Source organism: Bradyrhizobium sp. 164, from assembly GCF_023073715.1.
Classification (GTDB): Bacteria; Pseudomonadota; Alphaproteobacteria; order Rhizobiales; family Xanthobacteraceae; genus Bradyrhizobium.
In genome coordinates, this window is record NZ_JADPKA010000004.1 from 1 (window position 1) to 56244 (window position 56244).

Here is a 56244-nt window from a genome sequence, read left to right on the forward strand (position 1 = left end):
CACCATCCTGAAAGTTGCAACCGAGATCGTGCGCCAGCAGGACGGCTTCTTCACCCATGGCGTGGCGCATTTGCGGCCGCTCAATCTGAAGGCTGTCGCAGACGCCATCCAGATGCATGAATCCACGGTGTCGCGCGTTACCGCCAACAAATACATGGCGACCAATCGCGGCACGTTCGAGCTGAAATATTTCTTTACGGCCTCAATCGCCTCGGCTGACGGCGGCGAGGCGCATTCCGCCGAAGCGGTACGTCACCACATCAAGCAGCTGATCGATTCGGAAGCGCCCACGGCAATCCTGTCGGATGACACCATCGTGGAACGCTTGCGCGCTTCGGGCATTGATATTGCCCGCCGCACGGTCGCGAAGTACCGCGAAGCCATGCGCATTCCCTCTTCGGTGCAACGCCGCCGCGACAAGCAGAGCGCTCTTGGTAACGTCCTCGCCACCGCAATGTCCGATCGCCCCCGCAACACCGAGCCGGCCTGATTGCGCTGGCGCGAAATCGCGCTACTCTCGATGTCCCATCGAGACCGATCCAAGCTAGGCACTTGAACCAAGCGAGGCATCACATGACTCTTCGAATTTCGGGAAAGAGCATCAGCGTCGGCGAGGCCCTGCGCGGCCGCGTTGCCGACCGCACGGATGAGGTGCTGCGCAAATATTTCGACGGCAATTATTCCGGTCACATCACGCTGAGCAAGGACGGCTTCGGCTTCCGCACCGATTGCGCGCTGCATCTCGATTCGGGAATCACGCTGGAGGCCGATTCGAACGCGCCGGACGCCTATGCCAGCGCCGACCAGGCGCTGGTGATGATCGAGAAGCGGCTGCGCCGCTACAAGAATCGCCTCAAGGACCGTTCCGCCCGCAAGGCCCATGTCGCCTCCGAGGCGATGGCTGCGCTCGATGCCACGAGCTATGTGCTCGAGGCGCCCGAAGGCGAGGACGAGGTCGCCGGCTACAGCCCCGTCATCATCGCCGAGCAAACCACCTCGCTGAAGCGCCTCTCGGTCAGCGAGGCCGTCATGGAACTCGACCTCAGCGGGGCGCCCTGCCTGGTCTTCCAGCACGGCTCCTCGGGCCGGGTGAACATCATTTACCGCCGGGCGGATGGCAATGTCGGCTGGATCGACCCTCCGGGGGCCAAGGTGGACGGTAAGTCCGATGGTTAGGTCCGAGACCCGGGCTCCGTACCATCCCGGGCCTTTAACAATGTCCGTGGCAAAGCCGCACGCGGGAGTTGGCACCGGGATTGCGTTGGAGTAGAAGCGCCCCACATCAGGACCGGGGCTAAGTCCGCCTCCTGCTTCATGTTATTGACGTCGGCGCAGCTTGGTCTATCAAGCTGGCCAAATCGGAACCTGACGGCTTAATTCACCTCGGAAAGCTTCCATGCCGATTACCGATCTGGTCGCACCCGAGGCGATTCTCCCGGCATTGAAAGTCAACAGCAAGAAGCAGGCGTTGCAGGAACTCGCGGCCAAGGCCGCCGAGCTGACCGGGCAGAACGAACGCTCCGTGTTCGAGGTCCTGCTTCAGCGCGAAAAGCTCGGCACCACCGCAGTCGGTTACGGCGTCGCCATTCCCCACGGCAAGCTGCCCAAGCTGGAAAAGATCTTTGGCCTGTTCGCGCGCCTCGATCGCCCGATCGATTTCGAATCGATGGACGGCCAGCCGGTCGATCTCGTCTTCCTGCTGCTCGCCCCCGAAGGCGCCGGCGCCGACCATCTCAAGGCACTCGCCCGCATCGCTCGCCTCTTGCGCGACCAGGACATCGCCAAGAAACTCCGCGCCTCGCGCGACGCCCAGGCGATCTATTCGGTGCTGGCCCTGCCGCCGGCGACGGCGGCTTGAGCGTCATTGCCGACTCTAAGGGCGCGTGCCCCGGACGCAGCGCAGCGCTGGGCGTTGCAGCTTGTCCGGGACACGAGAGTTAAGCCGCACTCCGCCGCGTTCGCAGTGACGACGCGCGAGACTGCATCTCCCGAAATGAAAACGGGCACGCCTTCTCATGAAGGCATGCCCGTTTGAAACCCTGTTCGCGCGACGCGCGTGCTCAGTGCACGCTCACCGCTTGCAGCTCGTTGCTCCAGGCATTGGCGATCGCGGCTTCGCGGCTGTCGGTCAGCATGATCGGCGTGCCGTCGGCGGCGTGGAGCGCGAAGAGTTTTAAGCCCGGCGCGATTTTCGGTGCTTCGGGAAACAGGCCCGGCACGTCCTCCGAGCGGATCTGCTTCACATAGGCGATATGGCCTTCGCCGAGGGTTGCCAGCGTCTCGGGCGAGACATTCTTGGCTTCGTATTCGAACGCAACGTGACCTTCACTCATGGTCTCGACTCCTCTGGAACACTAAGCGGTCGAGTCCGCTACTCGTTCCATTATTCGTGTTCATTGATAGCGATTGTCTTAACGATCCTCTCCGGTTCAGGCCGGGCCAGATCGACCGACAACAGCCCGTTCTTCAGATCCGCACCCAGCACCAGCATCCCCTCCGCCAGCACGAAGGTGCGCTGGAAGTGGCGGGCGGCGATCCCGCGATGGATGTATTGCCGGGTCTTGTCGTCCTGCTGCCGCCCGCGGATCACGAGCTGGTTTTCCTCAATAGTTACATCGAGTTGGTCGCGGGTGAAGCCGGCGACCGCCAGCGTGATGCGCAAACGCTCGGGCTGGCCGTCCGACCGGTCGCACCTCTCGATATTGTAGGGAGGATAACCGTCGGCACCTTTGACGACCCGATCGAGCACGCGCTCGATCTCGTCGAAGCCCAGCAGGAAGGGACTGGAGAGCGTTGGAACACGAGACATAGTTTACAAAGTCCTCGCAGAAGCGACTTTGGTGTGTCGGAGCCCGCAAGCGGCACCCCTTGGTCAGCAATATGGGCATATCCCCGTGTGGGTTCAAGCAGGTAGCAGGAGCCCTGCACAGGTGGCATTCCCGCATGTGATGCGCTTTGCTTCGCGCCGGGCGTTTCCACATCGTCATGGCCGGGGCATGGCCGTCCGTAGGACGGCGTCGCTACCGCTCGCCGATATCCCCCACGACCTTTCTCTCGACAGCCAGAGCAACGCCCGGGACAAGTTCGGGGACGGCAAATTGCAGGCCGATTTATGTCAATGAAAACAAGGCCCCGCTACTGTGCATGGGGTTGTTTTCGCACTTTTTGTTAGCTGTCCCTTCGGAACCCGGTCAGGCTTCCAACCGCTTCCGCCCATCGCCGCTGAACAAATGCAGCTTTTGGCGAACCGCTGCGACGCGGATCTGCTGGCCGATGGCTGGCGCCTCGGTTCCGGGAAGGCGGACGATGACCTCGCCGGGCGGCAGCTCGCCGGGCGTGGCGGCGACGCGCTGGTCTTCCTGAGCCCGCGAGCCGTAGACGAAGGTTTCGGCGCCGACGCGTTCGATCGCTTCAACGGTAAGTGGCAGCGCGACGCCGCCGGCGGGCGTCTGGTCGGTGATGACGAAGTCTTCGGGACGGATGCCGAGGATGCCGGCTTCGCCCGCGCTGCCGCCGAGCTGCGACTTGATCTCGTCGGGACGGGTGGACATCAGGTTCATCGGCGGCGCGCCGATGAAAGAGGCGACGAAGGTCGTGGCCGGCTTTTGGTAGATCGCGAGGGGATTGCCGACCTGCTCGACCTGGCCGCCATTCATCACCACCAGAATATCGGCGAGCGTCATCGCCTCGAGCTGGTCATGGGTGACGTAGATCGACGTCGTGTTGAGCCGGCGCTGCAATCTGCGGATCTCGACGCGCATCGCGATGCGCAGCTTGGCATCGAGATTGGAGAGCGGTTCGTCGAACAGAAACACCTTCGGCTGGCGCACGATGGCGCGGCCCATGGCGACGCGCTGGCGCTGGCCGCCGGAAAGCTGGCGCGGCTTGCGCTCCAGCATGGCGGAGAGCTCGAGCACGCGCGCCGCTTCCCCGACGCGGGTCTTGATCTCGGCTTCCGCCATTCCGCGGTTGCGCAGGCCATAGGCCATGTTGTTGTAGACGCTCATATGCGGATAGAGCGCGTAGTTCTGAAACACCATCGCGATGTCGCGATCGGCGGGCTCGATCTGGTTGACGACGCGGCCGCCGATGTCGATCTCGCCGCCGGTGACAGTCTCCAGCCCCGCGACCATGCGCAGCAAGGTCGACTTGCCGCAGCCGGACGGGCCGACCAGCACGCAGAACTGGCCGTCGCCGACATCGACGTCGATGCCCTTGATGGCTTCGAAGCCGCCGGGATAGGTCTTGCGAACGTTGCGCAGGGTGACGTTAGCCATGAAAACTCACTTGCAAGAACCTACTTCTCCGTCTCGACCAGGCCGCGCACGAACAGCTTCTGCATGGCGACGACGACGAACACCGGCGGCAGCATGGCCAGCACGGCAGTTGCCATCACGATCGGCCATTCGGTCAGCGCGTCGGTGGTGGTGATCATCTTGCGGATGCCGATCTGGATCGTCTGCATGTCGTCGCGGGTGGTGATCAGCAGCGGCCAGAGATATTGATTCCAGCCGAGGATGAACAGGATGACGAACAGCGCCGCCATGTTGGTGCGCGACAGCGGCAACAGCGTATCCCAGAAGAAGCGCAAGGGACCGGCGCCGTCGATCCGCGAGGCTTCCAAAAGCTCGTCCGGCACGGTCATGAAGAACTGGCGGAACAGCAGCGTTGCGGTGGCCGACGCGATCAGCGGCAGCGACAGGCCGGCATAGCTGTCGAGCATGTGCAGATCGGCGACGATCTTGTAGGTGGGATAGATGCGCACCTCGACCGGCAGCATCAGGGTGATGAAGATCAGCCAGAAGATCGGCATCCGGAACGGAAAGCGGAAATACACGATCGCATAGGCCGAGATGATCGAGATCGCGATCTTGCCGACCGCGATCAAGAGCGCCATCACCAGCGAGTTCAGCATCATGTTGCCGACCGGCTCCCGGGTCGAGCCGCTCGTGCCGATGAAGATCGTCTGGTAGTAAGTCTTGAAGAAATGACCGCCTGGCAGCAGCGACATCTGTCCGTTCGCGATCAGCGCGTTGTCCTGGGTCGAGGCGACGATCGCGATGTAGACGGGGAAGGCGACGATCGCGATCCCGATCCAGAGGATGATATGAGCGACGTAGCGCCGAAAGCCTTCTTCCTCGACCATCAGTAGGTCACCTTGCGTTCGACGAAGCGGAACTGGATTCCCGTCAGCACGATCACCATGATCATCAGGATCACCGATTGCGCCGCGGAGCTGCCGAGATTGCCGCCGAGCAGGCCGTCGGAATAGACCTTGTAGACCAGCGTCTCCGTCGACTTGCCGGGACCGCCGCGGGTCATGGTGTCGATGATGCCGAACGTGTCGAAGAAGGCGTAGACGATGTTGACGACCAAAAGGAAGAAGATGGTCGGCGACAGCAGCGGGAAGGTCACGGTCCAGAACCTGCGCATCGGGCGCGCGCCGTCGATCGCGGCGGCCTCCAGCACGCTTCGCGGGATGCTCTGCAGGCCCGCGAGGAAGAACAGGAAATTATAGGAGATCTGCTTCCAGGCGGCGGCGAGGATGATCAGCGTTGCGGCCTGGTCGCCGTCGAGCAGCGGATTCCAGTCGATGCCCAGGACGCGCAAATAACGCGAGAGCACGCCCAGCGAGGGATGCAGCATGAAAATCCAGAGCACGCCGACGACCGGCGGCGCCACCGCATAGGGCCAGATCAGCAGCGTGCGGTAGAGCATCGAGCCGCGCAGCGGCTTGTCCGCCATCACGGCGAGGAGCAGCGCAAAGGATAGCGATGAGACCGCGATGGCGAACGAGAAGAAGAAGGTCCGCACGATCGCTTCGAAATAGGCGCGGTCCTGCAGAAGCTCGAGATAGTTGTCGAACCAGACGAAGCTCGTCGAAAGACCGAAGGCGTCCTGGAGCAGGAAGGACTGGATCACTGCCTGCAACGCCGGCCAGTAGAAGAAAATCAGGACGATCGCGAGCTGCGGCGCAACCAGCGCGTAGGGCAATAGCTTCGATTGGAAAATGGCTTGCTTTTGCATGATGCGCGCAGGAGCGGCAGGCCGGGTTACCGGCCTGCCGCCGATCGCCTCACTTCACGGCGGTCTTTTCGAACTGCCGCAGCATCGTGTTGCCGCGTTCGACCGCGGCATCGAGCGCCTGCTTGGCGGTCTTCTTGCCGGCGAGCGCCTGCTCGATCTCTTCCGACCAGACGTCACGGAGCTGCACCATGTTGCCAAGGCGCAGGCCGCGGGAATTCTCGGTCGGCTCCTTATTGGTCAGCTCGAGCAGCGGGGTCTCGAGATAGGGCTGGTCCTTGTAGAAGCCTTCCGCCTTGGCCTTCTCATAGGCCGCCTTGGTGATCGGCAGATAGCCGGAGGCCTTGTGGATGTAGACTTGGCGGTCGGTGTCGGACAGGAAGCCCAGGAATTTCGCGACGCCCTTGTACTCGTCGGCCGACTTGCCGCCCATCACCCAGAGCGAGGCGCCGCCGATGATCGAGTTCTGCGGTGCGCCCTTGACGTCGGGATAATAGGGCATCGGCACGGCGGTGAAGGCGAACTTGGCTTGCGCCTTGACGTTGCCGAAGAACGCCGAGGAGGTCAGATAGAGCGGGCATTCACCTGACGTGAAGCGGCCTTCGCCGGTGTTGGTGCGGCCGGCATAATCGTAGGTCTTGTCCTTCTGGAGCTCGACCAGCTTCTCGAGGTGCTTGACCTGAAGCGGGCCGTTGAATTCGAGCACGGTGTCGAAGCCGTCGAGGCCGTTGGCCTTGGTCGACAGCGGCACGTTGTGCCAGGCGGAGAGCTGTTCGAGATTGACCCAGGTGACCCAGGAATTGGAGAAGCCGCAGGTGGGGTGGCCGTTGTCGTGCAGCTTCTTGGCGACATCGAACACTTCAGGCCAGGTCTTCGGGATTGCGACGTTCGCCTTCTTCAGCTCGTCGAGGTTGACCCACATCACCGTCGACGACGAGTTGAACGGGAAGGACAGCATCTCGCCCTTCGAGGTCGAGTAATAGCCGGTGATCGCGGGCAGGTAGGCCTTCGGATCGAACTTCTCGCCGGTCTCGGCCATCAGCTTGTAGACCGGCTTCACCGCGCCGGTCGCCGCCATCATGGTGGCGGTGCCGACCTCGAACACCTGCATGATGTGCGGCGCATTGCCGGCGCGGAAGGCCGCGATGCCGGCGTTCATCGTGTCGGGGTAGTTGCCCTTGTAGGTCGGGATTACCTTGTAGTCGCTCTGCGACGCGTTGAAGTCGGTGGCGAGCTTGACGATGACGTCGTTGTTGGCGCCGGTCATCGCGTGCCACCACTGGATGTCGGTCACGGCCAGGGCCGGCGAGGCCATCATGCCGACCGTGACTGCGACAGCCGCAGCCGCACCAAAATGTCGAAGAGCCATCAAGAAAACCTCCCTTGCCCGTCAATAAAGAAGCGCTTGCGCTAGCAGTGCCACATGACGTTCACATGACTGTGTAAGCGGCCGAAACGAAAGCGGCAAGCGCTGGAAAAGGGAAGCCGGAAAATAGGCGAAGGCGTGCGGGAGACCGCGCCGTGCGTTCGCGCTGCACACGCGTGCTCGCGCCGCAGTGCGGCATTGGATGACGTGAGTTGTCCATCAGGCGGCGATCTCGAACACCTCTCCCGCTTGCGGGAGAGGTCGCGCCGAAGGCGCGGGTGACTGCTCTCTCCGCTTGGGGATTGTCCCGTTCTGGAGACGCCCTCTCCCCAACCCTCCCCCGCAAGCGGGGAGGGAGCGCACCGCCGTTGCGGCAACGCTGAAGTCTATTTCACGAGGCCTCAGCGCTTACGCTCGGGGCCGCAGACCACGCCCTTTTCGACCATCGCGTCGATGTCCGCCCGGGAGTAGCCGAACTCGCCCAGCACCTCAGCCGCGTGCTGGCTGAATTTCGGCGGCAGGCGGCGCAGGCTCGGCTTGCTGCGGTCGAGCCGGATCGGCGAGGCGACGCCCTTGTACCAATCCTTCTCGATGATATCGCCGCGCGCGATCGTGTGCGGATTCGTGAGTGCCTGGTCGATCTTCTGCACCGGGCCAGCGGGCAGGCCCGCCGCGAGCAGGCGGTTGCAGAGCGGCTCGGCCTCGTGCTGGCTGAACACCGCGGCGAGTTCGGCGCGCAGCGCCTCGCGATTGGCGATGCGGTCCTTGTTGCGGGCAAAGCGCGGATCGGTGCCGAGCTCGGGCTTGCCGATCTCCTTGGCGAGCTTGCGGAACGTGCCGTCGTTGCCGACGCCGATGAAGATGTTGTCGGTTTTCGTCGGGAAGATCGCGTAAGGCACGAGGTTGGGATGCTCGTTGCCAGTGAGCGCGGGTGGCTTGCCATGCATGAAATAATTGGCGGTGTGCGGATGCATGATGGCAAGGCCGGTCTCGTACAGCGTCGTCTCCAGGAACTGGCCCCTGCCGGAGCGCTGGCGCTCCGACAGCGCCATCAGGATGCCGATCGCCGCGTACAGGCCAGTGGTGATGTCGACCAGCGGCACGCCGATCCGCATCGGGCCGCTCTCCGGCGAGCCGGTCGCCGCGATCATGCCGGTCATGGCCTGGATGATGGCGTCATAGCCGGGATTGCCGCCGCGCGGGCCGTCGGCGCCGAAGCCGCAGATCCGACAGTGCACGAGGCGCGGGAATTTTGCGCGCAGCACCTCGTTGCCGATGCCCCATTTCTCCAGCGTGCCTGGCTTGAAGTTCTCGATCAGGACGTCGGCCGTCTCCAGCATCTTCAGCAGCACGGCGCGGCCGCCTTCGGAGGCGAGGTCGAGGCCGATCGAGCGCTTGTTGCGGTTGATGCCGACGAAATAGGCCGCATCCTCCTCATGGAAGGGAGGGCCCCATTCGCGCACCTCGTCGCCCGCGGGCGGCTCGACCTTGATCACGTCGGCGCCGTGGTCGGCGAGGATCTGGGTGCAGTAGGGACCGCCGAGCACGCGCGTGAGATCGATGACGCGCAATCCGCTCATGGCACCTGTGGCGGCTTCAGAACTCATGCCTTCGCTTCCCCTGTGTCGATGCTTGATCACAGGCCTAGCGAGGTTCGTGCATCCCAGCAATGGCTTCGCGCGTAGGGCCGCATGCGCCGCCGCGGCGCAATCCCAGAATGGCAAACCAATGGGAAGCGGCCAGCCCGAGGGGGATCTCGGGCCAGCCAATCCGCAATTGCGGTCAGACGACCGTCAGACGAACGTCGACATTGCCGCGCGTGGCGTTGGAGTACGGGCACACCTGGTGCGCCTTCTCGACCAACGCCTCAGCCTCGGCGCGAGCCAGGCCCGGCAGCGAGACGGCGAGATCGATCTCGAGACCGAAACCGCCCTCGGAGCGCGGGCCGATGCCGACGGTCGAAGTGACGGACGCGTCATTGGGAACCTTGGGGCCGCCCTGCGACGCCACGAACTTCATCGCGCCGATGAAGCAGGCCGCATAGCCCGCCGCAAACAGCTGCTCGGGATTGTTGCCGGCGCCGCCTCCGCCGCCGAGCTCCTTCGGCGTGGTCAGCTTGACGTCTAGGGCGCCGTCGAGCGTTGCAGCATGGCCGTCGCGGCCGCCGGTCGCCTTGGCACTGGTCTTGTAGAGGACGTTCACGGACATTTTCATCTCCCTGGGGGTTCGGGTGGACGCGATCTGTATCGCTTCAATTAGATCGCGCACAACTGAAATTACAGTGCCTCACATTTAATTGTTTGCAATTGAATTTACGGCCGCCCGACCCCACAATACGGGCAAATCCCGTGAGAGTCCCCATGGCCCGGAAACCATCGGCAGCGGACGCGCCGCTGCGGCTCGACAATCAGATCTGCTTTGCGGTCTATTCGGCCGCGCATGCTTTCAATCGTGTCTACAAGCCGCTGCTCGGTCGGCTCGGCCTGACCTATCCGCAATATCTGGTGATGCTGGTGCTATGGGAGCGCGACGACGTACCGGTGAGGGACATCGGCGAGAAGCTGTTCCTGGATTCGGGCACGCTGACGCCGCTGCTCAAGCGGCTCGAGGCCGCCCATCTCGTGAGGCGCACCCGCTCGAGCGAGGACGAGCGTCAGGTGCTGATCGCCCTGACGCCGCAGGGCCAGGCGCTGAAGGACAAGGCACGCAGCGTGCCGCAATCCATTCTGGCGGCCTCGGATTGCTCGGTGCCGGAACTGGTCGCAATGAAGGACGAGATCGTCGCATTGCGCGACCGGCTCAATGCGGTGATCGGGGAGTAGGGGAGTTCGTCAGAGCCTAGGAAAGCCGCTTCTTCGTGAAGGCGCGGCCGGAATGAGACTTCAGGTACTTTTCAAACGCCAGAGCTTTGTACTTGTCGGGGAAGGCGCAGTACCAGATCAGTTTCCAAGGCTTATATTTAGCGGTGTGGCTAGATTTGCCGGCATTGTGTTCCGGAATTCGCCGCTTCAAATCTTCCGTGGCGCCGATGTATTCCTGATCAGGAAAGTCAACGCTTTGGAGAATGTAGACGTACCACATTGACGCCTATCGCCTGGGTAGTCGTTAGGTGGGCGTCGCACCAGTCCGTCTTCGCCCTTCGGGCTACGCCGGACACCACGCTTTACCCTTCGGGCTCTGCGTGGCTGCGCCACGCGAAGCCCGAAGGGCGAAGCGTGGTGGAGCCAGGCGGGATCGAACCGCCGACCTCTTGCATGCCATGCAAGCGCTCTCCCAGCTGAGCTATGGCCCCTTAACTTAGACCGGATGAACCTGGTGGATCACCCCAACCGGCGAGCCCTGGTGACTCGCGCGGTGCACCCTTTTTCACAGATCAGGGCTGATCTCAAGTCTCTTCATCACCTCCGACATCACCAATGATGTCGGTTACGTCCTCATCGCCTTCTTCGTCGTCGGCAATGAAGGTCGAATCGTCGTCATCGTCATCCTCGATGGTCTCGTCGACCTCGATGTCGTCCTCGGACTCCGGAACGACGGCCTTGACCTTGCCGGTGTTCTCCTCGGCGTCGGCCTCCTCGAGCGAGACCAACTCCTCGGCCTCTGCCGGCTCCGGCGTCGTGTCCGGGGCCACGTTGCGGGCTTCGGCGCCGCGGGACGCACGTGCGGGCGCGACCGGGGCGATCGGCACCACTTCGCCGGTATAGGGCGAGATCACCGGATTCTTGTTGAGGTCATAGAACTTCTTGCCCGTGGTCGGGCAAATACGTTTAGTTCCGAGTTCGGACTTGGCCACGGCAGGAATCCTGGGAATGTCTGAAAAGCGGTGCTTCACTTGGCTAGTTGGCGGCCCGCTGTCAATAGCGCATTACAGGAGAACGACATGCCCGTGACGGGGCGCGGACCATGTGGTACCTGCGCCCCAGCCCCTTAGGGCGCATCCAAGGACACAATCTTGACCCATTCCGACCAACCGAGGCCGCTGCAGTCTCGCGCCAGCGGCCCCCTGACCGGGAAAGTACGGGTACCCGGTGACAAGTCGATCTCCCACCGCGCCCTGATCCTGGGGGCGCTCGCGGTCGGCGAGACCCGGGTTTCGGGACTGCTCGAGGGCGAAGACGTTCTCAACACCGCCAAATCCATGCAGGCGCTGGGCGCCAGGGTCGAGCGCACCGGTGATTTCGCCTGGACGGTGAACGGTGTCGGCGTCGGTGGCTTCGCCCAGCCCAAGGCGGCGCTGGATTTCGGCAATTCCGGCACCGGCTGCCGCCTGGTCATGGGCGCCGTCGCGGGTTGCCCGATCTCGGCGGTGTTCGACGGGGACGCCTCGCTGCGCAGCCGCCCGATGCGCCGGATCCTCGATCCACTCGAACAGATGGGCGCCAGGGCCTTGTCGGGCAGCGAGGGCGGCCGTCTGCCGCTGACCCTGCAGGGCGCGCGCGATCCGCTGCCGATCACCTACATGACCCCGGTCGCCTCGGCCCAGATCAAATCGGCCGTGCTGCTCGCGGGCCTGGCTGCGCCGGGCACAACCACGGTGATCGAGACCGAGGCGAGCCGCGACCATACCGAGCTGATGCTGCAGCATTTTGGTGCCGCCATCACCTCCACGAAGGAAGGCCAGCACGGCCGCCGCATCACGCTTCAAGGCCAGCCAGAGCTGCACGGTGCCAACGTCATCGTGCCGGCCGACCCGTCCTCGGCGGCCTTCCCCGTCGTTGCCGCGCTGATCGCCGATGGCTCCGACGTCGTCCTGTCCGACGTAATGACCAATCCGCTGCGCACCGGCCTGTTCACCACGCTGCGCGAAATGGGCGCCTCGATCGAGGAGAGCGACGTACGACGCGACGCCGGCGAGCCGATGGCCCAGCTGCGCGTGCGCGCGTCGAAGCTGCGCGGCGTCGAGGTGCCGCCGGAGCGCGCGCCCTCGATGATCGACGAATACCTCGTATTGGCCGTCGCGGCCGCTTTCGCCGAGGGCACGACCATCATGCGCGGCCTGCAAGAGCTGCGCGTCAAGGAATCCGACCGGCTCGAGGCCACGGCCGACATGCTTCGCGTCAACGGCGTCAAGGTCGAGGTCTCCGGTGACGATCTGATCGTCGAAGGCCGCGGTCACGTGCCCGGCGGGGGCGTTGTTGCCACCCACATGGACCATCGCATCGCGATGTCCGCGCTGGTGATGGGTTGCGCGTCCGACCAGCCGGTCGGCGTCGACGACACCGCCTTCATCGCCACCAGCTTTCCGGATTTCATTCCGATGATGCGTTCGCTAGGGGCCGAGTTTTCATGATCATCGCCATCGACGGGCCCGCAGCCTCGGGCAAGGGGACGCTCGGCAAGCGCCTCGCCCACCATTACGGTTATCGCCATCTCGATACCGGCGTCATCTATCGCGCAGTGGCTTACGAGCTGATGCAGTCCGGTCATGATCTCCGCGACGAGGCAGCCGCGGTCGCGGCGGCGCTGGAACTCGACCCCGAAAAGTTCGGCAATCCCGTCCTCAAGACCCAGACGGTCGGCGAGGGGGCCTCCATCGTCTCGGCCATTCCGAGAGTCCGCGAAGTCCTGGTCAATTTCCAGCGGCAATTCGCCGCCGATCCGCCCGGCGCCGTGCTCGATGGCCGGGACATTGGAACCGTGATCTGCCCCCATGCCGACGTGAAGATTTTCGTGGTCGCCGACCCCAGGGTCCGCGCTCACCGCCGGACCATGGAGGCGCGGGCGCGGGGCGAGGAGGCGGACGAGGCGGCCGTGCTTGCCGACATCATGCAGCGCGACGAGCGCGACAAGAACCGGCCGATTGCGCCTTTAAAGCCGGCGCCGGATGCTTACTTGCTTGATAACTCCCAACTGGATATAGAAGGCGGCGTCCGGGCTGCCATCGACATTATCGAGGCCGTCCGAGCGGGCCGGTCGCGGGGTTAAGCCGCAGCCGTCATTGGAGGAAGCGCCCGCTCCCGCTCTTTGAGGTCGATAACCTTCGGTCCCTATTTGGGGCCGACGCGATCCAGGCTCCGGACAAGAATTTCCACGTATCGAACGCGCGGGCCTCAGCCGGCCCGCTTCCGCTGCTCCAGCACCGAGCCGGAGCCGCGAGCGGTCGCTCGAAGGTCTTGCGGACCTTCCGACACTGCGTGTGCGATGCGCCCATGAACCCAACGGCCGGCAAGACTTCCGCAACTGGAGAACAAATGGCTTCGACTTCTGCTGATACCTATAGCCCCTCGCGCGACGATTTCGCCGCGATGCTCGACGAATCCTTCGCAGGCGGCAACCTGCAGGAAAGCTCCGTCGTCAAGGGCAAGGTGGTTGCAATTGAAAAGGACATGGCCGTCATCGACGTCGGCCTGAAGACCGAGGGCCGCGTTGCCCTGCGCGAATTTTCCGGCCCCGGCCGTGACAGCGAGATCAAGGTCGGCGACGAGGTGGAAGTGTTCCTCGATCGCATCGAGAACGCCCTCGGCGAAGCCGTGCTGTCGCGCGACAAGGCGCGCCGCGAAGAGAGCTGGGGCAAGCTCGAGAAGGCGTTCCAGAACAACGAGAAGGTCAACGGCGTCATCTTCAACCAGGTCAAGGGCGGCTTCACCGTCGACCTCGACGGTGCCGTGGCCTTCCTGCCGCGCTCGCAGGTCGACATCCGTCCGATCCGCGACGTCGCGCCGCTGATGAACAATTCGCAGCCGTTCCAGATCCTCAAAATGGATCGCCGTCGCGGCAACATCGTCGTGTCCCGCCGCACCGTGCTGGAAGAGACCCGCGCCGAGCAGCGTCAGGAGCTGGTGCAGAATCTCGAAGAGGGTCAGGTCATCGACGGCGTGGTCAAGAACATCACCGACTACGGTGCGTTCGTTGATCTCGGCGGCATCGACGGCCTCCTGCACGTCACCGACATCGCCTGGCGCCGCGTCAACCATCCGACCGAGGTGCTCTCGATCGGCCAGACCGTGAAGGTCAAGATCATCAAGATCAACCACGAGACGCACCGCATCTCGCTGGGCATGAAACAGCTCTTGGATGATCCGTGGCAGGGCATCGAAGCCAAGTACCCGCTGGGTGCCCGCTTCACCGGCCGCGTCACCAACATCACCGACTACGGCGCGTTCGTCGAGCTCGAGCCGGGCATCGAAGGCCTGATCCACGTCTCCGAGATGTCGTGGACCAAGAAGAACATGCACCCCGGCAAGATCGTTTCGACCTCGCAGGAAGTCGACGTGCAGGTGCTGGAAGTCGATTCCGTCAAGCGCCGCATCTCGCTCGGCCTCAAGCAGACCATGCGCAACCCCTGGGAGGTCTTCGTCGAAGCTCACCCGACCGGTTCGGTGGTCGAAGGCGAGGTCAAGAACAAGACCGAGTTCGGTCTGTTCCTGGGTCTCGAAGGCGACGTCGACGGCATGGTCCACCTCTCCGACCTCGACTGGAAGCTTCCGGGCGAGCAGGTGATCGACAACTACAAGAAGGGCGACATGGTCAAGGCCGTGGTGCTCGACGTGGACGTCGAGAAGGAGCGCATCTCGCTCGGCATCAAGCAGCTCGAAGGCGACCCCTTCGCCGAGCCGGGCGATGTCAAGAAGGGCGCGGTCGTGACCTGCGAAGTGCTCGAAGTGAAGGAGAGCGGCATCGAGGTGAAGATCGCCGGTACCGACTTCTCGACCTTCATCAAGCGCTCGGAGCTCGCCCGTGACCGCAACGACCAGCGCGCTGAACGCTTTGCCGTCGGCGAGAAGGTCGATGCCCGCGTGATCCAGTTCGACAAGAAGGCCCGCAAGGTCCAGGTGTCGATCAAGGCGCTCGAAGTCGCCGAAGAAAAGGAAGCCATCGCGCAGTACGGCTCCTCCGATTCGGGTGCAACGCTCGGCGACATCTTGGGCACCGCGCTCAAGAACCGCGACAACAAGTAAGCGAAACGCACGTTTCGCTGCATCGAAGCCCCGGCGCGAGCCGGGGCTTTTTGTTGCGTGCTCGCGGCCCGGATGGAGCGCAGCGTCATCCGGGAAAGTCCTTGCGCCGCCAATCCCGGATTGCGCTTCGCTCCATCCGGGCTAGGACGGGCCTTGTTTTCTTCAAATTGCGCCGCAATTGATGTATCGAGAATAAGCCGACGGTCACGCTGTGACGGCACAACGCGCTCCGTCTTTCATTTTGGAGATATTCCGATGTCGCTGGATTCGGACATCATCGTCGATCGCCGCAGGATCCGCCGCAAGCTGACGTTTTGGCGCGTGATGGCCGCGCTGATCGCGATCGCGGCGATCGCGAGCTTTGCGCTGATCGCGACACCAGGTGCGCGCGGCACGTTCGCGTCTGCTGGTTCGATCGCGCGCGTCCACATCGAGGGCCTGATCCGCAGCGATTCCGATCGCACCCAGGCGCTGGAGCGGCTGGAGAATTCGCAGGCCGCTGCCGTCATCGTTCACGTCAACTCGCCGGGCGGCACCACCGCCGGCTCCGAGCAGCTCTACGATTCGCTCACCCGACTGAAGGCGAAGAAGCCGCTCGTCGTCGTGGTCGAGGGCCTTGCCGCCTCCGGCGGCTACATCACCGCGATCGCCAGCGACCACATCATCGCCCAGCAGAGCTCGCTGGTCGGCTCGATCGGCGTGTTGTTTCAATACCCCAATGTCTCCGAGTTGCTGAAGACCATCGGCGTCAAGGTCGAGGAGGTGAAGTCGTCGCCGCTGAAGGCCGCGCCCAATGGTTTCGAGCCCACCAGCCCCGAGGCGCGGGCCGCGCTCGATGCGCTGGTGAAGGATTCCTACGCCTGGTTCAGGGGCCTGGTGAAGGAACGGCGTGGCATGGATGACACGCTGCTCGAGAAAGTGGCCGATGGCCGCGTCTTCACCGGCCGCCAGGCGATCGATCTCAAGCTGATCGACCAGATCGGCGACGAGAAGACGGCGGTGACCTGGCTGGTCGAGCAGAAGGGCGTCAAGAAGGGGCTCAGCGTGCGCGATTACAAGCTCGAGCCGCGCTTCGGCGATCTGCCCTTCCTCAAGACGGCCGCCGCCGTGACGCTGGAAGCGCTGGGTTTGAGCTCGATTGCGCATCAAATCGGGCAAACCGGCGTCGCACAGGCGGTCGATCGGTTCGGAATGGATGGAATGCTGGCCCTGTGGCAGCCGGCCGCGTCAAACTGACCGGAACCGAGGCGAGCGTGCGGGGGTTTTCCCGCGTGACGGGTGCCGGCACAGCCTGCTTTTTCGGCATTTGTCACGTATTTTCACGACGCTCAATCTTGATTTAGCGTCTTGACAGATCAAGGTATTTTCACGGAAATGGTCATCCGCACGCTCCCGGGTCCTATCTCTCGATGATCAAATCCGAACTTGTTCAGCGTATCGCCGAGCACAACCCGCATCTGTACCAGCGGGATGTCGAGAACATTGTGAATGCGATTCTCGAAGAGATCGTAGCGGCCCTCGCACGCGGTGATCGCGTCGAGCTGCGCGGCTTCGGTGCCTTCTCGGTCAAGCATCGCCCTGCACGCGCCGGACGTAATCCGCGCACCGGCGCTCATGTGCCTGTCGACCAGAAGAGCGTCCCGTTCTTCAAGACCGGCAAGGAAATGCGCGAGCGGCTGAACCGCGACCATCCGGATCCCGGCGCGGCAGATTGAGCCGGGCATCAGGATTTTCTGCGGTCGCGCATGATGCGGCCGCAAGCTTGATTCAAGGCGAGCGAAGCGAGATGCGAAAGTTCCTGACCGCGCTGATCGTGATTCCGCTGGGCCTGCTCCTGCTGGTTTTCGCCGTCGCCAACCGGCATTTCGTCACCGTCTCCTTCGATCCCTTCATGTCGGCCGACCCCTCGCTGTCGGTCACCTTGCCGCTGTTCCTGCTTTTGATCCTGGTCGCTGCCCTTGGCGTGCTGACGGGTGGATGCGCAGTCTGGCTCGGCCAGTGGCACTGGCGGCGCGCGGCGCGCCGCAATGAGGCGGATGCACGCGCTGCCAGGGGCGAACTGGCCGATCTGCGGGCCCAAATGGCGGCGGCAAGGCCCGAGTCCCAGCGCCTCCCAGTCCCTTCGGGGGTCGGCCTTTATGGGCCCATCGGGCGAGACAAGCAGCGCGCGACGTTGTAGAAGCGGCCGCAATCGAAAGCCCTGTTTTCCGGCCGCGGGCCCGCGGCCTCCATCCGCTTTGAGACCATGTCCCTGCTCGTCAAAATCTGCGGTCTGTCCACGCCCGAGACGCTCGAGGTGGCGCTCGAGGCGGGTGCCGACATGGTGGGTTTCGTGTTCTTTCGGCCGTCGCCGCGGCACCTGTCGCTGGAAGCGGGACGCGATCTCGGGCGCCAGGTGAAGCGCCGTGCGCTCAAGGTCGCGCTGATCGTCGATGCCGACGATGCCATGCTCGACAACATCATGGACGCGCTGGCGCCGGACATTCTTCAGCTCCATGGCAAGGAGAGCGTGGCGCGGCTGCGCGACATCAAGCAGCGGTTCGGCCGTCCGGTGATGAAGGCGGTGCCGGTCGCCACATCTGCCGATCTCGCGGTGCTGCCCGGCTACGCCGCAGTCGCCGACCGCATCCTGTTCGATGCGCGCGCACCGAAAGATGCAACCCGCCCCGGTGGTCTCGGCGCCCCCTTCGACTGGCACCTGCTCCAAAATCTCGATGTGAGCCTGCCCTATATGGTCTCGGGCGGGCTTCACGCCGACAACGTTGCGGAAGCCCTCCGCGTCACCGGAGCCGGCGGCGTCGACGTCTCCTCCGGTGTCGAGAGCGCTCCGGGCGTGAAAGATCCGGAGATGATCAAGGCCTTCATCCGCGCCGCGCGCGCCAGCCAAGATACGAGCCAAGAGTTGAGTGTCCGATGAACGTCGCCAAACCCAATTCCTACCGTAGTGGCCCCGACGAGCGCGGCCATTTCGGTATTTTCGGCGGCCGCTTCGTCGCCGAAACCTTGATGCCGCTGATCCTCGATCTGGAGAAGGCCTATACCGAAGCCAAGGCCGATCCGGCGTTCCAGGCCGAGATGAACGGCTACCTCAAGACCTATGTCGGCCGGCCCTCGCCACTCTATCTCGCTGAGCGCCTGACCGAGCATCTCGGCGGCGCCAGGATTTATCTCAAGCGCGAGGAGCTCAACCACACCGGCTCACACAAGGTGAACAATGTGCTCGGCCAAATCATGCTGGCGCGGCGCATGGGCAAGAAGCGCATCATCGCCGAGACCGGCGCCGGCCAGCACGGTGTCGCCACCGCGACGCTGTGCGCGCGCTTCGGCCTCGAATGCGTGGTCTATATGGGCGCCGTTGACGTCGAGCGGCAGCAGCCCAACGTCATCCGCATGGAGATGCTGGGCGCCAAGGTGATGCCGGTGCAGTCAGGCACGCGCACGCTGAAGGACGCCATGAACGAAGCGCTGCGCGACTGGGTCACCAACGTGCACAACACGTTCTATTGCATCGGCACGGTGGCGGGCCCGCATCCCTATCCGACGCTGGTGCGCGACTTCCAGTCGATCATCGGCAACGAGACCAAGACGCAGATGCAGGAGATCGAGGGCCGCTTGCCGGACTCGCTGGTGGCCTGCATCGGTGGCGGCTCGAACGCGATGGGCCTGTTCCATCCGTTCCTCGATGATCCCTCCGTCGAGATCTTCGGCGTCGAAGCCGCCGGCCACGGACTCACGCAGCTGCACGCCGCCTCGATCGCGGGCGGCCGTCCCGGCGTGCTGCACGGCAACCGCACCTATCTTCTCATGGATGCGGACGGTCAGATCCAGGACGCGCATTCGATCTCGGCCGGTCTCGACTATCCCGGCATCGGCCCCGAACATTCCTGGCTGCACGAGGTCGGGCGCGTCAAATATCTCTCCGCGACGGACGACGAAGCACTCGCTGCGTTCCAATTGCTGTCGCGGCTGGAAGGCATCATTCCGGCGCTCGAGCCGGCGCACGCCATCGCCAAGGTGATGGAGCTCGCGCCGAAGCGGCCTCGGGATCACCTGATGGTCGTCAATCTGTCCGGCCGGGGCGACAAGGACGTCCCGCAAGTCGGCGACATCCTGAGGGGCAAGAAGTGAGCACGCGTATCGACACCCGTTTTGCCGAGCTTGCGAAGCAGGGCCGCCCGGCCTTCGTGACCTTCCTGATGGCCGGCGACCCTGATGCGGCGACGTCGCTCGAGATCATCAAGGCGCTGCCGCGGTCGGGTGCCGACGTGATCGAGATCGGCATGCCCTTCACCGATCCGATGGCCGATGGTCCGTCGATCCAGGCCGCGGGTCTCCGCGCGCTCAAGGCCGGCATGACGCTGAAGAAGACGCTAGAGCTCGTGCGCGGCTTCCGCAAGGACGATAACGCGACGCCGATCGTGCTGATGGGCTATTACAATCCGATCTACATCTACGGCGTCGACAAGTTCCTGGCTGACGCGAAGAGCGCAGGTGTCGATGGCCTCATCATCGTCGATCTGCCGCCGGAGGAAGACGACGAGCTGTGCCTGCCGGCGATGAAGGCCGGCCTCAACTTCATCCGCCTGGCGACGCCGACCACCGACGACAAGCGCCTGCCGGCCGTGCTCGCCAACACATCGGGCTTCGTCTACTACGTCTCGATCACCGGTATCACCGGAGCGGCGGCTGCGGACTCCTCGGCGGTGAGCGAAGCCGTTGCGCGCATCAAGCGACATACCAAGCTGCCGGTCTGCGTCGGCTTCGGCATCCGCACGCCGGAGACAGCCAAGGCGATCGCCTCGCACGCCAATGGTGCGGTGGTTGGCACAGCACTGGTGGATGCGCTCAAGAACAGCCTCGATGCCGAGGGGCGAGCGACCGATAAAACCGTTGACGCCGTCGCCGAGCTGACGGCGGCCCTGGCCCAGGGCGTCAAGGGGGCGCAGCAAGCGGCGGAATAGGCCATAGTTCCGCTTTCCGGGCAGGCGACACGGCAGCTTGCCGGGCAGCGGCCCGGCCGCCATATATTCTACAGGCGACCCGCGAGGCGGGTTCGCGCATCGGAGCAAAGCATGAACTGGCTTACCAATGTGGTCCGGCCGAAGATCCGCAACATGCTGCGGCGGGAGACGCCGGAGAATCTGTGGATCAAGTGTCCGGATTCCGGACAGCTCGTGTTCTACAAGGACGTCGAGGCCAACCAGTTCGTCATCCCCGGCTCGAACTACCACATGCGCATGGGCGCGGTGGCGCGGTTGAAGTCGATCTTCGACAACGAGACCTGGTTCGACGTCGCGCTGCCCGAGGTCACGCCCGACCCGCTCAAGTTTCGCGACGAGAAAAAATACGTCGACCGCATCAAGGATGCGCGCGCGCGCACCAACCTCAACGACGCGATCAAGGTCGGCTACGGCAAGCTTGAAGGCTCCGCCGTCGTCGTCGCCGTGCAGGACTTCGATTTCATGGGCGGCTCGCTCGGCATGGCCGCGGGCGAAGCCATCGTGCGTGGAATGGAGCTCGCGGTCGAGAAGAAGTCGCCATTCATCGTGTTTGCCGCATCGGGCGGCGCGCGCATGCAGGAAGGCATTTTGTCGTTGATGCAGATGCCGCGCACCACGGTGGCGGTGCAGATGCTGCGTGAGGCAAAACTGCCCTATATCGTCGTGCTGACCAATCCGACCACCGGCGGTGTCACCGCGTCCTACGCCATGCTGGGCGACGTGCACATTGCCGAGCCCGGCGCGTTGATCGGTTTCGCCGGCGCGCGCGTGATCGAGCAGACCATCCGCGAAAAGCTCCCCGAGGGGTTCCAGCGCGCCGAGTATCTGAAGGAGCACGGCATGGTCGACATGGTCGTACATCGCCACGAATTGCGTCCGACCCTGGCGCGGCTCTGCCGCTTGCTGACCAAGGCGCCGCCGCAGGAAGGCGCATCGAGATCGGTGCAGCCGGTCGCGAGCCCCGCGCAGATCGTATCGGCCGCCGAGACGGCGCCGGCTGCGCCCCACGCGTGAACGCCTCCTCTGACAGCACAAAGCCGCCGCTCGGCGAACTGATCGGGCGGCTGTCGGCCCTGCATCAGAAACGCATCGATCTCGGGCTCGAGCGGATGCATCGTCTGCTCGCGCGGCTCGGCCATCCCGAACGCAAGCTGCCGCCGGTGATCCACATCGCCGGGACCAACGGCAAGGGCTCCACGCTCGCCTATCTGCGCGCGACGCTGGAGGCCGCAGGCTTGCGCGTCCACGCCTATACCTCACCCTATCTCGTCCGCATCAACGAATGCTTCCGGCTCGGTCGCGTCGGCGGCGGCGTGCTCGTCAGCGATGATGAACTGCGCACCGCTCTGGAAGAGATCGAGCGCGCCAATGCCGGCGAGGCTGCGACATTGTTCGAGCTGAAGACCGCCGCGGCCTTTCATCTGTTCGCGCAAAATGCGGCCGACGTGGTGCTGCTCGAGGTTGGTCTCGGCGGCCGGCTCGATTCGACCAATGTGGTCGATGCGCCGGCGGCCTGCGTGATCACGCCTGTCAGCATGGACCACATGGACTTCCTCGGCGACACCCTGGCATCCATCGCCGGCGAGAAGGCCGCGATCATCAAGCGTGGCGCGCCCGTGATTTGTGCCGAGCAGGCTGCCGAGGCGATGACCGTGATCGAAGCACAGGCCAGGCGCATGCGTGCGCCGCTGTTTGCGGCGAACGAAAGTTGGCACGTCAATGTCGAGCGCGGACGTCTGGTCTATTCTGACGATCGCGGCCTGATGGATCTTGCGGCGCCGCGCCTGTTCGGCCGCCACCAGTTCGACAATGCCGGCCTTGCAATCGCGACGCTGCGCGCCGTCCCGGCGTTCAAGGTCAGCCAGACGGCGTTCGAGGCCGGTATCGTCGGGGCGGAATGGCCGGCACGAATGCAGCGCATCACCTCGGGGGAGCTGCTCTCTTGGGGACCGCAGGGCTCGGACATCTGGCTCGATGGTGGGCACAATGCTGAAGGCGGCCGCGTGGCCGCCGCCGCGCTCGGTGATCTCGAAGAGCGGGTGTCGCGGCCGCTGGTCGTCATCGCCGGCATGATGGCCAACAAGGATGCGCAGGGTTTTCTTGCCAATTTCGCCGGGCTTACCCGTCACATCATCGCGGTGCCGATCCCTGATACCGAGAACGCGATGCCGGTCGACCGCCTAGCGGACGCCGCGCGCAGCCTCGGCATGCGTGTGGAGCCCGCGCCCGGCATCGAAGCTGCGCTGCGCGCATTGGCGAAGCTCGCCTACGAGGTGCCGCCGCGCATCCTGATCACCGGCTCGCTGTATCTGGCCGGCCACGTGCTCGCAATCAACGGCACGCCTCCTGCATAGCGACTACGGTGACCACGATGCGTTTTGCTGCGATTGCCGACGTCCACGGAAACTACCTCGCGCTCGAAGCGGTGCTCGCCGACATCCGCACACTCGGCATTGCCGACATCGTCAATCTCGGCGACATGCTGAGCGGGCCACTCGATGCTCGCAGGACGATCGAGATCCTGATGAGGATCGACGCCGTGCACGTGCTTGGCAATCACGATCGCTATCTGCTCGACCGCGCTCCGGAAAAGATGGGCTCGTGGGATCGCCCCGCCCATGCGCAGATCGACGCCGCGCAGCTCGACTGGCTGCGCGCGCAGCCGATGACACGGGTCTTCCGAGAACAGGTGTTCCTTTGCCATGCGACGCCCGGCAGCGACGAGGTGTACTGGCTCGATACCGTGCGTCCCGACGGCACGGTCGCGCTATCGCCGCTCGATCGCATCGAACCATTCGCGCAAGGCATCACGCAATCCTTGATCCTCTGCGCCCACACCCACCTTGCGCGGGCCGTGCGCCTGCCCGACGGGCGGCTGATCGTCAATCCCGGCAGCGTCGGCAGTCCCGGCTTTCGGGACAAGCATCCATTCCCGCATGCCGTCGAAGCCGGCACGCCGCACGCGCGTTATGCCGTTCTCGAACTCGCTGACGGCGCTTGGCAGGTGACGTTCCGCCACGTCGCTTATGATCACGAGGCCATGGCCGCGCTGGCGCGACGCAACAATCAGCCCGAACTGGCGAATGCGCTGGCGACGGGGTGGATCAAGTAGCTGCGGCTACGTTCACTTCAATAATTTCATCGGATCGGCCACTTTCTGCATCAACTGCTCGAATGTGCATTGCCGTGGTGCCTTGTCGGGACGCCAGCGCAGGATCGAGGTGCCGTGGCGAAAGCGTTCTCCGCTGAAATGGTCGTAGCAGACCTCGATCACCAGCTTCGGCTTGAGCGGACACCATTTGGCCGAGCGCTCGGTGGACCAGCGGCTCGGTCCGCCCGGGGCGTTGCCGGTGAAACCGGGCTCGCCAATCAATGCCTCCAGGCGATCGGTCAGCGCCGGCTTCTCCTGCGCCTTGATGGCCGAGGTGAAGCCGACATGGTGCAGCAAGCCATTGTCGTCATAGAGCCCGAGCAGCAGCGAGCCGACCACGTTGCGTCCGCCGATCTTATTGCTGGCATAGCGGAAGCCGCCGACCACGCAATCGGCGCTGCGAAACTTCTTGATCTTCTGCATGCCCTCGCGCGTTCCCGCCTGGTAGGGCAGGTCGATGCGCTTGGCGATGACGCCGTCCGAGCCGCCGCCCGACTGCGCCAGCCATTTTTGGGCGGTGGCGTAGCTCGTCGTCGCCGGCGAGAGATGGAAAAGGCTGTTCTTCAAATGGTCTTTCGCAAATGCTTCCAGGAGCGGGCGCCGCTCGCTCAGCGATTTTCCGGCAAGCTGCTTCTCCTTGGCCGTTTCGAGCAGGTCGAAGACGAGGTAGAGCGCCGGCGTATCCTGCGAGAGTTTCTTCACGCGGCTTGCGGCAGGATGGATTCGTTGCAGCAATGCGTCGAAGGAAAAGCCTTTACCGTGCGGCACGACGATCTCGCCGTCGAGCGTGAAACGATCCGCTTTCAGGCTCAGCGCGGCGGCGACGATCTCAGGAAAATAGCGCGCGAGATCCTCGCCGGACTTCGAGCGAAGATCGACGTTGCTGCCACTGCGCGCCAGCAAGCAGCGGAAGCCATCCCATTTCGGCTCGTACTGCCATTCCTTGCCGCGCGGGATCGCCTCGACCGACCTCGCCTCCATTGCTACGAGAGAGGCCGATTTTCGGGCGCGTTTTGCGGGAGGGGCTGGCAAGGGCTGGGACTCGTCCTACGCTGAACATGTCCCGTCAACGCAAAGCGGCCGGCTTTCGCCGGCCGCTTTCGAAAATAATCCTGCGCGAGGCGGATCAGACCGCGGAGGTGATCCACTGCTGAAGCTTCGCCTTCGGCGCCGCGCCCACTTGGCGGGAAGCCATCTCACCGCCCTTGAAGATCATCAGGGTCGGGATCGACATGACGCCGTACTTGGACGCGGTCTTCGGACTCTCGTCGACGTTGAGCTTCACGATCTTGACCTTGTCGCCCATCGCGCCGGCGATCTCGTCGAGCGCGGGCGCGATCATGCGGCAGGGGCCGCACCATTCGGCCCAGAAATCGACGACCACGGGGCCGTTCGCCTTGAGCACTTCGGTTTCGAAATCGGCGTCGGAAACCTTGCTAACGGCCATTGGAGTACCTCACTCGGTTGAAAGAATCGGCGCGACCCGGAATCGCGCTTGGGATCATGAGGTCAACCTATGAACGGCCCCTTGCCGGGTCAAGGACGCTCACACCGAGATGAAGGGATGCCAGCGCCGCGTCCAGCGCGGGGGCCGAAATCTCCATATATTCAAGGGCCTCGGTCCAGAGCAGGACGGCGCGGACCAGCTTTTGGGGATAAAGCCGCGATAGCACCGCCCGGTACAGCGCGAGCTGCCGGACATAGGCGGCGGGTGCCTCGGCCGCGCTTCCGGGCGCCGCCCGGTTGGTCTTGAAGTCGACGATCAGGACCTCCTCGGGGCGAACGACCAGCCGGTCGATCTGCCCCGACACCAGCGCCGGGGCGCGGCCCGGCCGCTCCAATTTGCCGGCGATGGCAACCTCGGCCCTGCTGCCGGCGGCAAATACCGGGGCGAAGCGCGGCTCAGTGATCAAGGCGAGCACCTTGTCGGCCAGCGCGGCGCGGTCGGCCTCCGGCCAGTCCGAGGCGTTGCGGGCCATGAAGTCGCGTGCGGCCTCGCGCCGGCGCTCGGCGGCAATGTCGGGCAGCGATTGCAGCAGGCGGTGCACCAGCGTGCCGCGCTGCAGCGCCAGCGCGCGCGACTGCACCGATTCGCCTGATCGTACGCTGCGGCCCTCTTCGGCCGACTGGCCCGAGGGGCGCAGGGCATCATCGTCGACGATCTCGCGCGGAGCCGGCGCCCGCAGCCAGCCCGGCAGCGTGATCGTCTGGCGGACCGATGCCGCCGGTGCGCCCAGTGCCACGATATCCTCCGGCCGCGAGAACCGCGTCACCTTGCCGAGCGGCGTCTCGATGACCTGCTTGTCCAGGCCCGAGCCGGCGAGACCGGTGTCGACCAGATCGTACCAGCTCAGCTTGCGGACGGTCTTCATGTTGCCGGGCATGCAGCCGCCGACGATCAGGCGGTCGGCCGCGCGCGTCATCGCGACATAGAGCAGGCGGCGATACTCGTCCTCGGTCTCCTCCAGCATCGCCTTGCGCGCCTCGGCGACCGGCTTCGGGTCGTCCGCCTTGCGGCCGGCCCAGACCACCACCTCGCCGCCATTGCCGCGCGGCACATGGATCAGCCGCAGCCGCTGCGAGTCCGCGGGCGAGGACGTGGTGTCCACCATGAACACGACCGAAGCCTCCAGGCCCTTGGCGCCGTGCACCGTCATCACCCGCACCTCGTCGCGCGAGATTTCCATGTCGCGCTTCACCTCGGTGTCGGCCGAACGCAGCCAGGCCATGAAGCCTTGCAGCGAGGCCGGCGCCTTGCGCTCGTAGTTCAGTGCCAGCTCAAGAAATTCGTCGAGCGCATCGTTGGCCTCAAAGCCGAGCCGGCGCAGGATGCGCGCACGGCCGCCATCGCCGCCGAGCAGCCAGGCGTAGAACGCGAACGGCGTCTCCTCGCGCGCGCGTGCCTCGCAGGCTTCCAGGCGCCGCAATGCCGTGGCGAACTTCTCGCGTGTGGCTGCATGCTCGCGAAGCGCACGGCGCAGCGATGCCTTGCGATCCCAGGCGAGGGTAAAGAGGTCGTCGTCGTCGAGCCCGAACAGCGGGCTCTTCAGCGCCACCGCGAGCGCGAGATCGTCCTGCGGCAGCAGCAGCGCATCGGCGAGATTCATCAGATCGATGATGGCGATGTGCTCGGTGAGCTTGAGTCGATCGGCGCCGGCGACCGGCACGTTGGCATGCTTCAGCGCCTGGATCACGGCATCGAATGCGTTGCCGCGTCGCCGCACCAGGATCAGCATGTCGCCATAGCGCAGCGGCCGGCGTTCGCCTTCGTGCCCCGTCAGCGTGCCGCTCTCGACCAGCCGCTTGATTTCGGCCTGGATGCGGTGAGCGAGCTTTACTTCGGGGCTGGTGACGGCGACGCCGTCGAAGGGGGCGCGCCAGCCTTCGATATCCTGCCGATCGTCGGCCTCCGCGAGATCCCACAGCTCGATCACGCTCGGCCCTGCATCGGCGAGGGCGTTGTGCAGGGGGTGGCCGATCTCGACCGAATGGATGCTCTTGTAGATCTGGGGATCGCGGAAGACGTGATCGACCGAGTGCAGGATCGTGGCGCCCGAGCGAAACGAATAGGTGAAGGCGACCGGGTCGAATTTCAGCCCGGCCGCGGTGAACTTGCGGTGCAGCTCGCGCCGTCGGGCATCGAATTCGTGGGGAGCCGCGCCCTGGAACGAGAAGATCGATTGCTTCTCGTCGCCGACGGCGAAGATGGTGCGGTTCAGCCCCTCGCGCGCGCCTTCGCCTGCGGTGAACTCGGAGATGATGTGCGCGACAATGTCCCATTGCCGCGGGCTGGTGTCCTGGGCCTCGTCGATCAAGACGTGATCGACGCCGCGATCGAGCTTGTAATGCACCCAGCCCGCGGAGACGCGGTCCAGCATCGCCAGGGTCTTGTCGATGAGGTCGTCGTAGTCGAGCAGTCCGCGCTCCTGCTTCTCGCGGCGGTAGTTTTGGGCAGCAGCGGTCGCGATATGTAGCAGGGCCGCGGTGCGGTCGCGCATGGTCACCGCGCGGCGCTTCTCGATCAGCCCACCGAGCCGCTGCGCCTCGGCCTCGAACAGGCGGGCCACGGACGGGTTGTGATCGCAAAGCTTCTTGGTCAGCACCACCTTGCGCGGCAGCTTGTCGTCGGTAAGGAAGACGCAGAGATAGGCATCGACCTGCGCGCTGCCGGAAAAGACTTTTGCTTCGCGGAGCCGGCCGGCCTGGTCCTTGTCCGACTTGCTGCCGTCCTCCAGCGCAAGCGCGATATCGTCCCAGCGCGACCGCGGCAGGAAAGGGCCGTCGAGAATCTCCGTCTCGACATCCTCGATCTGGTCGCCCGCGTCGACTCCCAGCACAGCCGCCATCTGTTCGACCGCCGCTCCGGCATCGCCAGCTTGGTCGGTCCAGGCCATGAAATGATCGCGGCTGAGGCACGCCTCGCGTACGACCTCCTTGAAGGTGACGTCGGCGGCGCTCGCCATTGCCGTCAACAGTGCGCGGCCGGTGAGGCTCTCGGGATCACGCGCGGCCTCCAGCAGCACCCTCAGATTGGCGCGTTCCATCATGTCGGTCTGGTCGCGCTCGTCGATCACGGCGAAGCGTGCCGGCACGTTGGCTTCGAACGGGAACTGCTGGAGCAGGCGCGTGCACAGCGCGTGAATCGTTTGCACCTTCAGCCCGCCCGGCGTTTCCAGCGCGCAGGCGAACAGCTTTCGCGCCTCGCGCCGCAGCTTTGCACTGGGATGCGGGATGCCGACCGCGCGAATGGCTGCGTCGAGCGCAGCGTCGTCCAGCGTCACCCAATGACCGAGCGTGGTGAACACGCGCTCGGCCATGTTGGCGGCCGCGGCCTTGGTGAAGGTGATGCAGAGGATCTTTTCCGGCGGGACGCCCGCGAGCAGCAGACGGATGACCCGCTGCACCAGCACATGCGTCTTGCCCGAGCCGGCGTTGGCCGACACGAAAGCCGATGCGGTCGGATCGGATGCACGCGCCTGCCGCGCGCGCACCTCGTCGGGGATGGGGCGCGGTGCCTTCACCATTCCTCGATCCCCAATCCGCCGGCCGCCGACCATTCCTTGATCCGGGCGAGATCGTCATAGGTGCCGTAGCGGTTCGCCCACATCGGCAGGTTCAGCGAGGTATAGGCCTGGTTCTCGTCCTCGAAGGCGCGGATCAGCGCCTCCAATTTGGCGCGCGCCTCGGCCGCCGCGGTGTCCGGTGGTTGCGGCTCGTCGCCTGGCTTGAACTTGAGTTCGAGAACGCGCTCCTCGCCCGGTGGATTGTTGCCGCTGAGGCGGACATAGACGAGCTGGCTCACGGACGCGCCGGCCTCGATGTCTGGGAAGCCTCCCTCGCGCAGGATCGCAGCTTCCAGCGTGAGCTGGGGCGACAGGCCCATGCGGACCTGCTTGCCGGTGGGCGGCTGCCCGGTCTTGTAATCGAGGATGGCATAGCGGCCGCCCTGGCGCCGTTCGATGCGGTCCGCGCGCGCGGAGAGGCGGAAGCTGCGCGCGTTGTCGAGCGCGATCGAGATCTCGCCGTGGGTCTCTGCCGTGATGGCCTCGATCGCGTCGCGCCGCGCCGTCTCCCATTCGCCGAACCAGCGCGCGATGCGCTGGAAACGCGGCCACCACAGCGCCCGCGCCTCGGGCCGCTCCATCAGCGGGGCAAAATGTTTTTCGCCAATCGCGCGCAGCACGCGCGCGGGATCGTCGGGCAGGCGTGCCGCATAGGTTTCCGTGAACTCGCCGAGCGCGCCATGGATCGCCGAGCCGCGGTCGGCAGCCGAGAGCGGCATGTCGACCGGATCGAGTGCATCCAATCGCAAGATGCGTTTGGCGTAGATCGTGTAGGGATCGCGCAGCCAGTCTTCGATTTCGGTGACCGACATCTTGAGCGGCCGCGTCGCGCGCGGCGGTCGCGGCTCCGGCTGCTTGATCGGCCTGACCTCGTCGGGCTGGTCCATTGCGCCGGCGAACTGCACGTATTTCTCGCCGGCGCGAACTGCCGCGTTCCAATGATGGTCGCCCGCAACCGCCTCTAACCGGTGCAGGAAGCGCGACGCCACCGCCGGCGCGCCGCCGGCCTTGGCGGAATGGGTGAGGATCACCTCGTCGGCGCCGAGCAGCTGTGCGAAGTCATGCGCGGAGAGGCCGATGCGGCGCTCCGGCAGATCGAGACCGAGCTCGTGCCGCATCGGCCGGCTCAGCCAGGGATCGATGCGTGGTGCCGGTGGCCAGACGCCCTCGATCAGACCGCCGACGATGATGCGGTCGGCCTGCATCAGGCGCGATTCCAGGGGGCCGTAGATCTGCAGCCGCGCGCCGGGCCTATCCCGCCGCCGCACCGCGCGGTCGCCGAACGCGGTCTGGAAGACATCGGGATAGTCAGGCAACGGCACCATCAACCCGCTGGTCGTTCCGCCGCGCAGCAGATCGTCGAAGGCGCTGGCGAGGGCGAGGCCCTCGCGATCCTCGAAGGCGAGCGGAATGCCTTGCTCGTCGCGCGACAGCTCGATCAGGATTTCGCGATGCCGGTGCGCGAGCTCGGCGAAGTCATAAGGTTTTGATGAGGCCAGGCTCTCGATCGGCGCCAATGCGTGTCGCAAAGCATCGATCAGCGCCTGGATGCGATCGAGATCCTCCGCCTTGAGCCGCGCGCGGGGCTCCGCGCGATGGAGCGCGGAGACTTCGCTGCGCCACAGCTTTGCCAGCTCGTCGCGAAAGCGGTTGAATTCGCGCAACAGGCCGGCCGTGCCGGCGGGTGGGCGTGTGCCGCGCAAGACCGCGAGCTCGAGTCCCTCGATCGCCGCCTTCCATGCGCCAGGTAGCCGGCCGAGCCGGCACAGCGGATGTTTCAGCATCGCCAGGAGCGTCGGCGGCTCCAGGCCCTTGGTCGCGACCTCTGCTGCGAGGCGGGCAAAGACACCGGCCGACGTTTCCATCAACACGTCGCCGCCGGAATCGTCGAAGGCGAGGTCCCATCGGGTCAGCGCAGCCATTACCCGCCGCGCCAGCGCGCGATCGGGCGTCACCAGCGCCGCCGATTTGTCGAGATGCCGCGCCTCGCGCATCGCGATGGCGATCGCGAGGGCTTCCATTTCGGGGTTGGGGGCTTCCACGACCGCCAGGTTCTTCATGCCGCCAGCGATCTTTGCGGCGACATCCGGCTGCTTCAGCCGGTCATGCCAAACTTCCGTCTTGGCCGAGGGCCGCATCGATTCCGATGCGAGCAGATCGCGCCCGCCTTCTGCCGGCGGCTGGAGAATGTCGACGTCGCTGCGCTTGATGCCAAAACGCTGCAACAGCGCATGCATGGCATATTGCGGATGGTTCGACGCCGGATGCTCCGCGAACTTGCCGAGCGCATCGCGCACGCCGCCGATGGTGCGCCAGGCGTCCTCGTCGAGATCGGTGTCGAGGCCCGGCAGAACCACGGCGCCATGCGGCAGCAATGCGACCGCATGGAGGAATTTAGCGGTGGCCGGCATCGAGCCGGTTGAACCGGCCGCGATCACCGGCCCGTTCGGATGCGCGGTCAGCCGCCTGGCTTCCGCCGCGATGAGGAGATCGCGCCGTGCCGCCGGCTCGATCCGTTTGATCTCGGCGAGGTGGCCGGGCCAGGCAACGCGCGCGATGCGCAAGAATTCGAGCGAGTGCTGCCAGTAGCGGTCGAGATTATCAGGCACGAGCCCATCGAGCGCGCTCCAGTCGACACCGCGCGTCACCATGTCGTCGATCAGCCGTGCAAGATCGGACGCCAATGCAAGCGTCGAGGCGGGGCCGCCGACCACCAGCGGGGACAGCACCGGGCGCTTGGCCCAGGCCGCCACCAGTTGCGCAAGTGTCAGCCGCCGTTCGAGCTCGCCGAGCCGGGGCGGAATGTCGAGCGGCGTCGCGCCGGAGAACTGTTCGCCCTCGTCGGCAAAGGCGAGCTCGTCCTCGTCGATGTCGCCGAGTGCGACGATGCGCGGCAGCACCACAGCATCCGCCTTCATCTCGTCGAGGAAGATCTCGCGGACCACGCGCATCGCGCGTCGGGTCGGCAGGTACAGAGTCGCATCCGCAAGCCGCGCCGGTTCCTTGCGCGCCTCGAAGCCATCGGCCAGCCGGCCGTCGAGCAGGCTCGCGACGACCGTGCGCAGGAACGGAACTGAGATGGGAACGCTGAAAACGCGCATGGGCTGCCTGATTCGATCAGGCGCCAATATAGGGAGACAAGGTCAAATGGTCATGGGCCGAGGTGACGTCTTCCCCGCCGTTTGCGCGGCATCACCGTTCTCGTGCCCCGGACGCAGCGCAGCGCTCCTTCGATGCGCTGCAGAGCCGGGGCCCATCTCGCCGCCTTGCCTGTAGCTTTCTGGATCCCGGCTCAGCGGCGCACCGCTACGCGCTGCACCGCGTCCGGGACATGGAAGCAGCCCTAGGCCACGCTCTCCAGAAACGCCTCTTCAGCCGCATGCACCGCATCAGGCGTGCCGACATGCATCCAGACGCCGTCGAGCCGCAGGCCGAACAGCCGCTCCTGCTCGTTGGCGCGATCGAACATTTTTGTCAGCGAGAACTCGCCCCTGGGCGCATCGGCAAAGATCGCGGGCGACATGATCGCGGCGCCGGCATAGACGAACGGAACGACCTCCTTTTCCTTGCGCTTGCGCAAGGCCCCGTCGGGCAGCATGCCGTAATCGCCGCGGCCGCTATAGCCGATGCTGGTCGCGGTCGGCGCCATCAGCAGCAGAATGTCCATGCGCGCGGGGTCGAAGTTTTCCGCAAGCCGCGTCAGGTTCGAGCGCACGCCGTCGATCCACAGCGTGTCGGAATTGACGTGGAAGAACGGCGCGTCGCCGAGCAGCGGCAGCGCCTTCACGACGCCGCCGCCGGTGCCGAGCACTTGGTCGCGTTCGTCGGAGATGGTCACGCGCGGATGCTGGCGCGATGCGGTGTGATTGATGATCTGGTCCGGCAGATAGTGCACGTTGACCACCGCCTCGGTCACGCCGGCATGGCCGAGCTTGTCGAGCACGTGGTCGAGCAGCGGCTGGCCGGCCACCGGCACCATCGGCTTCGGCATCTTGTCCGTCAGCGGACGCATGCGCAGGCCGAACCCTGCGGCAAGCACCATGGCTTTGGTCGGTTTGACGGACATTCTCGCTTTCTCAAATCCCTTGATTTCGCTTTCGCGGCAATCCTAGCATGAGCCTCGGCCAGCCGCACCGCATCCCAACCGCCTTAATCGCCCGCCGTGACGGTTGTACGACGGGTGTTGCCGTCACGCCCCGATGGCGGTGGAGCGCACCTTTTTCTTCTTGTCGCCGAGCTTGAGGAAATTGACGCCGATCTGGTCGCCATTGACCCAGGCCAGCTCGCAGCGCCGGTACGCAAGTCCGGTGGACGACAGCAGGAGAAAAAATTCCTTCAGATGGAGGCCTTCGACCGAGCCGTCGATGGTCAGCTTGGCGCCGGTATCGGAAACGTCCTCCATGGTGCAGTCACGCCGCCAGGTGCCGTCGATGCCCATCATCTGGGCCGGAACCCCGCGCTCGAAAACGACCCGGTTATTGCCGCGCTGATCCGCTTTCGCCGTCATCACCCTTGCTCCAGCCCCGTAACGATCCGGCTGCCTCGCGGCCAGAATAGCGACATCTTGGCTAACGGCTGGTAAATCGGGCCCGGATCAGGGTTGCGGCGGCGGGACGTTGGCGAGATACCAGTCGCGCAAAGAGCCGAGCGCGGGATGCGCCAGCGAGCGTTGGAGATAGGTCCAGATCCGCGGCTGGTGACGCAGATAATGCGGCTTGCCATCGCGGCGATTCAGCCGGGCGAAGGTGCCGAGCAGGCGGGTATTCCGCTGCGCCGACATGATGGCGTAGAGCTCGGCGAAGCCGGCGGCGTCGAAGCTTGCGTCGCTGGCGCGGCGTGCCTTGATATAGCGCGACAGCAGCGTCAGCTCGAGGCTTTCGGGCACGTCGATGCGGGCGTCCTGGAGCAACGACACCACATCGTAGGATTTCGGTCCAAGCACGGTGTCCTGGAAATCGATCACGCCGACGCGTTCGATGCCGCTGCGATTCCCAAGCCAGATCAGATTGGGCGAGTGGTAGTCCCGGATGATCCACGTCCGCGGCGCCGCCAAGGGCTTCTTCAGCAGCTCGCGCCACATCGCGAGAAACTCGGCGCGCGCCTCTTGGCTGAGCGGAGCATTGCGATCGGGCAGATACCATTCCGGCATCAGGCCGATCTCGATCAGCAGCGCCTCGGCGTCGAAGACCGGTATCTCGTAGCTCTGGCCGGCGAGCGGTAAGGTTTCCGGCAGCGTCCTGCCGTGCAGCATGGCCAGCACATCGATCGCAGCCTCATAGCGTTCGGGAATCGGGCGCGGCGGATCGCCTTCGATCACGCCTTCGCTGCCGAAATCTTCGGTGATCAGAAAGCCGTGGTCGAGATCCGAATGGTGGATCGCGGGCGCAGAGATTCCCTGTGCACGCAGGCCTTCGTCGATGGCGACGAAGGGCTTTACATTTTCGGCGAGATGCACTGCGGCGCTGTAGGACTTTCCGTCATAAAGGGCGGCGCCGTCGGGGCGCTGCGGAAAGTTCATGAGAATGACGGTCTCGCCGTCGCGCAGCAGCCGCGCATAGGAGCGGGTCGAGGCATCGCCGGCCATGCGCCGACGCGTCGCGTCGAGATAGCCGGAGGCGTCGAGGAATTCGCGCAGGGCCTTCAGTCGCACGACTTGCGCGGCGCCCTTGCCGTAACCGGTGATGTCGGCCGCGCGCGCATTCGAGCCCAGCGCCGGCCGGTGCGTCAGCGCGATGTCGATGCGGTCTTCGGGCATCGCCGACGGCGCACGCTCTGGCCATTCGATCAGAACGAGGGTTGCGTCCGGCAGCGGCGACAGCCCGATCTCCTCGAGCTCGCTCTCGTCCTCGACGCGGTAGAGGTCAGCATGCATCACCGGGAAGGGTGGCAGCTCGTAGCCCTGCACCAGCGTGAAGGTCGGGCTCGGAACTTCCAGCGTCTCGTCACCGGCGAGATAGCGGATCAGGGCGCGCGCGGCTGCGGTCTTGCCGGCCCCGAGATCGCCAGTGAGCGTGACGGCGTCGCCGGGGCCGACCAGCAGCGCGAGGTCGGCCATCAATTGCGCGGTAGCCGTCTCGTTGTGGAGCGCGACGGAGAATGTGGTTGCTTCGGTCATTCGGCGGCGTCGCGATGCGCCGCCTGGTCGGTCGGGAAGTCGCAGATCACGACCGTGCCCCGGCCGACGATCGAGTCCACCCGTACTTTGCCGCCATGCAGCTCGACGAAGGAGCGCACCAGCGACAGGCCGAGCCCGGCGCCGCGGTGACGCGAGCCCTGCGAGCGGCTTTCGAACCAGTTGAACACCTTGTCCTTCATGTCGGCAGGTATTCCAGGCCCTGAATCTGTCACGGTGAAGACCACGCTGCGCTCGGTGCGGCGTGCGCTGATGCCGACGGTGGAATCCTGTGGAGAAAACCCGACTGCGTTGGCAAGGAGGTTATAGAGCACCTGCACCACGCGCTTCTCGTCGCCGATGAAGCTGCCGATGTCGGGCGCGATCTCGACCTTGAGGCGGATGCGGTCAGTGGCGAGGCGGTCCTGGATACCCTCGGCCGCGAGCTCGATGGCCTTGCTGACGTCGACCGGGCCGAGTTCCAGCTTCATCGCGCCGGCGTCGATGGTGGCGAGATCGAGGATGTTGTTGGTCAGCGCCAGCAGCGCATTGGTCGATTTGGTGACGTAGTCGAGATATTCGGCCTGCTTCGGCGTCAGCGGTCCGGTCGAGGGATCGCTGAGGAAATGCGCGAAGCCGATGATGGTGGTAAGGGGAGAGCGCAGCTCGTAGGAGACGTGGTGGACGAAATCCACCTTCATCTGGTCGGCGGCCTCCAACGCCTCGTTGCGCTCGCGCAGCGCGCGTTCGACATTCTCGGTGTCGGTGATGTCCTGGAACGTCAACATGGTCGCGCCGTCATGCAGCGGGCGGATCATGCCATCGAGCACGCTGCCGTCCTTGCGTTCCAGCTTCAGCGGCACGTCGGCGCGGTTCTCGATCGAGGTGATGGCTTCGCGGATCTGGCGCCAGACCACGGGATCATCGTAGAGCTGATGACACCAGCCTTCGACCGTCTGGATGTGCGGTTCGTCGCGCATGGCATCGCTGGACAGCTTCCACATCCGGACAAAGGCCGGGTTGAACAGCTGCGCCTTGCCGTTGCTGCCGAACACCGCGACGCCTTCCGCGAGGCTGTCCAGCGTCTCGCGCTGAACCCGGATCATGCCGTCGAAGCGGCGGGCGAGCTCGAGGCTCTCGGTGACATCGTCGAACAGATAGGTGACGCCGCCTTCGGGATTCGGCGTGGTGACGACGGAAAGCGCGCGGCCGTCGGGAAGGTACCAGGTGTCCTTGGCGGTCTCGACCGCGCGATAGGCTTCGTGCAGCTTGGCCTTCCAGGCGCGGAAGTCCGGCTGCTCCGGCAATTTGCGCGCGGCGCGGAGCTGGTCGAGCACACCGGAATCATCAGGGTTGGCGTCGAGGAAGGTGCGGTCGAGGTCCCACAGCCGCCGATAGGAATCGTTGTAGAAGGCGAGGCGCCGCTGGCCATCGAACACGGCAACGCCCGAGGAGAGCTGGTCCAGTGTGCGGCGATGCGCTTCCGCCATGCGTACGAGGGCCGAGCTCAGCGCGTCTGCCTCGCTGGCATCGATGGCGACGCCGACACTGCCGCTGCCGACATTGACCGCGCGCACGTCATACATGCGCCGCTCACCACCGATCACGATCGGCAGCCGCGAGGTGAAATTGGCGGCGTCCTTCAGCCCTCGGTCCATCGCGGTGCGGTTGGCGCTGTCGAGCAGCTCGAGCTTGCGCTCCTGGGCATCGATGATGCTGTTCGCCTCAGTCGCTCGGACATAGGCGGGGTTGGCGTAGGTCAGTGCGCCATTCTCCCCCTTGGCCCAGATCGGCCAGGGTGCTGCGGCGGCGAAGCCGCGCAGCATCTCGGTCTCGTCGGAGAGCGCCTTGTAACGCAGATTGGTCTCGGCCAGATCGCGCCGGAGCCCGGAGAGTTCGCGAATCCGCACAATGGCCTGGCCGCCGATGGCGCGGCCGATGGCCTCGAGCGTGTGGCCATGCGCAGTCGTCAGCGTCAGCTGGAACCCATCGCCGCGCTCGCGCAGCGCATCGACCGCATGATCCATCTGGAGCGCGGGTTCCGGCGGCAGCCAGGTTCCGAATGCGAGCACGCGTTGCGGCGAGGAATCGCGCGGCAGCACCATGGAGATGTCACCGGAAATCTGCGCGCGATTGTCGCCGGCCGCCCAGGAGATCAGGATCTGCGGCTCGGCGAACAGCAGGGCGCCGAAGCGATCGGCCTGAAGTTGCAGTTCCCCGATTCGCGCGCGCAGCCGCGCCTCGTTCTTCGCCGTGCGCACGCGCGTGCGCATCAACAGGATCGCGGCCATCACCGAGAAGCCGAGCAGGGCCAGCGCAGTGGCGAGCACCGCGAGTTCCTGCCGGTTGAAATCCAGCATGATGGAGAGAGTGTCGACGAGGTCGGCGGCCTCAGCCGGCGCAGCCGGCAGCAGCGCCGCCAAAGCGCCTCCCAACAAGCCGTTGCGCACCAACGATGTGCACGACAGCAGCGTCCGACGCATCGACACGATCACGCCTGACATAGTTGCCCCAAGATCGCACGGATTTGCGCGCGGCGACCCCCGTCGCGCGCGAATCAAAAGACAATACCCTCACCGTGACTCCGCCGGTAAGAGTCCAGATCGTGAACGCAAAGGCGGCCCCCCAAAAATGCCGGGCACGTTGTTCCAACGCACGTAGTTCTTCGGGTGATTCGGCCGGAGCTATCGTGCCTTAGCGGCCGGTCGAGCCGAAGCCGCCGGCGCCGCGATCGGTCGTCGACAAGGTCGCCACGGGAACCAGCGCGGCCTGCACCACGGGCGCGATCACCATCTGTGCGATGCGCTCGCCGCGCTTGATCACGAAGGGCGCCTGGCCATGATTGATCAGGATCACCTTGATCTCGCCGCGATAGTCCGCGTCGATCGTGCCGGGCGAGTTCAGCACGGTGACGCCGTGCTTGGCCGCAAGCCCCGAGCGCGGCCGCACCTGCGCCTCGTGCCCGGCCGGCAAGGCGATCGCGAGGCCCGTCGGTACCGGCGCATATTGACCGGGCGCGAGCGTCAAGGGCTCGCTGTCCGGAACCGCAGCCATCAGGTCGAGGCCGGCGGCCTCGGCGGTCTGATAGGCGGGCAGCGGCAGGCCATCGGCATGCGCGAGGCGTTGCAGTTCGACCGTGACTTTCGTGCTCAAGATGCCGGCTCCCGGGATTTGTCGGTCACGGTCCTTGCGACATGCGCGACCAGTTCGATGGCGACCTGTTCCTTGGTCATCACCGGCCAGGAATCAACTGCAAACTCGCCGTCCTTCGCGCCATTCTTGCGGCTGATCAGGTGCACGGTGTTGCGATCGCCGCCCATCACGCCGGTGGCCGGCGAGACGTCGTTGGCGACGATCCAGTCGCAACCCTTGCGGGCAAGTTTTGATTTGGCGTTGTCGATGAGATGCTCGGTCTCGGCGGCAAAGCCGATCACCAGCGGCGGGCGCTTGTCGGCCAGCTTGGCGATGGTGGCGAGAATGTCGGGGTTTTCGACGAGCTGAAGCGGTGGCATGCCGGCCGAGGTCTTCTTCAGCTTCTGTTCGCCCTCGTTGGCGACGCGCCAGTCGGCGACCGCGGCGGCGAAGATCGCGACGTCGACGGGAAGCGCCGCCTGCACCTGCTCCAGCATCTGCCGTGCCGATTCCACATGCTTCACCGTCACGCCCTGGGGATCGTCGAGGTCGACCGGACCGCTGACCAAGATCACCTCGGCGCCCGCGGCCTGCGCGGCGGCGGCAATGGCAAAGCCCTGCTTGCCGGAGGAGCGGTTGGCGATGTAGCGCACCGGATCGATCGGCTCATGCGTGGGACCTGCGGTGATGAGCACGCGCTTGCCGGCGAGCGGGCGCGGCACCGGCGGCCGCAGCAGCCGCTCGGCGGCATTGGCGATCTCGATGGCTTCCGACATGCGGCCGATGCCAGCCTCGCCGGCTTCCGCCATCTCGCCGGAATTGGGTCCGATCAACACCGCACCGTCGCGCTGAAGCTGCGCGACGTTGCGGCGTGTCGCCGCGTTGTTCCACATCAGCGGATTCATCGCCGGCGCCAGCAACACCTTGCGATTGGTGGCGAGCAGGATGGCGCTGGCGAGATCATCGGCATGACCGTTTGCCAGCTTGGCCAGGAGATCGGCGGTTGCCGGCGCCACCACGATCAGGTCGCAGTCGCGCGCCAGCCGTATATGGCCGGCGTCGAACTCGCTCTGCGGGTCGAACAGGTCGGTGTAGACGCGCTCATGCGACAGCGCGCTCACCGCCAGCGGCGTGACGAATTGCTGCGCCGCCTTGGTCAGCACGCAGCGAACCTCGACGCGGCGTTCCTTCAGCCGGCGGATCAGGTCGAGCGATTTATAGGCCGCGATACCGCCGCCGATGATCAGGGTGACGCTGGCTTCGGGAACGGCGCTGGTACGTTGTTGTGTCGGAGCTGAGGAGGATGCCGCAGGTGGGACCGCAAACGGCGTCAGCGGCTCCTCGCGGCCCTCGATCAGCTCCCGCAGGATGACCCGGACCTCTTCCTCGACCGACCTGCGGTTCTTGGCCGAGCGCAGCCGGAGATAGGTTTTGACGGCATCGTCGAGCTTGCGGATGGTCAGGCTTGCCATGACGCCCTCCAACACGGAATGATCGCGATGCTATCATTCGTGTGATTGCAGTGCAATCATAGATTCCGGACGGCGATCAGGATGCCGATGAAGGTCGCGGCGATGATCCAGAGCGCCACGGTGCGCCAGCGGTTCTTGCGGCCCTCGCTGCGGCCCATCGCCGCGATGCTCTCCGGCGACAGCCTTATGCCGTCCCGCGTCATGGTCTCGAGCTGCTCCAGCACCTTCACCGACCGCTCGGCGATCTCCGGCAGCCGCATCAGCACCCGCGCAATGTCCCCGGTGCCCGCCAGCGCGCCCTGGACCCGGCCGATCGGACCGAGGTTGCGCTCGATCCATTCGCGCACCACGGGGTCGGCAATCTTCCAGATATCCAGCTTGGGATCGAAAGCCCGCGCCACCCCCTCGACCACGACCATGGTCTTCTGAAGCAGGATCAGCTCGGGCCGCGTCGTCATGTCGAACAGGCCGGTGACCTCGAGCAGCAGCGTCAGCAGCCGCGCCATCGAGATTTCCTCGGCGGTGCGGTTGTGGATCGGCTCACCGATGGCGCGGATCGCTTGCGCGAAGTTCTCGACCGAATGATGCGCGGGCACATAGCCGGCCTCGAAATGCACCTCGGCGACGCGGCGATAATCGCGGGTGATGAAGCCGAGCAGGATCTCGGCGAGGAAGCGCCGCTCCTTCATGCCGAGCCGGCCCATGATGCCGAAATCGACTGCGACGAGACGGCCGGCATCGTCCAGGAACAGATTGCCCGGATGCATGTCGGCGTGGAAGAAGCCGTCGCGCAGCGCGTGCCGCAAAAAGCTTTGGATCACCTTGCGGCCGAGATCGGGCAGGTCGACCTGCGCCTCCGCAAGGCGCTTGTGATCGTTCAGCGCGATACCGTCGATCCACTCCAGCGTCAGCACGTTGTGTGTGGTGCGGTCCCAGTCGACGGCCGGCACGCGAAAATCAGGATCGTCGCGCGTGTTCTCCGCCATCTCCGACAGCGCGGCGGCTTCGAGCCGGAGGTCCATCTCCATCGCGACCGAGCGCGACATGGTGTTGATGACTTCGACGAGGCGCAGGCGCCGCGCCTCGGCCGAATAGGCTTCGGCCTTGTGCGCGACGAAGAAAAAGTCGGAGAGGTCGCGGCGGAAACGTGCGGCGACATTGGGCCGGAGCACCTTGATCGCCACCGGCCTACGGATGCCGCCCCGCAAGACCTCGCCGCGATGCACCTGTGCGATCGAGGCGGCCGCGACCGGCGGGCCGAAGCTTGCAAACACATCCTTCAGCGGCCGTTCCAGCGATATCGTGATCGTGGCTTCCGCTTCGGCTTGCGAAAACGGCGGCAGGCGGTCCTGGAGGCTTTCGAGGTCGCGCGCGATGATGACGCCGACGACGTCGGGGCGCGTTGCCAGGAACTGCCCGAGCTTGAGATAGGCCGGGCCCATTCGGGTGAGGGCGCGCGATATTCGCGGGCCGTGCTTGACGCCGCGCCGCTCGATCAGGCGCGCAAGCTTCAGCGCGAGTTGCCCGGGCGGCGGCACCAGGCTCGGATCGACCGAACCGAACACGCCCTCGCGCGCGAACACGAACGCGGCGCGGATCAGGCGCGAAATGTGGGTGATGGCAGAGATCACAAACGCCAGCCTGAATGCAGTGCGACGATACCCCCGGTGAGTGTCTGCCAGCTGACGCGAGAAAAGCCGGCGTCGCGGATCATGTCGGCGAAGGCGCCGGGCTTTGGAAACTTGCGGATCGATTCGACCAGGTACTGGTAGGACTCGGCGTCGCCCGTGACCATGCGGCCAAGCGGCGGGATCACCTTGAACGAGAACAAGTCATAGAGACGATCGAGCCCGGGCATTTCGACGGTCGAGAATTCCAGGCATAGGAAGCGGCTGCCCGGCTTCAGCACCCGATAGGCCTCGCGCAGCGCCAGATCGATCCGCGGCACGTTGCGGATGCCGAAAGCGATCGTGTATGCGTCGAAGCTGCGATCGGCAAAGGCGAGTGCTTCGGCGTTGCCCTCAACAAAATCGACCTGAGTCTCGAGATGCCGCTTGGCGGCGCGCTCGCGGCCGACGGCCAGCATGTCGGTGTTGATGTCGCAGACAGTGGCGTGGAAGCCAGCGCCTGCCGCCTTGGCGGCGCGGAACGAGATGTCGCCGGTGCCGCCGGCGACGTCGAGCAGCGCGAACGGCCGATCGCTCCTCGGCGGGTCGAGCGCGTTGATCATGATGTCCTTCCAGACCCGGTGCAGGCCACCGGACATCAGATCGTTCATCAGATCATAGCGCGCGGCCACGCTGTGAAACACGTCGTTCACCAGCGTCTGCTTGTCCCCTAAGGGCACGTCCCTGAAGCCAAAATGCGTGGTTTCGCCCGGCCGATCCATTACTCTACTCCACTGGCGGACCATAGCGCGCCCGCCGCAATGGCGCTATCACACCGCTCTCATAAGGTGAATGCCCGACCATGCCTGAATTGCCCGAAGTCGAGACCGTCCGCCGCGGCCTTCAGCCCGTCATGGAGGGAGCGAAAATCCTCAAGGCGGAGGCCCGGCGGGCGGATTTGCGCTTTCCGTTCCAGCCGGACTTCGTCGCGCGGCTCAAGGGGCAGGTCGTCACCGGCCTCGGCCGCCGCGCAAAATATCTCATGGCCGATCTCGCCTCCGGCGACGTGCTCTTGATGCATCTGGGCATGTCGGGTTCGTTTCGTGTCATCAGACCGGACAACGACGCGCAGCCTGGCGAGTTTCACTATCCGCGAGCCAAGGATTCCGCGCACGACCACGTGCTGTTTCGGATGTCCTCCGGAGCGGACATCGTCTTCAACGACCCGCGCCGCTTCGGTTACATGAAAGTGATCGCGCGCGATGCGCTTGATGAAGAGCCGCTGCTGCGCGGACTCGGTCCCGAGCCGCTCGGCAACGAGTTCGATGCCGCGATGCTGGCGCAGTCCTGTGCCGGCAAGACCACGAGCTTGAAGGCGGCGCTGCTCGACCAGCGTGTGGTGGCGGGGCTCGGCAACATCTATGTCTGCGAAGCGCTGCATCGCTCGCACCTTTCGCCGCGCCGGATCGCCGCGACGCTATCGACCAAGAAGGGTGAGCCGACGGACCATGCCAAGCGCCTGGTCGGCGCGATCCACACCGTGCTGAACGATGCGATCAAGGCCGGGGGCTCGAGCTTGCGGGACCATCGCCAGACCTCGGGCGAGCTCGGCTATTTCCAGCACTCCTTCAAGGTCTACGACCGCGAAGGCGAGAAATGCACGATGCCTCGCTGCGGCGGCACGATCAAGCGGTTTACGCAGAATGGCCGGTCGACCTTCTGGTGCCCGAAATGTCAGAAATAACTCGGCCATGCTGATCGAGGTGTGGTGCGCTCCCTCTCCTGCAAGCTTTGCGGGAGAGGGTCGGGAGCTCGCGGCTACATCGGTCTCACCAACTGCCATCAACGCCTGGGACACGAGAATGGAGATGCTTGCAGCACCCTACTTCCGCACGCAGATCACGCGTACGACCGCGGCTTTCGCATCCGTCGATGTGCCATTCGCCGCAACACCGTTCGCCTTGAGGAAATCGCGCACCGTCTCGGCGGCGATCATCACCCCCTGTGACGCCGGCACCGATGTGGCGGGACCCGCGACCGTCGCCGGCTTCAGCAGCGCGATGCCCGCAAACCTGCCGTCGGCGCCGATGGCCGGGCTGCCGGAGAAGCCGAGCGCCGGCGGAGGCGACAGCGCGGAATTGCTGTTTGTCACCGGTGCCAGCGCAGCCTTGAGGCTCGACACGCCGGTGGCGCCGCCCTGGCTCTGTGGATCGGCGATGCCGATGACATCCGCACTCGCCTTCGCTGCGTCGCCGGCGAGGCTGAGCGGCTTCAGGCCGCGTGCGCCGTAGACGTGCAGGAGCGCCAGATCGTGCTCCTTGTCCTCGGCGAGACGGTCGGCACTGCCATAGCCGCCGATCGTGATGGTGAGACAGCCATCGGTGACGAGGCGGTCGGCGACGATCGCGCCATCATCGCTGACGACAATTCCGGTGCCGTAGTCGACGGTCTTGCGCGGCGGCGGCGCGGCTTGCGGCCCCGACGGAAACGCATTGAAGGCGCTCGACATCGCGATCACGACCGGCTCGACAACGTTCTCGGCTGCCTGGTCGTAGAGGATCGTCATGGTGCGAACCTCGTCGCCTTTGAAGGTGCCGCGGACGTAGAACTTCTTCAGACCCTGCAATCCCGACAGCACGAAGAAGTCGGGCTTCACCACAGTGTAATCGACCTTGCGCCCAGACGGCTCCTTCTCCAGATCGGCGAGCCTCGCCGATGTCGGATTCACCTCCTGGCGGCGGCTGAGCAGCACCTGAACCGTGCCGGTCGGGGAAGTCCATTTCGCGCCGCTGGCGTCGCTCGCCTGCTGCGGCACCAGCTTGCCGGGGATGCCGAGCCGGGCGCCGGTGGTCGGCTCGGTCACGATCTTCCAGCCGACGCTCTCCTGTTTCTTTCGTGCCGCCTCAGCCAGCGCGGCGCGCTCCTGCGCATTGAGCACGCCGGTCGGCTTGCTGCCCTTGGCCTTCTGGTACTCCTTGATGGCATTGACCATGCGCTCACTGGCGTCGCCGGTGATGGCGCCATTATACTGGCCGACCCAGGCGAGGTCTGACTGAAGCGCCAGCCGCTCAGCTCTTGCCATGGCATCCATTGTGGCCGACGGAGTCTGCATCGCGGGAGGCCGGGTCGGTACGGTCTGGACCGTCTTCGGCTTGGTACCGGGGACCTGTGGCGCCGTCATCTGGGCGTTCGCGCCTGTGGCGGCCGCAAACATCAGTGTTGCCGCAAGCATCGATCTCATGACAAATCCAGCCAGCCCATTGAACGCCATGTCATTGAAGCACATCTCGTTGGTCGCGAACAATCTCGCGGTGGTTCAGACGGTGCCGCTCATCCTGAAGGAGCCGCGCAAGCGGCGTCTCGAAGGATGGCCGCAGGCGAGATCCGGGCCTTCATGGTTCGCCGGGCGATGCGAAGCATCGTCCGGAGAGCGCGTTCCGCGCTCCGCACCGCGAGGGTCGATAGCGAGGGTGTAGAGAGGCGTACGACGATGCTGAGCCCGGACGAACTCGAACGCTATGCCCGTCATATCGTGCTGCGCGACGTCGGCGGTCCCGGACAGGCTGCGCTGAAGCGGGCCTCGGTGCTGGTGATCGGCGCCGGCGGGCTCGGCGCGCCCGCCTTGATGTATCTGGCCGCCGCCGGCGTGGGCACGCTCGGCGTGGTCGATGACGACGTGGTGTCGCTGTCCAACCTCCAGCGACAGGTGATCCATACGACGCCCGACATCGGCCGGCACAAGGTCGAAAGCGCGGCCGAGCGGATCGCGGCACTCAATCCACATGTCCGGTTCGTCGGCCACGCCACCTGGCTCAACGCCGACAATGCACTCGGCCTGATCGGCGATTACGATCTCGTGCTCGACGGCTCCGATAATTTCTCAACGCGCTATCTGGTCTCGGACGCCTGCTTCTTTGCAAAGCGGCCGCTGATCACCGCGGCGCTCGGAACCTTTGACGGCTCGCTCACCACCATCCGTGCACATGAGATGAACGAGCAGGGCGAATTCAATCCGACCTATCGCTGCCTGTTTCCCGAGGCGCCGCCGCCTGGCACGGTGCCGGCCTGTGCGGAGGCCGGCGTCATGGGGGCGCTGGCGGGCGTGCTCGGCTCGATGATGGCGCTGGAGGCGATCCGCGAGATCGTCGGCTTTGGCGACGGCCTCATCGGCCGCCTCCTGATGATCGATGCGCGCGCGATGCGCTTCGAAACGCTGCGCTATGGGCGCGATCCCGCCAATCCGCTCAACGGCGATGGGCCCGTCATCACTGATCTCAGCGCTCATCGCACCTGATCGCCGCTACCGCGTGGCCGGCTTCTCGCTGTCGAGATGCGCCATCTGTTCGGCCGCATAGCGCGTGCCGGCGGCGACATCCGGCGGAAATGCCTTTGCCAGCGCTGCGAGATGAGCCTGTGTCAGCGTCACCTTGGTTGCGCCGAGTGCTTCGGCCAGACGGGTGCGGGTTCTCGCGCCGACCAGCGGTACGATCTCCTGGCCCTGCGCCGCCACCCAGGCGATCGCAACCAGTGCCGGCGTTGCGCGGATGTCGTTCGCGACCGCGCGAAGCTGCTCCACCAGCGCGAGATTGGCGTCGAGGTTCGCGCCCTGGAAACGTGGTGTCATCAGCCGGTAGTCCTTGCCGGCCTTGCCGCTGTCCTTCGTCCAATGGCCGCTGATCAGTCCACGCGCCAGCACGCCATAGGCCGTGATGCCAATGCCGAGCTCGCGGCAGGTCTTGAGGATATCGCGTTCGATGCCGCGCTCGATCAGCGAGTATTCGATCTGGAGGTCGGCGATCGGGTGCACGGCATGCGCGCGGCGGATGGTGTCGGAGCCGACCTCGGACAGGCCGATATGCCTGATGTAGCCGGCCTTCACCAGTTCGGCGAGGCCGCCGATCGTCTCCTCGATCGGTACGTTCGGATCGAGCCGGGCCGGGCGGTAGATGTCGATATACTCGGTGCCGAGACGTTGCAGCGAATAGGCCAGGAAATTCTTGATCGCTATGGGGCGGCAATCCATGCCGGCGAATTCGCCGGCCGGGCCGCGCAGCGCGCCGAATTTGACGCTGATCTGGACCTTGTCGCGCGAAGTATCCTTCAGCGCCTCGCGGACCAACATCTCGTTGTGGCCCATCGCGTAGAAGTCGCCGGTATCCAGCAGCGTGATGCCGGCATCGAGTGCCGCATGGACCGTGGCGATGGCCTCGCCGCGATCGGCGGGGCCGTAGACCTCTGACATGCCCATACAGCCGAGCCCAAAGGCGGAAACCGTGGGGCCGGTTGAACCGAGTTTGCGCTGTTCCATGATGGCTCTCCTCGAAAGGTGCGGCAGGCTGAATGCGCCGCGTGACGAGGCCAGATATGCCCTTGGTCCATTGCCCCGATAAGCTGGACAATCCAGAATAGCTTGTTCATTCTGGCGAATAATGGCCGAGCCTGACCTGCGCGATCTCGATGTCTTCGTAGCGGTCGCCCGCACCCGCAATTTCCGGCGTGCGGCGCAGGATATTCGCGTGTCGGTGTCGAGCCTTAGCCAGCGACTACGGGACCTGGAGGAGCGCCTCGGCGTCCGCCTGATGAACCGCACCACCCGCAGTGTCGCGCTGACCGAGGCGGGCGAACTGCTGCTATCGCGCGTCGCACCGGCCTTGCGCGACGTCGGCGATGCCTTGGATCTGGTGCGGGGCCTGCGCGAGGTCGCCTCGGGCCGCCTGCGTATCAATGCGCCGCCGCCGGCGGTCGACCTCGTGCTGGCGCCGATGGCGGGGCCGTTCCTCGCAGCATATCCGCAAATCGATCTCGACATCGTCTCCGAGAGCGGTTTCGTCGACATCGTCAGCGCCGGCTACGATGCCGGCGTGCGCTATGGCGAACATCTCGCGCAGGACATGGTGGCGATTCCGCTAAGCGGCTCGCAGCGCTATATTGTCGTCGCATCGCCCGACTACGTCGCGCGCCGCGGCAGGCCGAAACATCCGAGGGACCTGCTCGACCATGATTGCATCCGCGCACGCTACTCAAGCGGCGTCATGCACGATTGGGAATTCGAGAAGGCCGGCCAAATCGTGAAGGTGGATCCGCCGGCCAAGCTGATTTCGACCAATATGAATCTTTCCATGCGCGCTGTACTCGACGGCGCCGGCATCTGGGCAACGCTCGATGGCTACGTCCATGACGCCGTGAAGTCCGGCGCGCTGGTCAGCCTCATGGAGGACTGGTGCGAGCCGTTTCCCGGACCGTTCCTCTACTATCCGAGCCGCCGCCAGGTGCCGCCGGCGCTGCGGGCCTTCATCGATTTCGTCGCAGGTTGGCGGAAGCGCAAGACGGATCGATCCTAGAGCATGCTCGGCAGCACGCGATCCGGCGGCTTGTGGGCATCGAGGAAGGTGCGGATGTTGATGATGACCTTCTCGCCCATCTCGACGCGGCCTTCGATGGTGGCGGAGCCCATATGCGGCATCAGTGTCACCTTGCCCGCCTTGGCGAGCCGCACCAGTTTTGGGTTGACCGCAGGCTCATGCTCGTAGACATCGAGGCCGGCGCCGCCGATCTCGCCGCCTTCGATCAGCTTTATCAGCGTGTCCTCGTCGGTCACTTCGCCGCGAGCGGTGTTGACGATGTAGGCGTCTTTCCGGATCAGCTTCAGTCGCCGCGCCGAGAGCAAATGATAGGTCGCCGGCGTGTGCGGACAGTTCACCGAGATGATGTCCATCCGCGCCAGCATCTGGTCGAGGCTCTCCCAATAGGTCGCGCCCAGCTCTTCGGCGATCTTCGGCGCGACCGGGCGGCGGTTGTGATAGTGGATCTGCAGGCCGAAGGCGCGGGCGCGGCGCGCCACCGCCTGGCCGATGCGGCCCATGCCGATGATGCCGAGCCGTTTTCCCCCGATGCGATGGCCGAGCATCCAGGTCGGCGACCAGCCTGCCCAGGGCTTTCCTTCCGTCAGGATCGAAGCGCCTTCTATCATCCGCCTGGGTACGGCGAGGATCAGCGCCATGGTCATATCGGCGGTGTCTTCGGTCAGAACTTTTGGCGTGTTGGTGACGGTGATGCCGCGGGCATGCGCGGCTTCGACGTCGATATTGTCCACGCCATTGCCGAAATTGGCGATCAGGCGGAGCTTGCAGTCTGGCTGATTGATGACATCGGCACTGATGTGGTCGGTCACGGTCGGAACCAGCACGTCGGCGGTGCGCGCGGCTTCCGCGATCTGCTCGGCCGACATCGGCGTATCGTCGAGATTGATCCGCGCGTCGAACAGCTCGCGCATGCGCGTCTCGACCGAGTCCGGCAGCTTGCGCGTCACAACGACGAGGGGCTTTTTCTTCACCGACATGTCCTGCCCTCATGAGGCGTCGCAGCCCGCCTCTGTCACCAAAAGCTGGCCGTTGAGGCCTCATTAACCCGGTTGTTCGACACTGCCCTAGCCGTGTCGTCCCCGGCGTTTCCTTCAAGCTCTCCCGATATTTCCGGCCGGAAAATCGGGGCAAACTGGTTGTTCAAGCGTCCGTCCTCTCTAGCAGAAGGCCGGGCCAAGACAAGAACCACGGGTCAGGGCTTGCGGACCTCGTTCTGGGGAACACCCGCGTGGGGCGGGACAGGGGCTGACGCGGCAGGGTTTTGGATTTTGGGGTGAGGACCCGCCTCGGGCGGGTCTTCGACAGGAGACGGGTTGATGGCGTTGGGGCGTTTTTGTTCGGTGATGGCGCTCGTTTGCACCTGGTTGAGCGCCTCGGTCAGCCCCTCGCATTCGGCGAAGGACACCACCCCCCAGACCGCCAGCGGACTGCCGGTGCCGCGCTATGTCAGCCTCAAGTCGGATCACGTCAACGTTCGCGCCGGCCCGACCAAGGACAATGACGTGGCCTGGGTCTATACCCGCGCCGGCCTGCCGGTGGAAATCACTGCTGAATTCGAGAACTGGCGCCGGGTGCGTGATTCCGAAGGCGCCGAGGGCTGGGTCTATCACTCGCTGCTGTCGGGCCGCCGTACCGCGGTCGTCACCATGAAGCACAAGGACGACCTCGCGCCGATCTACGACCGTCCCGATCCCGACAGCGCGGTCGCAGCCAAGCTCCAGGCCGGCGTCGTCACGCAAGTGAAGAAGTGCAGCGCAGGCTGGTGTCACGTCACCGGCAGCGGCTTTGACGGCTGGATCCAGCAGGAGCGCCTCTGGGGCGTGTACTCGGACGAGCAGGTGAATTGACGCCGCAGGCGTCGTCCAGGACGGCTGGGCAAACGAAAAATGGCCGGGACAAGCCCGGCCACGACGATCTCAGATTTATCTCAGCAAATCTCAGCGCTTCTTGCGCAGGCGCACGACCATGTCGATGCGCGAGATCTCGTAACCCTCGGGCACCTCGGGCATCTTGGACAGCGCCAGATGCGGATCCTCGATATCCACCAGCTCATGGCTGTTCTCGAGGTAATAGTGGTGGTGGGTGGTGACGTTGGTGTCGAAATAGGTCTTGGTGCCGTCGACGCTGACCTGACGGAGCAGGCCGGCATCGGTGAGCTGGTTCAGCGTGTTGTAGACGGTCGCCAGCGACACCGGAACCTTGGCCAACGTCGCTTCCTCGTAGAGCATTTCAGCCGTGAGGTGGCGCGCACCCTTGCCGAACAGGAGCCAGCCGAGCGCCATGCGCTGGCGCGTCGGACGGAGCCCGGCGGACTGGAGCATTTCGTTGACGTCGTGCCACGGGCAACCGGTCAGGGCCGGCTGGCGGCCGGACAAGAGGGCTGCGGAATGGACGTCGTCGTCGTGAGGGGGCGCGGTATTCTCGCTCATTATCCAGATTTCGGGCGCGCGTGAACTATATGTCTCTTGCAATATAAGGACAGAAAGATGCAGGTGCAAGTTTCTCGCAAGTAGAGAGGTTCTAATCAAGCTTGGAACCGCGCGAAGCGCCGGTCATTTTACCTTCATAGACGCGCTTTGCCACTCGAAATGGCCTGTGTTAGAGAGCGCGCGGTTCCGCCTAGCCGATTTGGCGCAGCCAAGCATGGTGGCCCGGTCCGCAGTCCATCCGGGCTTGCGGGAGGTGCCCCTGACGATGGCAATTGGCGTTGCTCTCCGACCGAGACGGGGCCCATTTTCGCCAAAAAACGCCGCTCAATCGGGATTAGAACAGAGGCTCGTGCATGCTGAACAGGCGCAACGGTTACGAATACGAAGATCTGCTGGCGTGTGCCCGCGGCGAAATGTTCGGCCCGGGCAATGCCCAGTTGCCGCTGCCGCCGATGCTGATGTTCGACCGCATTACGGAAATTACCGACAATGGCGGGGAGTTCGGCAAGGGCCTAGTGCGCGCCGAACTCGACGTGAAGCCCGACCTCTGGTTCTTCGGCTGCCACTTCAAGAACGATCCGGTGATGCCCGGCTGCCTCGGTCTTGATGCGCTGTGGCAGATGGTCGGCTTTTATCTCGGCTGGAGCGGCGGCGAAGGTCGCGGCCGCGCGCTCGGCCTCAGCGAGCTGAAGTTCGGCGGCCAGGTGCTGACCGACGCGCGCAAGGTTGTGTACAACGTCGATATCAAACGCGTGATGCGCGCAAAGCTCGTGCTCGGTATCGCCGACGGGTGGCTTTCGGTCGATGACCAGATTATTTATCGCGCCAAGGATCTGAAGGTCGGCCTGTTCAAGCAGGGCACGAGCCTGGGCTGAGCGCATCACCAAGAAGGCAACGATTGAGGCGAGGCTGTCATGAGGCGGGTTGTGGTCACCGGGATGGGCATCGTCTCGTCGATCGGAAACAACACCCAGGAAGTGCTTGCGAGCCTTCACGAGGCGAAGTCGGGCATTTCGCGGGCTGAGAAATATGCCGAGCTCGGCTTCCGTTCGCAGGTACAAGGCGAGCCCACACTCGATCCATCGACGGTGGTCGACCGCCGCGCCATGCGTTTCCTCGGTCAGGGCGCGGCGTGGAATCACGTCGCGATGGAGCAGGCGATCCAGGATTCCGGTCTGTCGCCCGACGAAGTCTCCAACGTCCGCACCGGCATCATCATGGGCTCCGGCGGCCCCTCGGCGCGAACCATCGTCGAGTCCGCCGACATCACCCGCACCAAGGGGCCGAAGCGCGTCGGCCCGTTTGCGGTGCCGAAGGCGATGTCCTCCACGGCCTCCGCGACGCTGGCGACCTGGTTCAAGATCAAGGGCGTGAACTACTCGATCTCCTCGGCCTGCGCGACCTCGAACCATTGCGTCGGCAATGCCTACGAGACGATCCAGATCGGCAAGCAGGACGTCATCTTTGCAGGCGGCTGCGAGGAGCTGGACTGGTCGCTATCGGTGCTGTTCGATGCCATGGGTGCGATGTCCTCGAAGTACAATGACACGCCCGCCACGGCCTCGCGTCCCTACGACGTCAATCGCGATGGTTTCGTCATCGCCGGCGGCGCCGGCGTGCTGGTGCTGGAAGAGCTCGAGCATGCCAACGCGCGCGGTGCGCGCATCTATGGCGAGATCGTCGGTTATGGCGCGACCTCGGACGGTCACGACATGGTCGCACCATCAGGCGAAGGCGCCGAGCGCTGCATGCGCATGGCGATGTCGACGGTGAAGACCAAAGTCGACTACATCAATCCGCACGCGACCTCGACGCCTGCCGGCGATCCGCCGGAGATCGAGGCGATCCGAAGGGTGTTCGGCGTCGGCGAGAAGTGCCCGCCGATCTCCGCGACCAAGGCGCTGACCGGCCACTCCCTGGGCGCTACCGGCGTGCAGGAGGCGATCTATTCGCTGCTGATGATGAACAATGGTTTCATCTGCGAGAGCGCGCACATCCAGGAGCTCGATCCCGTGTTCGCGGATATGCCGATCGTGCGCAAGCGCATCGACAACGTCAAGATCGGCACCGTGCTGTCGAACTCCTTCGGCTTCGGCGGCACCAACGCCACTCTGGTGTTCAGCCGGCTGGATGTGTGATTTTAGCGATGCTGTCATGCCCGCGAAGGCGGGCATCCAGTGTGCCGTGGCTTCTCGATCTATCACATACGGCTCTGGAATACTGGATCGCCCGCCTGCGCGGGCGATGACCCCGGAATAGTGGGAGCAAAGAAGCAATGGAAGGTTTGATGAAAGGCAAGCGCGGTCTGATCATGGGCATCGCCAATGATCATTCGATCGCCTGGGGCATGGCGAGGACGCTGCATGCCCAGGGCGCCGAGCTGGCCTTCACCTTTCAGGGCGAGGCCTTGGGCAAGCGCGTCAAGCCGTTGGCGGAGCAGCTCGGCGTCGATCTGGTGCTGCCTTGCGACGTCGAGGACATCACCAGCGTCGATGCGACCTTCGCAGCGCTCCGCGACAAGTGGGGCCAGCTCGACTTCGTGATCCACGCGATCGGCTTCGCCGACAAGAACGAGCTGAAGGGCCGCTACGCCGACACCACCCGCGAGAATTTCTCGCGCACCATGGTGATCTCCTGCTTCTCTTTCACTGAAGTCGCCAAGCGCGCCGCCGAGCTGATGACAGAGGGCGGCAGCATGATCACGCTGACCTTCGGCGCCTCGATGCGGGCGATGCCGAATTACAACGTGATGGGTGTGGCCAAGGCGGCGCTGGAAGCCTCAGTGCGCTATCTCGCCGCGGATTTCGGGCCGCGCGGCATCCGCGTCAACGCGATCTCCGCAGGCCCCATCCGTACGCTCGCCGGCTCCGGCATCGGTGAAGCGCGGGCGATGTTCGCATTCCAGCAGAAACATGCGCCGCTGCGCCGCGGCGTCACGCTCGACGAGCTCGGCGGCTCGGCGCTGTATCTGCTGTCGGATCTGTCGGGCGGCGTGACCGGCGAGATTCACTACGTCGATTCCGGGTACAACATCATCCTGATGCCGAAGCCGGACGACTTGAAGTCGCCGGACTAGCCGGCCGCGATCTTCTCTGCGCGCTGGAACGCCGGCCGGGCCATGCAGCGCGCGAGATAGGTGTCGAAGACCGGACGCGACGGCACCATCTTGAACAGACGCACCGCGAAGTTCAGGCCCGAGCCGATTGTGATGTCAGCAGCGGAAAAATTGTCGCCCAAGATCCACGGTCCCTTCTCGAGCGCCGCTTCCAGCACGTCGAAGACCTGCGTCGCGCTGCCCCAGGCCGCGGTCGAGGTCGGGATCTCGATCTTGGTGAAGATCTGGATGATGGCGGGCTCGATGCAGCTCGGCGAGAAGAACAGCCATTGCAGATAGCGCGCGCGGCGCGGATCGATCACAGCGGGCGCGAGCTTGGTCTCGGGATAGCGATCGCCGATATAGGCGCAGATCGCAGCGGCCTCGCCGAGCGCGGCGTCGCCGTCAGTCAACGCCGGCACTTTGCCCATCGGGTTGATCTTCAAATAATCCGGCGCCTTCTGCGCGCCGGTCGAGATGTCGGTCAGCACGCGCTCGTAGGGCAGACCGCTCTCCTCCATCAACCAGAGCGTCGTGAACGAGCGCGACCGGGGTGACCAATAAAGCTTGATCATGACGCGTCTCCTTTATTCTTCCATCGATAATATTTCATCACGAACCCGTTCGACGGTTCGATCTCTTCCGTCTCGAACACGAAACCTTCGCGCTCATACCAGCGCCAGGCCTTTTCGTTCTCGCGCACGCAACGCAGGTACATCTCGTCAGGCAGTTGCGTGCGTGTGAAGGCGAGCAATCGCCGGCCGAGCGATTGGCCCTGATAAGCGGGCGCGACGAAAAGCATGTCGAGATAGCGCTTCGGCAGATGCAGCGCCAGCATCGCGGCGATCGTGCCGTTGTCGTCGGCGACGAACAGGCTCCAGCCGTCCTCGATCTCGCGTCGGATCCGGACGCGGAGATTTGCCAGCAGGAAATCGCTGACCTCGGCGAGGCCGGTCGAGACCCAGCTCAGCATCCAGACGCGGGCGATCTCGTCATATTCGTCTGCGCGCGCGATGCGGATGATCGGTTGCGACATCCGGCAACTCAGGCTCTGAGGCTGCGCGCCGCCTGACGTGGGCGCGCCTTGCCGGCCGACAGGCACACCACCTCGGAGATTTGCAGCAGCTGTCGCGCCAGCGGGCTGGTCTTGCGCCAGACCATGCCGATGGTGCGGGAGGGCTCGGGGTCGCGGAAGCGCGCCAGCGAGACCGAGGCCGATCGCGTCTCCACCGGCACCGCCATCTCCGGAATCAGGGTGACGCCGATGCCGGCACTGACCATCTGGACCAGCGTCGAGAGCGAATTCGCATCCAGCATCTCGCGCGGCGGCGCCGATTGCATGTTGCAGAAGGACAGCGCCTGTTCGCGGAAGCAGTGCCCCTCTTCGAGCAGCAATAGCCGCATCTCGCGCATCATCTCGCGCGACGGCACCGGGGTGCCCTCGTCCGCGCCCGGCCGCACCAGCAGGAATTTCTCGTCGAACAGCGCGACCTCGGTGAGCGAGGGTTCGGACACCGGCAGCGCGACGATGGCGGTGTCGAGCCGGCCTTCGACCAGCTCCTGGATCAGCCGCGGCGTCATGGTTTCGCGCACGCGGATGTCGAGCTCGGGATGCATGCGCGTGAGATTCTTGGTGATCTTGGGCAGGAGATACGGTGCGATGGTCGGGATCATGCCAATGCGCAGGCGGCCGGCGAAGCGATCCTGTGAAGCCCGGGCGAAATCGCCGAGCTCATCGACCGAGCGCAAAATCTCGCGGACGCGTTGCGCGAGCTCCTCGCCGAACCGGGTCAGCGCCACCTGCCGCGCGCTACGCTCCAGCAGCAGGCCGCCGAGGGTCCCTTCCAACTCCTTGATCTGCATCGACAAGGCTGGCTGCGAGATCGAGCAGGCCTCGGCGGCGCGGCCGAAATGGCCGTGGCGCGCCAGCGCATCGAAATAGCGAAGCTGACGCAGCGTCAGGTTTATCATCAGAAAATCCTATCGCAGCGATCATTAAAGTCAACTTCCCCTGATAGGAGGCGATGCTTAGAGTGGTTCTACCTGGTCAAGGGCGCGAGTTCGCCGCCGCCAGAGGAGGTATTCATGGACGACACTTCGAAATGCCCGTTTTCGGGCGGAAAACCCGCGCGCTCAAACCGCGACTGGTGGCCGACGCAGCTCAACATCGAGGTGCTGCACAAGAATTCCGACCTGTCCGATCCGATGGGCAAAGAATTCGACTATGCCAAGGAGTTCAAGTCGCTCGACCTGAACGCGGTCATCAAGGACCTGACCGCTCTGATGACGGACTCGCAGGAGTGGTGGCCGGCCGACTTCGGTCATTACGGCGGCCTGATGATCCGCATGGCCTGGCACAGCGCGGGCACTTACCGCATCACCGACGGCCGCGGTGGCGCCGGCGCCGGTCAGCAGCGCTTCGCGCCGCTCAACAGCTGGCCCGACAACGCCAACCTCGACAAGGCGCGCCGGCTGCTGTGGCCGATCAAGCAGAAATACGGCCGCAAGCTTTCGTGGGCCGACCTGATGGTGCTCGCGGGCAACGTCGCGCTGGAATCGATGGGCTTCAAGACGTTTGGTTTTGCGGGTGGCCGCGCCGACGTTTGGGAGCCGGAAGAGCTCTATTGGGGTCCCGAAGGGACCTGGCTGGGCGATGAGCGCTACAGCGGTGAGCGTCAGCTCGCCGAGCCGCTGGGCGCAGTGCAGATGGGCCTCATCTACGTCAATCCGGAAGGTCCGAACGGCAAGCCGGATCCGATCGCCGCGGCCAAGGATATCCGTGAGACCTTCTTCCGCATGGCGATGAACGACGAGGAAACCGTCGCGCTGATCGCCGGCGGCCATACTTTCGGCAAGACCCACGGCGCGGGCGATCCGTCGCTGGTCGGTCCGGAGCCGGAAGCGGGCGCGCTGGAAGATCAGGGCCTCGGCTGGAAGAGCAAGCACGGTACGGGCCTCGCGGGCGATTCCATCACCAGTGGTCTCGAGGTGACATGGACGACCACGCCGACAAAGTGGAGCAACAACTTCTTCGAGAACCTGTTCAAGTACGAATGGGAGCTGACGAAGAGCCCCGGCGGCGCGCACCAGTGGACGGCCAAGAATGCCGAGGCGATCATTCCTGATGCCTTCGACAAGTCGAAGAAGCATCGGCCGACGATGCTGACCACGGACCTCTCGCTCCGCTTCGATCCGGCCTATGAGAAGATCTCGCGACGCTTTCTCGAGCATCCCGATCAGTTCGCGGACGCCTTCGCCCGCGCCTGGTTCAAGCTCACGCACCGCGACATGGGTCCGATCCAGCGCTATCTCGGCCCGCTGGTGCCGAAGGAGACGCTGATCTGGCAGGACCCGATTCCGGCCGTGAATCACGAGCTGGTCGGCGAGCAGGACATCGCCTCGCTGAAGACGAAGATCCTCGCCTCGGGTCTGTCCGTATCGGAGCTGGTCTCGACCGCCTGGGCGTCGGCCTCGACGTTCCGCGGCTCGGACAAGCGCGGCGGCGCCAACGGCGCGCGCATCCGTCTCGCCCCG

General features: G+C 64.9%; 52 protein-coding genes, 1 tRNA gene and 1 pseudogene (1 of these 54 only partly in view). 24 read left to right on the forward strand and 30 right to left on the reverse strand.

Features of this window, described 5'->3' with window-relative positions; translation table 11 throughout:
* The 3 genes and pseudogenes from IVB01_RS01230 to ptsN all read left to right on the forward strand — a co-directional run.
* Window positions 1–490, forward strand: a pseudogene (locus IVB01_RS01230) (RNA polymerase sigma-54 factor); the annotation flags it as partial.
* 83 nt (window positions 491–573) lie between these two features.
* Window positions 574–1176: a ribosome-associated translation inhibitor RaiA gene (raiA, locus tag IVB01_RS01235; protein ID WP_247276532.1), complete on the forward strand. Its 603-nt coding sequence runs from the start codon at window positions 574–576 to the stop codon at window positions 1174–1176.
* A gap of 220 nt (window positions 1177–1396) precedes the next feature.
* Window positions 1397–1858: a PTS IIA-like nitrogen regulatory protein PtsN gene (gene ptsN / locus IVB01_RS01240; RefSeq protein WP_027514736.1), complete on the forward strand. Its 462-nt coding sequence runs from the start codon at window positions 1397–1399 to the stop codon at window positions 1856–1858.
* Window positions 1859–2060: 202 nt separating this feature from the next.
* On the opposite strand, the gene IVB01_RS01245 is transcribed toward ptsN, so the two are convergent.
* From IVB01_RS01245 to IVB01_RS01280, 8 genes are all read right to left on the reverse strand, one after another.
* Window positions 2061–2333 carry a DUF1150 domain-containing protein gene (locus tag IVB01_RS01245; protein ID WP_007598581.1) on the reverse strand — a complete coding sequence of 91 codons (273 nt, stop codon included), beginning with the start codon at window positions 2331–2333 and terminating at the stop codon, window positions 2061–2063.
* A 50-nt stretch (window positions 2334–2383) separates the two neighbouring features.
* Window positions 2384–2809, reverse strand: coding sequence for an Hsp20 family protein (locus tag IVB01_RS01250; protein ID WP_014438749.1), 426 nt, complete (start codon window positions 2807–2809; stop codon window positions 2384–2386).
* Window positions 2810–3191: 382 nt separating this feature from the next.
* The gene (locus tag IVB01_RS01255) at window positions 3192–4277 is read right to left on the reverse strand and encodes a sn-glycerol-3-phosphate import ATP-binding protein UgpC (RefSeq protein WP_247276531.1); all 1086 of its coding nucleotides are present in this window, start codon (window positions 4275–4277) and stop codon (window positions 3192–3194) included.
* A gap of 20 nt (window positions 4278–4297) precedes the next feature.
* A complete protein-coding gene (ugpE, locus tag IVB01_RS01260) occupies window positions 4298–5146 on the reverse strand; it encodes a sn-glycerol-3-phosphate ABC transporter permease UgpE (protein ID WP_247276530.1) in 849 nt (282 codons plus the stop codon).
* On the reverse strand, window positions 5146–6027 hold the full coding sequence (gene ugpA, locus IVB01_RS01265; protein WP_247303926.1) for a sn-glycerol-3-phosphate ABC transporter permease UgpA: 882 nt from the start codon (window positions 6025–6027) through the stop codon (window positions 5146–5148). Before ugpA ends, ugpE begins: the two co-directional genes overlap by 1 nt.
* A 49-nt stretch (window positions 6028–6076) precedes the next feature.
* A complete protein-coding gene (gene ugpB, locus IVB01_RS01270) occupies window positions 6077–7393 on the reverse strand; it encodes a sn-glycerol-3-phosphate ABC transporter substrate-binding protein UgpB (RefSeq protein ID WP_247276528.1) in 1317 nt (438 codons plus the stop codon).
* A gap of 398 nt (window positions 7394–7791) precedes the next feature.
* Complete coding sequence (locus tag IVB01_RS01275) at window positions 7792–8997, reverse strand: CaiB/BaiF CoA-transferase family protein (RefSeq protein ID WP_247276527.1); 1206 nt, start codon at window positions 8995–8997, stop codon at window positions 7792–7794.
* A 175-nt stretch (window positions 8998–9172) separates the two neighbouring features.
* Window positions 9173–9598, reverse strand: a complete 426-nt coding sequence (locus IVB01_RS01280) for an organic hydroperoxide resistance protein (RefSeq protein ID WP_247276526.1) — start codon at window positions 9596–9598, stop codon at window positions 9173–9175.
* Between the two features lie 152 nt (window positions 9599–9750).
* Here IVB01_RS01280 and IVB01_RS01285 point away from each other — a divergent pair, with 152 nt between their 5' ends.
* Window positions 9751–10212 carry a MarR family transcriptional regulator gene (locus IVB01_RS01285; RefSeq protein ID WP_247276525.1) on the forward strand — a complete coding sequence of 154 codons (462 nt, stop codon included), beginning with the start codon at window positions 9751–9753 and terminating at the stop codon, window positions 10210–10212.
* 16 nt (window positions 10213–10228) lie between these two features.
* Here IVB01_RS01285 and IVB01_RS01290 read toward each other — a convergent pair whose 3' ends face one another.
* The 3 genes from IVB01_RS01290 to IVB01_RS01300 form a co-directional block, all read right to left on the reverse strand.
* Window positions 10229–10471 carry a GIY-YIG nuclease family protein gene (locus IVB01_RS01290; protein WP_247276524.1) on the reverse strand — a complete coding sequence of 81 codons (243 nt, stop codon included), beginning with the start codon at window positions 10469–10471 and terminating at the stop codon, window positions 10229–10231.
* Between the two features lie 135 nt (window positions 10472–10606).
* Window positions 10607–10682, reverse strand: a tRNA-Ala gene (locus IVB01_RS01295).
* A gap of 93 nt (window positions 10683–10775) precedes the next feature.
* The gene (locus tag IVB01_RS01300; protein WP_247276523.1) at window positions 10776–11183 is read right to left on the reverse strand and encodes a TIGR02300 family protein; all 408 of its coding nucleotides are present in this window, start codon (window positions 11181–11183) and stop codon (window positions 10776–10778) included.
* A 159-nt stretch (window positions 11184–11342) separates the two neighbouring features.
* Here IVB01_RS01300 and aroA point away from each other — a divergent pair, with 159 nt between their 5' ends.
* The 12 genes from aroA (at window position 11343) to IVB01_RS01360 (ending at window position 23400) form a co-directional block, all read left to right on the forward strand.
* Window positions 11343–12680 (forward strand): 3-phosphoshikimate 1-carboxyvinyltransferase, encoded by a 1338-nt coding sequence (gene aroA, locus IVB01_RS01305; protein ID WP_247276522.1) that lies wholly within the window; start codon window positions 11343–11345, stop codon window positions 12678–12680.
* Window positions 12677–13315 carry a (d)CMP kinase gene (cmk, locus tag IVB01_RS01310; protein WP_247276521.1) on the forward strand — a complete coding sequence of 213 codons (639 nt, stop codon included), beginning with the start codon at window positions 12677–12679 and terminating at the stop codon, window positions 13313–13315. The genes aroA and cmk overlap by 4 nt, the downstream gene beginning before the upstream one ends.
* 266 nt (window positions 13316–13581) lie before the next feature.
* Window positions 13582–15288 carry a 30S ribosomal protein S1 gene (gene rpsA / locus IVB01_RS01315; protein ID WP_247276520.1) on the forward strand — a complete coding sequence of 569 codons (1707 nt, stop codon included), beginning with the start codon at window positions 13582–13584 and terminating at the stop codon, window positions 15286–15288.
* Window positions 15289–15543: 255 nt separating this feature from the next.
* Window positions 15544–16524 carry a signal peptide peptidase SppA gene (gene sppA, locus IVB01_RS01320; RefSeq protein WP_247276519.1) on the forward strand — a complete coding sequence of 327 codons (981 nt, stop codon included), beginning with the start codon at window positions 15544–15546 and terminating at the stop codon, window positions 16522–16524.
* A gap of 173 nt (window positions 16525–16697) precedes the next feature.
* A complete protein-coding gene (locus IVB01_RS01325; RefSeq protein ID WP_008539997.1) occupies window positions 16698–17003 on the forward strand; it encodes an integration host factor subunit beta in 306 nt (101 codons plus the stop codon).
* A 71-nt stretch (window positions 17004–17074) separates the two neighbouring features.
* The gene (locus IVB01_RS01330) at window positions 17075–17467 is read left to right on the forward strand and encodes a lipopolysaccharide assembly protein LapA domain-containing protein (RefSeq protein WP_247276518.1); all 393 of its coding nucleotides are present in this window, start codon (window positions 17075–17077) and stop codon (window positions 17465–17467) included.
* A gap of 66 nt (window positions 17468–17533) precedes the next feature.
* A complete protein-coding gene (locus tag IVB01_RS01335) occupies window positions 17534–18205 on the forward strand; it encodes a phosphoribosylanthranilate isomerase (protein ID WP_247276517.1) in 672 nt (223 codons plus the stop codon).
* Window positions 18202–19416, forward strand: coding sequence for a tryptophan synthase subunit beta (gene trpB / locus IVB01_RS01340; protein WP_247276516.1), 1215 nt, complete (start codon window positions 18202–18204; stop codon window positions 19414–19416). Before IVB01_RS01335 ends, trpB begins: the two co-directional genes overlap by 4 nt.
* Window positions 19413–20249, forward strand: coding sequence for a tryptophan synthase subunit alpha (gene trpA, locus IVB01_RS01345; RefSeq protein WP_247276515.1), 837 nt, complete (start codon window positions 19413–19415; stop codon window positions 20247–20249). Before trpB ends, trpA begins: the two co-directional genes overlap by 4 nt.
* Before the next feature lie 111 nt (window positions 20250–20360).
* Window positions 20361–21302, forward strand: coding sequence for an acetyl-CoA carboxylase, carboxyltransferase subunit beta (accD, locus tag IVB01_RS01350; protein WP_247276514.1), 942 nt, complete (start codon window positions 20361–20363; stop codon window positions 21300–21302).
* Window positions 21299–22642, forward strand: coding sequence for a folylpolyglutamate synthase/dihydrofolate synthase family protein (locus IVB01_RS01355; protein ID WP_247276513.1), 1344 nt, complete (start codon window positions 21299–21301; stop codon window positions 22640–22642). Before accD ends, IVB01_RS01355 begins: the two co-directional genes overlap by 4 nt.
* Before the next feature lie 17 nt (window positions 22643–22659).
* A complete protein-coding gene (locus IVB01_RS01360; protein ID WP_247276512.1) occupies window positions 22660–23400 on the forward strand; it encodes a metallophosphoesterase family protein in 741 nt (246 codons plus the stop codon).
* A gap of 12 nt (window positions 23401–23412) precedes the next feature.
* Here IVB01_RS01360 and IVB01_RS01365 read toward each other — a convergent pair whose 3' ends face one another.
* The 12 genes from IVB01_RS01365 to ubiE form a co-directional block, all read right to left on the reverse strand.
* Entirely contained in the window at window positions 23413–24420 is a 1008-nt protein-coding gene (locus IVB01_RS01365; protein WP_247419829.1) for an ATP-dependent DNA ligase, read from the reverse strand.
* A 145-nt stretch (window positions 24421–24565) separates the two neighbouring features.
* Entirely contained in the window at window positions 24566–24886 is a 321-nt protein-coding gene (trxA, locus tag IVB01_RS01370) for a thioredoxin (RefSeq protein WP_074121876.1), read from the reverse strand.
* Window positions 24887–24953: 67 nt separating this feature from the next.
* Window positions 24954–28463, reverse strand: a complete 3510-nt coding sequence (gene addA / locus IVB01_RS01375; protein ID WP_247276511.1) for a double-strand break repair helicase AddA — start codon at window positions 28461–28463, stop codon at window positions 24954–24956.
* On the reverse strand, window positions 28457–31603 hold the full coding sequence (addB, locus tag IVB01_RS01380; protein WP_247276510.1) for a double-strand break repair protein AddB: 3147 nt from the start codon (window positions 31601–31603) through the stop codon (window positions 28457–28459). Before addB ends, addA begins: the two co-directional genes overlap by 7 nt.
* 242 nt (window positions 31604–31845) lie before the next feature.
* Window positions 31846–32568, reverse strand: coding sequence for a nucleotidyltransferase family protein (locus tag IVB01_RS01385; RefSeq protein WP_247276509.1), 723 nt, complete (start codon window positions 32566–32568; stop codon window positions 31846–31848).
* A gap of 123 nt (window positions 32569–32691) precedes the next feature.
* Window positions 32692–33009: a PilZ domain-containing protein gene (locus tag IVB01_RS01390; protein ID WP_247276508.1), complete on the reverse strand. Its 318-nt coding sequence runs from the start codon at window positions 33007–33009 to the stop codon at window positions 32692–32694.
* Between the two features lie 87 nt (window positions 33010–33096).
* Window positions 33097–34617 carry a tRNA (adenosine(37)-N6)-threonylcarbamoyltransferase complex ATPase subunit type 1 TsaE gene (tsaE, locus tag IVB01_RS01395; RefSeq protein ID WP_247276507.1) on the reverse strand — a complete coding sequence of 507 codons (1521 nt, stop codon included), beginning with the start codon at window positions 34615–34617 and terminating at the stop codon, window positions 33097–33099.
* On the reverse strand, window positions 34614–37118 hold the full coding sequence (locus tag IVB01_RS01400) for a PAS domain-containing sensor histidine kinase (protein ID WP_247276506.1): 2505 nt from the start codon (window positions 37116–37118) through the stop codon (window positions 34614–34616). The genes tsaE and IVB01_RS01400 overlap by 4 nt, the downstream gene beginning before the upstream one ends.
* 190 nt (window positions 37119–37308) lie before the next feature.
* Complete coding sequence (gene dut / locus IVB01_RS01405; RefSeq protein WP_247276505.1) at window positions 37309–37767, reverse strand: dUTP diphosphatase; 459 nt, start codon at window positions 37765–37767, stop codon at window positions 37309–37311.
* Complete coding sequence (gene coaBC, locus IVB01_RS01410; protein ID WP_247276504.1) at window positions 37764–39218, reverse strand: bifunctional phosphopantothenoylcysteine decarboxylase/phosphopantothenate--cysteine ligase CoaBC; 1455 nt, start codon at window positions 39216–39218, stop codon at window positions 37764–37766. The genes dut and coaBC overlap by 4 nt, the downstream gene beginning before the upstream one ends.
* A 56-nt stretch (window positions 39219–39274) precedes the next feature.
* Entirely contained in the window at window positions 39275–40849 is a 1575-nt protein-coding gene (ubiB, locus tag IVB01_RS01415; RefSeq protein ID WP_247276503.1) for a 2-polyprenylphenol 6-hydroxylase, read from the reverse strand.
* Window positions 40846–41607, reverse strand: coding sequence for a bifunctional demethylmenaquinone methyltransferase/2-methoxy-6-polyprenyl-1,4-benzoquinol methylase UbiE (gene ubiE, locus IVB01_RS01420; protein ID WP_247276502.1), 762 nt, complete (start codon window positions 41605–41607; stop codon window positions 40846–40848). The genes ubiB and ubiE overlap by 4 nt, the downstream gene beginning before the upstream one ends.
* 80 nt (window positions 41608–41687) lie before the next feature.
* On the opposite strand from ubiE, the gene mutM reads away from it, so the two are divergent.
* On the forward strand, window positions 41688–42569 hold the full coding sequence (gene mutM, locus IVB01_RS01425) for a bifunctional DNA-formamidopyrimidine glycosylase/DNA-(apurinic or apyrimidinic site) lyase (RefSeq protein ID WP_247276501.1): 882 nt from the start codon (window positions 41688–41690) through the stop codon (window positions 42567–42569).
* Window positions 42570–42707: 138 nt separating this feature from the next.
* On the opposite strand, the gene IVB01_RS01430 is transcribed toward mutM, so the two are convergent.
* Window positions 42708–44066: a serine protease gene (locus IVB01_RS01430; RefSeq protein WP_247276500.1), complete on the reverse strand. Its 1359-nt coding sequence runs from the start codon at window positions 44064–44066 to the stop codon at window positions 42708–42710.
* 249 nt (window positions 44067–44315) lie between these two features.
* On the opposite strand from IVB01_RS01430, the gene moeB reads away from it, so the two are divergent.
* Entirely contained in the window at window positions 44316–45119 is an 804-nt protein-coding gene (gene moeB, locus IVB01_RS01435; protein WP_247276499.1) for a molybdopterin-synthase adenylyltransferase MoeB, read from the forward strand.
* 6 nt (window positions 45120–45125) lie between these two features.
* Here moeB and IVB01_RS01440 read toward each other — a convergent pair whose 3' ends face one another.
* On the reverse strand, window positions 45126–46133 hold the full coding sequence (locus IVB01_RS01440; protein WP_247276498.1) for an aldo/keto reductase: 1008 nt from the start codon (window positions 46131–46133) through the stop codon (window positions 45126–45128).
* Between the two features lie 121 nt (window positions 46134–46254).
* Between IVB01_RS01440 and IVB01_RS01445 the strand changes: the two genes are divergently transcribed.
* Entirely contained in the window at window positions 46255–47166 is a 912-nt protein-coding gene (locus tag IVB01_RS01445) for a LysR family transcriptional regulator (protein ID WP_247276497.1), read from the forward strand.
* Here the strand turns inward: IVB01_RS01445 and IVB01_RS01450 are convergent.
* On the reverse strand, window positions 47163–48164 hold the full coding sequence (locus tag IVB01_RS01450) for a D-glycerate dehydrogenase (RefSeq protein ID WP_247419807.1): 1002 nt from the start codon (window positions 48162–48164) through the stop codon (window positions 47163–47165). The two genes, IVB01_RS01445 and IVB01_RS01450, sit on opposite strands and share 4 nt — an antisense overlap.
* Window positions 48165–48503: 339 nt before the next feature.
* On the opposite strand from IVB01_RS01450, the gene IVB01_RS01455 reads away from it, so the two are divergent.
* Window positions 48504–49034, forward strand: a complete 531-nt coding sequence (locus IVB01_RS01455) for an SH3 domain-containing protein (RefSeq protein ID WP_247276495.1) — start codon at window positions 48504–48506, stop codon at window positions 49032–49034.
* 90 nt (window positions 49035–49124) lie between these two features.
* Here the strand turns inward: IVB01_RS01455 and irrA are convergent, their stop codons facing one another.
* Window positions 49125–49616, reverse strand: a complete 492-nt coding sequence (gene irrA / locus IVB01_RS01460; protein WP_247276494.1) for an iron response transcriptional regulator IrrA — start codon at window positions 49614–49616, stop codon at window positions 49125–49127.
* Between the two features lie 353 nt (window positions 49617–49969).
* On the opposite strand from irrA, the gene fabA reads away from it, so the two are divergent.
* The 3 genes from fabA to fabI all read left to right on the forward strand — a co-directional run bounded on the left by fabA (window position 49970) and on the right by fabI (window position 52692).
* The gene (gene fabA, locus IVB01_RS01465) at window positions 49970–50491 is read left to right on the forward strand and encodes a bifunctional 3-hydroxydecanoyl-ACP dehydratase/trans-2-decenoyl-ACP isomerase (RefSeq protein WP_247276493.1); all 522 of its coding nucleotides are present in this window, start codon (window positions 49970–49972) and stop codon (window positions 50489–50491) included.
* Between the two features lie 39 nt (window positions 50492–50530).
* Window positions 50531–51754 carry a beta-ketoacyl-ACP synthase I gene (fabB, locus tag IVB01_RS01470; protein ID WP_247276492.1) on the forward strand — a complete coding sequence of 408 codons (1224 nt, stop codon included), beginning with the start codon at window positions 50531–50533 and terminating at the stop codon, window positions 51752–51754.
* A gap of 137 nt (window positions 51755–51891) precedes the next feature.
* Entirely contained in the window at window positions 51892–52692 is an 801-nt protein-coding gene (fabI, locus tag IVB01_RS01475) for an enoyl-ACP reductase FabI (protein ID WP_247276491.1), read from the forward strand.
* Here fabI and IVB01_RS01480 read toward each other — a convergent pair.
* The 3 genes from IVB01_RS01480 to IVB01_RS01490 are packed head-to-tail and all read right to left on the reverse strand — an operon-like array spanning window position 52689 to window position 54681.
* The gene (locus IVB01_RS01480) at window positions 52689–53285 is read right to left on the reverse strand and encodes a glutathione S-transferase family protein (protein ID WP_247276490.1); all 597 of its coding nucleotides are present in this window, start codon (window positions 53283–53285) and stop codon (window positions 52689–52691) included. The genes fabI and IVB01_RS01480 overlap by 4 nt on opposite strands.
* Window positions 53282–53746, reverse strand: a complete 465-nt coding sequence (locus IVB01_RS01485) for a GNAT family N-acetyltransferase (protein WP_247276489.1) — start codon at window positions 53744–53746, stop codon at window positions 53282–53284. Before IVB01_RS01485 ends, IVB01_RS01480 begins: the two co-directional genes overlap by 4 nt.
* Window positions 53747–53754: 8 nt before the next feature.
* The gene (locus IVB01_RS01490; RefSeq protein WP_247276488.1) at window positions 53755–54681 is read right to left on the reverse strand and encodes a hydrogen peroxide-inducible genes activator; all 927 of its coding nucleotides are present in this window, start codon (window positions 54679–54681) and stop codon (window positions 53755–53757) included.
* A 114-nt stretch (window positions 54682–54795) separates the two neighbouring features.
* Here IVB01_RS01490 and katG point away from each other — a divergent pair, with 114 nt between their 5' ends.
* Window positions 54796–56244 carry the 5' portion of a catalase/peroxidase HPI gene (gene katG, locus IVB01_RS01495; protein WP_247448988.1) on the forward strand. 720 nt of this gene lie beyond the right edge of the window, so 1449 of the gene's 2169 nt are visible here — the first part of the coding sequence; its start codon is at window positions 54796–54798; the stop codon falls past the right edge of the window.

Excerpts from the sequence above, each read along its gene's own strand:
- IVB01_RS01280 (WP_247276526.1), bottom strand. The coding sequence starts at position 9,598 with ATGTCCGTGAACGTCCTCTACAAGACCAGTGCCAAGGCGACCGGCGGC.
- trxA (WP_074121876.1), bottom strand. The coding sequence starts at position 24,886 with ATGGCCGTTAGCAAGGTTTCCGACGCCGATTTCGAAACCGAAGTGCTC.
- IVB01_RS01245 (WP_007598581.1), bottom strand. The coding sequence starts at position 2,333 with ATGAGTGAAGGTCACGTTGCGTTCGAATACGAAGCCAAGAATGTCTCG.
- IVB01_RS01440 (WP_247276498.1), bottom strand. The coding sequence starts at position 46,133 with ATGGAACAGCGCAAACTCGGTTCAACCGGCCCCACGGTTTCCGCCTTT.
- raiA (WP_247276532.1), top strand. The coding sequence starts at position 574 with ATGACTCTTCGAATTTCGGGAAAGAGCATCAGCGTCGGCGAGGCCCTG.
- IVB01_RS01385 (WP_247276509.1), bottom strand. The coding sequence starts at position 32,568 with ATGTCCGTCAAACCGACCAAAGCCATGGTGCTTGCCGCAGGGTTCGGC.
- ugpA (WP_247303926.1), bottom strand. The coding sequence starts at position 6,027 with ATGCAAAAGCAAGCCATTTTCCAATCGAAGCTATTGCCCTACGCGCTG.
- IVB01_RS01250 (WP_014438749.1), bottom strand. The coding sequence starts at position 2,809 with ATGTCTCGTGTTCCAACGCTCTCCAGTCCCTTCCTGCTGGGCTTCGAC.
- tsaE (WP_247276507.1), bottom strand. The coding sequence starts at position 34,617 with ATGACCGAAGCAACCACATTCTCCGTCGCGCTCCACAACGAGACGGCT.
- ugpB (WP_247276528.1), bottom strand. The coding sequence starts at position 7,393 with ATGGCTCTTCGACATTTTGGTGCGGCTGCGGCTGTCGCAGTCACGGTC.
- irrA (WP_247276494.1), bottom strand. The coding sequence starts at position 49,616 with ATGAGCGAGAATACCGCGCCCCCTCACGACGACGACGTCCATTCCGCA.
- coaBC (WP_247276504.1), bottom strand. The coding sequence starts at position 39,218 with ATGGCAAGCCTGACCATCCGCAAGCTCGACGATGCCGTCAAAACCTAT.
- moeB (WP_247276499.1), top strand. The coding sequence starts at position 44,316 with ATGCTGAGCCCGGACGAACTCGAACGCTATGCCCGTCATATCGTGCTG.
- ubiE (WP_247276502.1), bottom strand. The coding sequence starts at position 41,607 with ATGGATCGGCCGGGCGAAACCACGCATTTTGGCTTCAGGGACGTGCCC.
- fabI (WP_247276491.1), top strand. The coding sequence starts at position 51,892 with ATGGAAGGTTTGATGAAAGGCAAGCGCGGTCTGATCATGGGCATCGCC.
- accD (WP_247276514.1), top strand. The coding sequence starts at position 20,361 with ATGAACTGGCTTACCAATGTGGTCCGGCCGAAGATCCGCAACATGCTG.
- ugpE (WP_247276530.1), bottom strand. The coding sequence starts at position 5,146 with ATGGTCGAGGAAGAAGGCTTTCGGCGCTACGTCGCTCATATCATCCTC.
- IVB01_RS01255 (WP_247276531.1), bottom strand. The coding sequence starts at position 4,277 with ATGGCTAACGTCACCCTGCGCAACGTTCGCAAGACCTATCCCGGCGGC.
- IVB01_RS01450 (WP_247419807.1), bottom strand. The coding sequence starts at position 48,164 with ATGTCGGTGAAGAAAAAGCCCCTCGTCGTTGTGACGCGCAAGCTGCCG.
- IVB01_RS01330 (WP_247276518.1), top strand. The coding sequence starts at position 17,075 with ATGCGAAAGTTCCTGACCGCGCTGATCGTGATTCCGCTGGGCCTGCTC.
- IVB01_RS01480 (WP_247276490.1), bottom strand. The coding sequence starts at position 53,285 with ATGATCAAGCTTTATTGGTCACCCCGGTCGCGCTCGTTCACGACGCTC.
- IVB01_RS01325 (WP_008539997.1), top strand. The coding sequence starts at position 16,698 with ATGATCAAATCCGAACTTGTTCAGCGTATCGCCGAGCACAACCCGCAT.
- IVB01_RS01485 (WP_247276489.1), bottom strand. The coding sequence starts at position 53,746 with ATGTCGCAACCGATCATCCGCATCGCGCGCGCAGACGAATATGACGAG.
- IVB01_RS01400 (WP_247276506.1), bottom strand. The coding sequence starts at position 37,118 with ATGTCAGGCGTGATCGTGTCGATGCGTCGGACGCTGCTGTCGTGCACA.
- IVB01_RS01455 (WP_247276495.1), top strand. The coding sequence starts at position 48,504 with ATGGCGTTGGGGCGTTTTTGTTCGGTGATGGCGCTCGTTTGCACCTGG.
- fabB (WP_247276492.1), top strand. The coding sequence starts at position 50,531 with ATGAGGCGGGTTGTGGTCACCGGGATGGGCATCGTCTCGTCGATCGGA.
- IVB01_RS01290 (WP_247276524.1), bottom strand. The coding sequence starts at position 10,471 with ATGTGGTACGTCTACATTCTCCAAAGCGTTGACTTTCCTGATCAGGAA.
- trpB (WP_247276516.1), top strand. The coding sequence starts at position 18,202 with ATGAACGTCGCCAAACCCAATTCCTACCGTAGTGGCCCCGACGAGCGC.
- addB (WP_247276510.1), bottom strand. The coding sequence starts at position 31,603 with ATGCGCGTTTTCAGCGTTCCCATCTCAGTTCCGTTCCTGCGCACGGTC.
- IVB01_RS01430 (WP_247276500.1), bottom strand. The coding sequence starts at position 44,066 with ATGAGATCGATGCTTGCGGCAACACTGATGTTTGCGGCCGCCACAGGC.
- IVB01_RS01390 (WP_247276508.1), bottom strand. The coding sequence starts at position 33,009 with ATGACGGCGAAAGCGGATCAGCGCGGCAATAACCGGGTCGTTTTCGAG.
- fabA (WP_247276493.1), top strand. The coding sequence starts at position 49,970 with ATGCTGAACAGGCGCAACGGTTACGAATACGAAGATCTGCTGGCGTGT.
- cmk (WP_247276521.1), top strand. The coding sequence starts at position 12,677 with ATGATCATCGCCATCGACGGGCCCGCAGCCTCGGGCAAGGGGACGCTC.
- IVB01_RS01285 (WP_247276525.1), top strand. The coding sequence starts at position 9,751 with ATGGCCCGGAAACCATCGGCAGCGGACGCGCCGCTGCGGCTCGACAAT.
- IVB01_RS01360 (WP_247276512.1), top strand. The coding sequence starts at position 22,660 with ATGCGTTTTGCTGCGATTGCCGACGTCCACGGAAACTACCTCGCGCTC.
- IVB01_RS01365 (WP_247419829.1), bottom strand. The coding sequence starts at position 24,420 with ATGGAGGCGAGGTCGGTCGAGGCGATCCCGCGCGGCAAGGAATGGCAG.
- IVB01_RS01490 (WP_247276488.1), bottom strand. The coding sequence starts at position 54,681 with ATGATAAACCTGACGCTGCGTCAGCTTCGCTATTTCGATGCGCTGGCG.
- IVB01_RS01445 (WP_247276497.1), top strand. The coding sequence starts at position 46,255 with ATGGCCGAGCCTGACCTGCGCGATCTCGATGTCTTCGTAGCGGTCGCC.
- IVB01_RS01335 (WP_247276517.1), top strand. The coding sequence starts at position 17,534 with ATGTCCCTGCTCGTCAAAATCTGCGGTCTGTCCACGCCCGAGACGCTC.
- mutM (WP_247276501.1), top strand. The coding sequence starts at position 41,688 with ATGCCTGAATTGCCCGAAGTCGAGACCGTCCGCCGCGGCCTTCAGCCC.
- rpsA (WP_247276520.1), top strand. The coding sequence starts at position 13,582 with ATGGCTTCGACTTCTGCTGATACCTATAGCCCCTCGCGCGACGATTTC.
- addA (WP_247276511.1), bottom strand. The coding sequence starts at position 28,463 with ATGGTGAAGGCACCGCGCCCCATCCCCGACGAGGTGCGCGCGCGGCAG.
- IVB01_RS01275 (WP_247276527.1), bottom strand. The coding sequence starts at position 8,997 with ATGAGTTCTGAAGCCGCCACAGGTGCCATGAGCGGATTGCGCGTCATC.
- ptsN (WP_027514736.1), top strand. The coding sequence starts at position 1,397 with ATGCCGATTACCGATCTGGTCGCACCCGAGGCGATTCTCCCGGCATTG.
- sppA (WP_247276519.1), top strand. The coding sequence starts at position 15,544 with ATGTCGCTGGATTCGGACATCATCGTCGATCGCCGCAGGATCCGCCGC.